The sequence below is a fragment of the Massilia solisilvae genome (assembly GCF_024753215.1).
Lineage (GTDB): Bacteria > Pseudomonadota > Gammaproteobacteria > Burkholderiales > Burkholderiaceae_D > Telluria > Telluria solisilvae.
Genome location: NZ_JANUGV010000001.1, coordinates 1703969 through 1761639 on the forward strand (window position 1 = coordinate 1703969; position 57671 = coordinate 1761639).

The window sequence follows — 57671 nt, forward strand, 5'->3', positions numbered from 1 at the left end:
GACTGGATGGTGACCTCGTCGATCGGCCTGGACATCGTCAAGTACCTGCACGAGCAGGGCAAGAAGATCCTGTGGGCGCCTGACCGCCACCTGGGTGCTTACATCCAGAAGCAGACCGGCGCCGACATGCTGCTGTGGCAGGGCTCATGCCTGGTGCACGACGAATTCAAGGGCATCGAGCTCGACCTGCTGCGTGCCGAGCACCCGGACGCGAAGGTGCTGGTGCACCCCGAGTCGCCGGCTTCTGTCGTGGCGCAGGCGGACGTGGTGGGCTCGACCACCCAGCTGATCAACGCCGCGCAAACCATGGATGCGACCACGTTCATCGTGGCCACCGACAACGGCATCCTGCACAAGATGCGCATGGCCGCGCCGGGCAAGCACTTCATCGAAGCGCCGACCGCGGGCAACAGCGCCACTTGCAAGAGCTGCGCGCACTGCCCGTGGATGGCCATGAACGGCCTGCAGAACCTGGTCGAGGTGCTCGAAAGCGGCAAGAACGAAATCCACGTCGATCCTGAAATCGGCCGCCAGGCCAAGCGCGCGATCGACCGCATGCTCGATTTCGCGGCGGCCAAGAAAGCCAAGGCGCTGCCGACCGGCGCGCTGGAACAGGAATGCAAACTTTTTTCGGGGATCGGTCCGGCATGAGCAACCTGAAGAATCCGCATGACCAGTTCAGCGACAAGCTGCAGTCGGCGTTCGAGCAGAACATCCTGGCCGCGCTGCTGGAAGACGTGGGCACGGGCGATGTCACCGGCCGGCTGGTGCCGGGCGACACGCGCGTGCAGGCGCGCGTGATCGTGCGCGAGCAGGCCGTGCTTTGCGGCGCCCCGTGGTTCGAAGGGCTGATGCTCGCGGTCGACCAGGACATCGAGATCGACTGGAAGTATGCCGAGGGCGACCTGATGGCGGCCGACAGCGTGGTGTGCACGATCGAGGGTTCGCCGCGTTCGCTGCTGACTGCGGAGCGTGGCGCGCTTAATTTCATGCAGTTGCTGTCGGGCGTGGCCAGCGCCACGCGCCGGTACGTCGATGCGATCGCCGGCACCAAGGCAAAGATCCTCGACACGCGCAAGACGCTGCCGGGACTGCGCCAGGCGCAGAAGTATGCGGTGCGCGTGGGCGGCGGCGAGAACCAGCGCATGGCGCTGTACGACGGCATCCTGATCAAGGAAAACCACATCGCCGCGGCGGGCGGCATCACGAATGCGCTGCTGGCGGCGGCCGCACTCAACGCGGGCGTGCCGGTGCAGATCGAGGTCGAGAGCCTGGATGAGCTGCGCGAGGCGCTGGCGGCGGGCGCAAGCTCGGTTTTGCTGGATAACTTCGACCTGGCGATGATGCGCGAGGCGGTTGCAGTCAACGCCGGCAGGGCGCTGCTGGAAGCATCCGGCGGCATCAACATGGACACGGTGCGGGCGATTGCCGAGACGGGCGTGGACCGCATTTCGATCGGCAGCCTGACCAAGGATGTGCGCGCGACGGATTACTCGTTGCGCGTGATTGGCTGAGTCGTTACGATCCACTGTAGCACGTCATCCCGGCGGCGCCGGGATGCATGCATCGTTAGCTGCTTCGGATAGTCAGCATGGGTCCCGGCGTTCGCCGGGACGACGACCGGCGGCGGTGGCTCAGACCCCGCTCTCGCTGGCACGCGCCAGCGCTTCAGCGCGCGGGTTGCGGATCTGGACCGGTTCTCCCACCTTGGCGGCCATGGCGTCGATTGCCTCCAGCACCTTTTCCGGATGGGCGTAGTGCGTCATGTGGCCCACGCCCGGCTCCAGCGTCAGTTCGCCTTCCGGCACCCGTTCGCTCAGACGCTCGGAGTTGTGGCTGAAATCGGCCATCTTGTCGCGCGTGCCGGCGATGAGCGCGACCGGCACTTTCAGCTCCGGATACCGCCTGGCCAGCGCCATGGCGGCCGGCACCATGAGCGCGCTGTCGGCGGCAACCGCGCGCAACTGCTTTGGACGCACCATCATCCACGCGGGCATGTCCCAAAAGCGCTGCGGCACCGGCTGCGGCGAGAACATGAACTTGGCCATCAGCGGCCAGCGCAGGCGCCAGAGCAAGGGCGACACCGTGTAGCGCAGCAGGTCGCCCAGGATCGGGATCGCGGGCGTGGACAACATCGGCACGTCCAGCCGCAGGCTCGGATAGTAGTAGCCCGACAGCAGGACCAGCCCACGCACGAAATCGGGCACGTCCAGCGCCATCGACAGCGCCACCAGCGTGCCCCAGGAGTGGCCGACGACCAGCGCCGAGTCCACGCCCATTTCCTGCAGCGCGTGGTGGATCAGGCGCGCTTGCGCCTGCGGGGTCCAGACCGTCGAGCGTGGCCGCTCGCTGTAGCCGTAGCCGGGCCGGTCGAACGCAATGACCCGGTAGCGTTCGGCCGCGCGGCCCACGAGGCCGCTGTGGTCGTAATCGTCCGAGCTCACCATGTTGCCGTGCAGGAGAACCAGCACCGGCCCCTGGCCGCGTTCGGTGTAGTGCAGGCGCACGCCATCGACCTCGATGAACTTGCCCTGTGGTGGGTGCTCGCGCTCGACCTGGCGGGTCTTGGCGCGCACATACAGGAACGAGGCCGCCAGGCCCACGCCGGCCAGCAGGGCGGCGTTGCGCCAGCCGTTTGCGCGGGCGGCGCGCGGCAACATGCTGCTCATGGATTCGCTCACAGTACTCCTCCTGGTGTGTGGTCGGGTGTGGTGACGCCTGCAGGTTTCCTGAGTTGTAACAGCTGGGGTACGAGCGGCAGGATGCGCTCGGCCGATTCCTCGATCTTGAGGCCGATCAGGTGGTCGGCGCGCGTGCGGCCGAGGTTGAGGGCGGCAATCGGCTTGCCTTGCTCGGCGGCCAGGCGGCAGAAGCGGTAGCCGGAATACACCATCAACGACGAGCCGACCACCAGCAGCGCGTCGGCCGCCTCCATCTGCGCGAGGGCACAGGCGGTGCGCGCGGTCGGGATGCCATCGCCGAAGAACACCACGTCAGGCTGCAGCGTGCCGCCGCAGTGCACGCAGGCGGGCAGGCGGAAGTGCTCTAGCGCCTCGGGTTCAAGGTCGGCGTCGCCATCGGGCAGCGGCGTAGCCAGCGCGGCGGCCACTTCGGGATTAGCTTCCAGCAGCTGGGCCTGGACGAAGGCGCGCGGGAAGCGGGCCTGGCAGGACAGGCAGAGCACGTGGTGGATGTTGCCGTGCAGTTCAAGCACGGCGTGGCTGCCGGCCTGCTGGTGCAGGCCGTCCACGTTTTGCGTCAACAGCGCGCCAATGCGCCCGTTTGCCTCGAGCATGGCAAGCGCGCGGTGGCCGGTATTGGGCTGCGCCCTGGCCAGCGTGGGCCAGCCGACCATGCTGCGCGCCCAGTAGCGGCGCTGCACCGCGGGCGAGCGCCGAAATTCCGGTCCCTGGATCGGCTGCCTGCCGCGGCGGTTGCCGTCGCGGTCGCGGTAATCGGGAATGCCGGACGCGGTCGATAGCCCGGCCCCGGTCAGCACCAGCGCGTTGGCATGCCTTGCGAGGAAATCCGCCAGCGCGCCCGCGTGGTCGTGAACGGTGAAACCTTCGGCCATCGTGTTACTCCTCTCATCTGATGGGATCGTAACATCGTTGCCCGAGCGACCAGAACACCTTTCCTGTCGATATGAAACAGCGCTCAGCGCTGGCGCGAGGACCAGGCGATGCCGCCGACGATCAGCAGGAACGCGAGCGCGTGGTAAAGATGCGGCGGCTCGCCCAGCAGGGCCGAGCTGAAGAGCGCGGTGAACAGCGGCGTGAGGTTGATGAAGAAGGCGCCGATGTTGGGGCCGGCGCGCATCACGCCCGCGCCCCAGCAGCGCATGGCCACGATGGCCGGCCCGATGGCGACGTAGGCCAGCGCCGCGATGACCGGCCAGCTCCACGCGATGTGAATGCCGGAAAGCGCCCATTCGGCGCCGGTGGCCGCGGCCGACCACAGCACGCCATAGCCGACCTGCACCAGCAGGAACGCGGCCCAGTCCGCGCGCAGCGCCGGTGCGTCGGCTTTTTGCAGCAGCATCCAGCTGTAGAACGACCAGGCGATGGTCGCGAGGATGGTGTACAGGTCACCCACTACCAGCCGCAGCGCCGCCAGCTGCTGCCAGTCGCCGCGCGAGAGCACCACCAGCACGCCGGCGATCGACAGGATCGCGCCGGCCACCTGGCGCGGGCGCACCGGTACCTTGAAGAAGTAGCGGCCCACCAGCATCATCCACACGGGCATGCCGGATGCGACCAGGGTCACGTTGATCGGCGTGGAGGTGTGCAGGGCCAGGTACAGCAGCGAGTTGTAGGTGCCAACGCCCAGCAGGCCGAGCAAGCTGTAGCGGCGCCAGTTGGCCAGCACCCCGCTGCCTTGCGCGAACGCCGCGCGGCCCAGCGGCAGCAGCACCACCATCGCGATGGCCCAGCGCAGCAGGTTCAGCGTCATCGGCGGCACCGCGTCGCGCACCAGGCGGCCGACCACGGCGTTGCCGGCCCAGAGGATCGGCGACACGGTGAGCAGCGCGATGGTCGACAGGGACAGGTTACGGTTCATTCTTGTGAAATGAGACGAACAAGGAACGCCTTGTGGGCAACCCGGCATTGTGAGCGATGGGCGGGCGCGCCGTCCATGATCTGGTTCAGGTTGGCGTGGGCCCGTCCTCCGCGCCGCAGGCGATCATCCTCGGCATCTCCCGGCTCTGGCCGGGAGTCCGATCCCGGCAGCGCCGGGAACAATGTGCGTTAGCGTCGCGGTGGCGTGAGCACCGAGGGCAGCGCCTTGGGCAGGGTGTCCGGATAGTCGCGCGAGTAGTGCAGGCCGCGGCTCTCCTTGCGCGACAGCGCCGAATTGACGATCAGCTCGGCCACGGCAACCAGGTTGCGCAGCTCGAGCAGGTCGGGCGTGATGCGGAAGTTGCGGTAGTACTCGTCGATCTCGCCGCGCAGCAGCGAGATGCGGTGCTGTGCGCGCTCCAGGCGCTTGGTGGTGCGCACGATCCCCACATAGTTCCACATGAAGCGGCGCAGCTCGTCCCAGTTGTGGGCGATGACCACTTCCTCATCGGCGTTGGTGACGCGGCTCTCGTCCCATGCCGGCAGGGCCGGTGCTTCCCTGGACGGCATGGCAGCGATCTGCTGGGCGCAGGCACGGCCGACCACCAGGCATTCGAGCAGCGAATTGCTGGCCAGGCGGTTGGCGCCGTGCAGGCCGGTGCAGGCGGTCTCGCCCACCGCGTACAGGCCCGGGATGTCGGTGCGCCCGGCCAGGTCCGTGACCACGCCGCCGCAGGTGAAGTGCACCGCCGGCACCACCGGAATCGGCTGCCTGGTGATGTCGATGCCCAGCTCGAGGCAGCGCGCGTAGATGGTCGGGAAGTGCTCCTGGATGAAATCGGCGCTCTGGTGGCTGATGTCCAGGTGGACGTAGTCCAGGCCGCGCTTTTTCATTTCGAAGTCGATCGCGCGCGCCACCACGTCGCGCGGGGCCAGCTCGCCACGCTCGTCGTGCGCGGGCATGAAGCGGGTGCCAGCGGCGGCGCCGGCTTCGGGCGGCAACTTGAGCAGGCCGCCTTCGCCACGCACCGCCTCGCTGATCAGGAACGACTTGGCGTAGGGGTGGTACAGGCAGGTCGGGTGGAACTGGATGAATTCCATGTTGGCCACGCGGCAGCCGGCGCGCCAGGCCATCGCGATGCCGTCGCCGGTGGCGGTGTCGGGGTTGGTGGTGTACAGGTACACCTTGCCGGCGCCGCCGGTGGCCAGCACGGTGTGCTCGGCCTCGAAGGTCATCACCTTGCCGCTTTTTTCGTCCTGTACGTACAGGCCGTGGCAGCGCGGCTGGCCCACCAGGTGTGGCGCGCCGCCTTGGACGCCCTTGCCGGTCAGCTTGTCGGAGGTGATCACGTCGATCGCGCAGTGGTGCTCGAACAGCGAGATGTTCGGGTGCGCGCGCACCTTCTGCTCGAGCGTCACCTGCACCGCGTGGCCGGTGGCGTCGGCAGCGTGGATGATGCGTCGCTGGCTGTGGCCGCCCTCGCGGGTCAGGTGGAAGCCCAGCTCGGCGGTCTCGTCACGGGTGAAGGGCACGCCTTGCGCGATCAGCCATTCGATCGCGGCGCGGCCGTGCTCGACGATGTAGCGGGTGGCCGCCTCGTCGCACAAGCCGGCGCCGGCCACCAGCGTGTCGGCGATATGCTGGTCGTGGCTGTCGCCGGAATCGAGCACCGCGGCGATGCCGCCTTGCGCCCAGTTGCTGGCGCCGTCAAGCAGCGCTTTTTTGGAGATGACCGCGACCTTGCGCGTCTCGGCCAGGTGCAGAGCCACCGACAGGCCGGCCAGGCCGCTGCCGACGATGGCGACGTCGAATTTCATGTTAGTACGCAGTTTTGGACAGAAGCATCACTATAGACGATTTGGCGCACGCTCGCCCAGTCACCATCGGCAGGAAAAGTTGCTAACAGTCAATATTGCGGTCAAGGAGTTGCGCCATCATCCCCCTGCAGGCTGCGGGCACCGCCCCGGCCGGCAGCGGGAGGAGGCAGGGATGGCAAAGCGGAAACTGCTGGTGGTGGAGGGCGATGCGGAGCTGCGACGCGCGTTGCGGCTGCACTTCGAGCACCTCGAGGTGGTGGTGGCCGACTCGCGCGAGACCGCGCTGGCGCAGGTGCGCCGGCACGAGCCGCCCGCGGTGCTGCTCGACCTGTGCCTGCCGCCCGAGCCGGAGGTTACGGTCGAGGGCCTGGCCGCGCTGCGCCAGATTCTGTCCGAGGCGCCGGACACCAAGGTGGTGGTGCTGGCCCCGGGCAGGGATCATGCCAGTGCGCTGGAAGCGATCGGCAGCGGCGCCTACGACGTGCACCACAAGCCGTGCGACCTGGCGTTGCTGTCGCTGGTGGTCGAGCGTGCCGCCGTGCTGTACGCATTGCAGCAGGAGCACCGCCGCACGCAGCAGCTGGCGCCGGATTCGCCGCTGGCGGGCATCGTATCGCGCGACGCGGCCATGCTCAAGCTGTGCCGCGACGTGGAGCGCGTGGCGCCGACCGCCGCCACCGTCATGCTGCTGGGCGAATCGGGCAGCGGTAAGGAGCTGGTGGCGCGCGCGCTGCACCGCATGAGCGGGCGGGCTGACGCGCGCTTCGTGGCCATTAACTGTGCCGCGATTCCCGGTGACCTGCTCGAGAGCGAGCTGTTCGGGCATGAAAAGGGCGCCTTCACCGGCGCGGGCCAGCAGACCCTGGGCAAGATCGAGATGGCCAGCGGCGGTACCTTTTTCCTGGACGAGGTGGGCGACATGGCGCTTGCGCTGCAGGCCAAGCTGCTGCGCTTCGTGCAGGAGCGCGTGATCGAACGGGTGGGCGGGCGCGCCGAGATCGCGGTGGACGTGCGCATCGTGTGCGCCACGCACCAGGACCTGAAGGCGCTGGTGGCGCGCGGGGCATTTCGCGAGGACCTGTACTACCGGCTATCGGAGATCGTGCTGGCGATTCCGGCCCTGCGCGAGCGCGTCGGCGACTGCGCGCTGCTGGCGCACCACTTTCGCAACCTGTGGAGCGCGCGTACCGGACGCGTGCCGATGCGGTTCACCGACGAGGCGGTGGCGGCGATCGAGGCTTATCGTTGGCCGGGCAATGTGCGCGAGCTGGAAAACTGCATCAAGCGGGCCGTGATCATGGCGGACGGACCGTTGATCGGCGCCAGCGACCTCGGCTTGCCGCTGCCCGGGCAGCCCGGACCGGACGTCAATCTGCGCCGGGCGCGCGCTGCGGCCGAGTACCAGGCAATGGTGTGCGCGCTGGCACGGGCGGACGGCAACATCGCGCGCGCCGCAGAGCTGATGGGGGTGTCACGCCCGACCGTGTACGACCTGATGCATTACCACGGGATACGCGGGTGAACGCGCTACCAGGACATGATCCAGTTGGCGCTGGCTTCGGCCACCTCGTCGCGCCAGGCGCTGCTGGTGAAGGCGTGGTCGGCCTGTGCCACCTCGACGCAGCGAAAACGCGCATGGTGCCGGGCGAGCACGCGCGCAAAGTGGCGGGCTGCCAGGTCTTCGCCGCCCAGCACCAGCAGCAGGCGGCCCGGAAAGCCGTGCAGGCTGTCGGCGATGCGACGCGGCAGCGCCGTGCGGTGCGAACCGCCGCCCATCTGGCGCCACTGCTCGCGCAGGGTGCCGGCGCGTTCGGCCAGCCCAAGTTCGCCGCGCGCCACTTTCTTCCAGAACGCCACCTCGCCCAGGCGCGCCAGATAGTGGTGGCGCAGCGGCTCGGCCGGATCGACGGGGCGGCCCGGCAACGGGTTGAGCAGCACCAGGGCGCACACCCGCTCGTCCAGCGGCGCGTACAGGGCCGCGGCAAGTGCGGCGTCGCCCAGGCCGAGGATGACAGTTTCTTTCATTTCGGGCACCTGGGCGGAAAATTCTTTCATGGCTGCCCGGATATCGTCTTCGATTGCGTCGAACGCGCGCGGCGCGCCCTCGCTGTCGCCCATGCCGCGGCGGTCGAAGCGCATCATCGGCAGGCCGCGCTGGGCCAGCACGCGCGACAGCAGCGTGAACTGGCGGTGACTGCCGATACGGTATTGCTCGCTGTCCGCCAACATGAGCACGCCGCGCAGCAGCGGCCGCTCGGGCACATCGACCACCCCGATCAGGCTGCTGCCGTTGCAGTTGAAACGCAGCGCGCGCTGGTCGATTTTCATGGCAGGCTCCCGAACACCTCGCTGGTGGCGTCCAGCAAGGCGGGACATTCGATCACATCGTCATTCCAGGCGTGGGGGCCGGCCACGGGATGGAACTGGACCCGCACGCCGTCGCGTGCCCAGCGCGCGGCCAGGCGGGCCACGTTGGCTTCGACCCGGGCGGGCGCCGGCTCGGGATTGGCGAACCAGTGGACGGTGCAGGGCGGCAGGCGCAGATTGGCGGCGTCGCAGCTGTCGATGGCCTTGACCAGCGGAATTGCCACCTCGTAGCCGCCCACCTCGATGTGACCGTGCACGGCGAGCTGGGCGCGCAGGGCGGCGGTGCTGCGCGCGGTGCCGGGCGCCTTGCCCTGCAGCTGTGCGGCCAGGCGCAGGCGCAGGAACTGGTTGATGCAGGTGCGCCCGTTGGTGAACGGCTGCCACAGGATGATGCCGGCCGGGCGCAGCCGGGCCGCGCAGTCGAGCGCCAGCAAGCCGCCGAGGCGCACGCCCCACAGGTGCAGCGGCCCGCCGCCGGTGCGGTCGAGCAGCCAGCCGGCGGCAATGGCCAGGTCGGTCTTCCACAGCTCCCAGCGGCCGGAATGGAAGTCGCCGCAGCTGTCGCCGCAGCCAAACAGGTCAAACTGCAGCACGGCGTAGCCCATGGCGGCGAACGCCCGCGACTGCAGCGCGGCCATGCGGCGCGATTTGTTCATTTCTTCTGCAAACGCATGCACGTGCAAGATCGCCCCGCGCGGCTCCACGCGCGGATTGGGCGCATGGTACACGCTGAACCGCGTGCCAGGCTCGGCATCGAAGAAGAAGGGCTCCACGCGCGGCGTGGACAGCAGCGGGGCATTCATGGTGCAAGTGTCTCCTGCACGGGCTCGGGCGGGCCGCCGCGGGCCCCGGCGCGCGGCGCGGGGCGAGGGAAGTGCACTGGTTGTCGGAGCCGGTTGGTCATCTTAACGCTCGTGCTTTCATGTTAATTAGACACCCCCGATGAGCCCGGGTCTTGATGGGCCGCAAGCGTGCTCCCCGCGCCATTCTTGAGAAGACGCAATGAGCCGTTCGCGCTTTTTGCGAATGATGAATCTTTACTTGCAGCATCTTGGGAGGGACGATGGCCCTGCTCGTCCAGGAACTGATCTACGAAGCCGCCAGCCGCGACGCGAATGCGCCGGCGCTGCGCTATGCCGGCGCGCGCATCGGCTACGGCGCGCTGGCGATGATGGTCGAAGCGGCGGGCGGTGGCCTGCGCGCGCTCGGCGTGCGCGCCCATGACCGGGTGGCGCTGTGGCTGCCCAAGCGCGAGGAGGCGGTGGTCGCCCTGTTTGGCGCCAGTGCCGCGGGCGGCGCGTTCGTCGTGCCCGATCCGGCGCTGGCCGCGCCGCAGGCGGCGGCGCTGCTGCGCGATTGTGGCGCGCGGGTGCTGGTGACGACCAGCGAGCGGCTGGCCACGCTGGGTTCCGAGCTGGCGCGCTGCCCCGATCTGGCGGCGGCAGTGGTTTGCGGCGCGCCCGGGCCGGTGCCGCCCGGGATCGAAGTCGTGCACTGGGACGAGCTGCTGCGTGCCGGCTCCGGCCGCGCTGCACCGGGCGGGGTGGACGACGACATGGCGGCGCTGTTGTACCTGCAGCACGGGGCAAGGCCATCGGCCATCATCCTCACGCATCGCAACGTGGTGGCGGCGGCGCGCACGCTGCAGCGCGCGCTGCGCATTGGCGCGGACGACCGCCTGTTGGCCGCGCTGCCGCTGAGTGTGGACGCCGGGCTGCACCAGCTGACCACCGCCTTCGCGGCCGGCGCCAGCGCGGTGCTGCTCAATCCGATGCTGGCGCGCGACGTGGTGCGCGCGGTCGAGGACGAAAGCGTGACGGCCCTGGCTGCGTTGCCGCCGCTGTGGACCGAGCTGGCCGAACTGGCATGGCCGGCTGGCGGCGGTTCGCTACGCGTGGCGGTCAATGCCGGCGGCTCGCTGCCTGCGGCGAGCGTGGCCGCGCTGCGCCGCAAACTGCCGCGCGCGCGCATCGTGCTGCTGCATGGCCAGCCGGAGGCATTCCGCGCCACCTGCCTGGCGCAGGAAGAGTTCGAGCGCCACGGCGATTCGATCGGCCGCCCGCTGCCGCAGGCCGGCGTGCTGGTGCTGCGGGCGGACGGCAGTCCTTGCGCGGCCGGCGAGCCGGGCGAGCTGGTGCAGCGCGGCCCGCTGGTGGCGCGCGGCTACTGGAACGACAGCGCGCGCACGCGCGACTGCTTCCGCACACTGCCGGCGCGTCCTGGTGCGAGCGTACGCGAGACGGCCTTGTGGACCGGCGAAACGGTGAGCGCCGATGCGCATGGCTACCTGTACCTGGCGCGCGCCGGCGAAGAGATCATTCGCACCGGCGGGCGCCGCGTGCGCGCGGCGCAGGTGGAGGAAGCGCTGTACGCAACCGGACTCGTGGAGGAAGCGGCGGCGGTCGGCATTGCGCACCCCGCGCGCGGCCAGGTGATCGCGGTGATGGCGCGTGCGAGCACCGGGCTGGCGATCGACTCGCGCCACCTGTTCGAGGCCTGCCGCGCGCGGCTCCCCGGGCACATGCTGCCGGCGATGCTGGACCTGCGGCGCTCGCCGCTGCCGCGCGACGCCGGCGGACGGATCGACCGGGCCAGCGTGGCGGCCGCGCTGGCGCCGCTGTTTGCCGAGGTGGCGCCATGAGCGGCCTGTGCGGCTGGTTCTCGCGCGAGCCGGCGGCGCTGCCGATCGCGCAGATGGCGGCGCCGCTGTGTCGGTTCGACCAGGCGCCGCTGCGCACGGCGGCCCACGGCATGGGCGCGGTGGCGCTGGCCGGCGGCCTGGATTGCGCCAGCCTGTACCACGAGGACGGCCTGCTGATCGCGCACTGGGGCGAACGGGTGGACGCGCTGGCCCGCCTGTGGCGCGCGCACGGCGTGAAGGCGTGCGCGGCGCTGTCCGGCCAGTTTGCGTTCGCGCTGATCGACGAACGGCGCGGCGAAGCGCTGCTGGCGGTGGACCGCGCGGCCTCGCGCCCGCTGTACTACCAGCTGGTCGGGCACACGCTGGTGTTCGCCAGCTCGACGGACGCGATGGTGCTGCATCCCGGCGCCGGCCGCGAGGTCGACCCGCAGGCGCTGTACAACTACCTGTATTTTCATGCAGTGCCGGGCTCGATCTACAAGGGCCAGCGGCGGCTGGCGCCGGGCGAGTACGTGCACCTGCGCGCCGGCCGCCTCGAGCGCACGCGCTACTGGCGGCTGCGCTTTCACGAGCGCCAGCCGGCCACCAACTCGCCGGTGCTGGCCAGCGAGCTGCTGGACACGATACGCGGCGCCGTCGAGTGCTGCGTGGGACAGCAGCGCACCGGCGTGATGCTGGGCGGCGGCCCGGCCAGCACGGCGCTGGGCGCGCTGCTGGCCAATGCCAGCGGCCAGCGTGTGCCGACCTTCGCGGTGGGCATCGGTCCGGCCGGGCGCGCCGCATTCGAGCATGCGCGCCAGGCGGCGCGGGCGCTGGGGTTCGACCACCACGAACGCGTGATCGGCACCAGCGAGGTGGCCGACGCGATCGCCCAGCTTGGGGCGGCGTTCGACCTGCCGTGCGGCGACCCCGCGGCGCTGGCTGCCTTCTACTGCGCACTGCTGGCGCGCGAGAGCGGAACCCAGCGCCTGCTGACCGGGCAGGGCGCCGCGGAACTGTTCGGGCGCCGCGCCTACTATGCGCGCCAGTTGCGGCTGGCGCGATACGAGCGCCTGCCGTCCGGGCTGCGCCAGCTGCTGATCGAGCCGCTGCTGTTCCGCCTGGCGCGGCGCGTGCGGCGCGGCCCGCTGGCCATGGCGCGCGAACATATTCGCCAGTCGATGATGCCGCTGCCGGCGCGCCTGCAGCGTGCCAACCTGTTGCACGGCTACGGCCCGGGGGAAGTGTTCGAGCCCGGCTTCCTGGAGCTGGTCGACCCGACCGCGCCAGCGGCGACGGTGGAACAAAGCTGGTGGCTGGCGCAGGGGCGCCACCCGCTGAACCGGATGATCGCGCTCGACCTGCAGTACCGGTTGGGCGAGCGCGGACTGCCGTCGGTATCGCGCGCCTGCGATATGGCCGGCGTGGCGGTGCAGTTCCCGTACCTGAACGACGCCCTGGTCGCGTTCGCGGCGCGGCTGGACCCGGCCGCGAAGGAGACTGGCGCATCGGCGCATGGCCTGTTCTGCCAGGCGCTGCAGGCTACGCTGCCACGCCGCAGCCTGCACGTGCGCGGTTACGGGCTGGCGCCGCCGGTCGGGCAGTGGCTGCTGTCGGACCCGCGTCTGAGAGCGATCGCGTTCGACAGCCTGTCGGCTCTGCGCGAGCGCCATATCGTGCGCGCCTGCTTCATCGACCAATTGTTGTCCCAACGGCTGGCGCAAGATCCGCCGCGTCACGGGCGCATGGTGTGGATGCTGATGATGCTGGAGCAGTGGTTCGCGCAGCGGCGCGCGCTGGCCTCAACAACGCCGGCGCCCGCGCACGCGCCCGCCACCGCACGGACCTAGGCGAGCCATGCGCGTTGCGCTGCTGCCCGATCCCGTGCTGTTCCAGCGTCCTGACGGCCTGCGCACGCAGGTGCGCGAGACGCTGGAGGCGCTCGCGCGCCGGCAGGTTGAGGCGGTGCTGGTGGCAGGCGGCATGCCGCGCGGCGGGTTCGAGCTGCTGCATGTGTTTGGCGCGGCGCGCGGCAACGCAGCGCTGGTCGAGCAGGCCGCGGCAAGCATGCCGGTCGTGCTCACACCCCGCGTGTCACCCGCGTGGACCAGCGCAAATGGCACCCGGGCGCGGGTGGCGGACCGTGTGCTGGGCAACCGCACGTCATGGGACTTCGATACCGGCTACGCCCAGATCCGGCGCGCGCTGCGCTGCGCCACGCACGTGGTGGCCCAGGGTGAAGCCGAGCGCACATCCATCTGCCGGGCATTCCTGATCGACGCGCAGCGCGTGTCGGTGGTTCCGAACGGCGTCGCTCAGCGCTTCTTCGTGGCAGGTGGTGCGCTATTTCGCGAGCGCCTGCGCATCGCCGGCCAGTTCGCGCTCATGGTCGGCCAGGTCTCGCCGTGGCATGGCCAGCTCGAGGTGGCGCGCGCACTGGCCAGGCTGGCCGTGCCCCTGGTGGTGATCGGCGAGGCGCACGGGCGCGACGCGCTCTACCTGCAGGCGCTGCGCGCCGTGCGCACCGTGACGTGCATCGACGCCGTGGCGCACGACTCGCCGCTGCTGGCCAGCGCTTACGCCGCCGCGTCGGCGCTGGTGCTGCCGCCACATGGCGCGGGACTTCCGATGGCGGCGCTGGAAGCGCTGGCGGCCGGGACGCCCGTCGTGACGGCAGGCTCGCCGGGACACTGGTCGGAGACGGCAGGCGTGCGCAAGACAAGCGGCGAGGGTGCCGAGGCCCTGGCGATCGCGGTCTCGGCGCTGCTGCACGAGCCCTTGGCGCCGGAGGCGGTACGGGCCGGCGTGCGTGTCTTCAGCTGGGATGCGGCGGCGGCACGGCTCGCCGCCTTGTACGCGGAGCTGCTCGCGGCGCGGCGCTGAGGGCGCTCAAGCCCGCTGCGGCGCCGCGCTGGCCTGGCGTGCGAGCGCGTCGTACACGGCCAGGTAGCTGCGCGCCATCGCCGGCAGGCTGTGGTGTGCGATCACCTGGCTGCGTGCGCGGGCGCCGTGGCGCGCGCCCATCTCGGGGATGCGGCAGTAGTCGGCGATGGCGGCGGCCATCAGGTCGGGCGACGTCGGCGGCACCAGGATGCCGGTGAAGCCGGGGTGCACGAGCTCGTTGCTGGCGCCGACCGTGGTGGCGACCACCGGCAGGCCAGTCGCCATCGCCTCCAGCAGCGCGTTCGAACCGCCCTCGGCAACCGATGGCAGCACGAACAAATCCATGGCGCGCAGCAGCTGCGCGATATCGGCCCGGTCGCCGGGCAGCCAGGCCTTGTGGCCGGCGCCGGCGCGGTTGAGCATGGCCTGGCACTCGGCGCGGCACGGTCCGTCGCCGATGATCATCAAGCGCAGGCGCTGGTGCGCCGGGTGCGGCGAAGCGATCAAACGCAGGAAGGCTTCCACCAGCGTGGCATGATTCATGGCCTCGTCCATGTGGCCCACGCTCCCGATCACGTAAGCGCTGTCATGCATGAACCCGGCTGGCCCGACCGCGGCCGGCGGGCCAAGGCGCGGGTGGAACTGCACGCTATCGACGCCGTTGGAAATGTGGGAGACGCGCGCCGGCTCGGCGCCAACCTGGTCCACCAGCCAGCGCTGCAGGTCCGAGCTGACCGCAATGAAGTGGCCGATCAGGGGCCGCAGCAGGCGCCGCAGCAGGCGATGGCCGGGTGTGGCGCCGTCATCCCGCTCGCGGCCGTGCTCGGCGTGCACGCGCAACTTTACCCCGGCCAGCGCGGCCACCAGCTGGCCTTTCAGGCCGCTCAGGTTGCGGGTGTGGACCAGGTCCGGCTGCAGGGCGCGCAGGGTGCGGAACATGCGCAGGTAGTGGCCGAAGTCGGCGCCGTCGCGCTTGTGCAGGTTGATGATCGCAACACCGCGCTCGCGAATGTCGGCCTGGTAGCTGGCGCTCTCGCTCAGGCACACGATTGCATGGCGGTAGCGCTCGGGAGGCATGTGCGCGATCAGGTTCACCAGGCCAGTGCCGGCGCCGCCGGCGTCGAGCTGGCTGACCAGGTGCACGACCAGCGGCGGCGCATCGGCGTGCTGGCTCATGGTTGCGCGGCGGCCGCGACGAAGGTGGCTGGTGAGGGAAGGGCGCTGTGCATGGCGGACGGCCTCCTGTCGTTGCGCGTGGGTCGCTCGGCGATTGGAGCAACGATTATATGGCCACCTGAACACGCGTATCGGCCGCACGGCAGCGCCGTTGACACCCGTCAAGAGCGGCAGCGCAAGCGTCGCGCGCGCACCGTATGCTTGCGGCAAATTTCCGTCGAGCTTGATGCATATCCATACGGCAAACGAAGGGGCATTCCGCACGGAACCCATGCATTGCCGCGCTTGTCTGAGACCCCATTACGCCACCAACGGAGGAAGAGAAAATGCGGGTTGAGGAGCAGCCAATCGTTTCGTTCCAGGTGCCGGCCAGTGCTGCCGGCGCCAGCCAGCTGGAGTGTCGTCAGGACGCGCGCACGGCAGGCATGCAGCAAGTGAATGTGCACATCGACGCATCGGCCGATGGGCTGGCGGCCGCCGGCAGCCTGCTGCGCCGGATGTACGCCTGGCGCGGCTACGCGCTGGCGGACGGGATGGGGCACGCCAACCGGATCACGCTGGTGGCCGAGACCGGCGGGCTGGCGATCGGAACGATGAGCCTGTGGTTCGACCGGCAGGGCGCGCTGCCGGCTGACGCAGAGTTCGGCGACCGCCTCGACCTGCTGCGCGCCCAGGGGCGGCGGTTGTGCGAGCCGTCGCGGCTGGCGATCGACAAGGGCATGTCCAAGCGCGTGTTCGCGGCGCTGATCCACGTTTCCTATATTTACGCACACCATATCCAGGGCTTTTCCGACTACGTCATCGAGGTCAACCCGCGTCACGTGACGTTCTACAAGCGCATGCTCGGCTTTGCCGACTTCGGCGGCGAGCGCGCGTGTGCCCGCGTGGGCGCGCCAGCCGTGCTGCTGCGGCTGCCGCTGGAGCAAATGGGGGCGCAGATTCGCCAGTGGGGCGGGCTGATGGAGCAGCATGGCGGCGAGCGCTCGTTCTATCCGTACTTCTTTGCCCTGCGCGAGGAGGCCGGGATCACCGCGCGCCTGGTGGCCAGTTGCGTGCAGCGGAGCGCGGCATGAACGCGGTCACGGAGCCGCGCGCGATCGGCATTCCGGCGCAGGGCGTGCTGGAGGCGATGTCGCAGGTGGTGGGCGCGTCCAACCTTGTCGTCGAACAGGCGGCGCTGGCCGGTTACGCCGCCAGCACCGCGGCGCGCCCGGTGTGGCCGCTGGCGGTGGCGCGCCCGGGCTCGACGCAGGAGGTGGCGGCACTGGCGCGGCTGGCCACCGTGTACGGGGTGGCGCTGTACCCGGTCAGCACCGGCAGGAACTGGGGTTACGGCGACGCCTGCCCGGTGAGCGGCGGTCAGGTGCTGCTGGACCTGTCGCGCATGAACCGCATCGTCAAGGTGGATACGGAACTGGCGTATGCGGTGATCGAGCCCGGCGTGACCCAGCAGCAGCTGTCGGACTACCTGCGCGAGCAGCAGAGCGGGTTGTGGTGCGATTGCACGGGCGCCGGGCCGGACACCAGCTTCGTCGGCAATATCCTCGAACGGGGCTTCGGCCATTCGCCGTATGGCAACCGGCTGCAGCACGTGGCCGGCATGCGTGTGGTGCTGGCGGGCGGCGAAATCCTCGACACCGGTTTCGGGCACTACCCGCAGGCGCGCACCGCGCACCTGTTCCCGTATGGCGTCGGCCCATTTCTCGACGGGCTGTTCACGCAGTCGAACTTCGGCATCGTCACCCGGCTTGGGATATGGCTGATGCCGCAGGCGCGCTGCATCAACCACTTCCTGTGTTCGGTGCCGCGCCATGCGGACGTGGCGTTGCTGGTCGATGCGCTGCGCCCGTTGCGGCTGGACGGAACGCTGCGCAGCATCGTCCACATCGGGAACGACCTGCGGGTGATCTCCGGCGGGCGTGCCTTCCCGCGTGCGCTGGCGGGCGAGGCGTCGTGCTTGCCGGACGAGGTGCGGGCGACGTTGCGCGGCGAGGCTGGCGTGGGGGCCTGGACTGCGTCCGGCGCGCTGTATGGCAGCCCGGAGCAGGTGGCGGCGGCGCGCAAGGCCCTGCGGCGGGCGCTGGCGCCGCTCGGGGCCAAGCCGGTTTTCATCACCCCGCGCGCGCTGAACACGGCACGGCGGCTATCGCGCTTGCTGGGCTTCACGCGCGCCGGTCAGGTGTTGCGGGCCAAGGTGGCGTTGGGCGAATCGCTGCTGGCGATGAACCGGGGCGAGCCGAACGGACGCTTTCTTGCGGGCGCGTACTGGCGGCGGCGCGGCGGGGTGCCGCAGGATTTTCCGCACGGGGCCAACCCAGCCCGCGACAACTGCGGCATGCTGTGGGTGTCGCCGGTGCTGCCGATGCGCGGGGCCGACATGCTGGCGGTGCACGCTCTGGCCGAGCCGGTGTTTCGCCAGTACGGCTTCGACCTGTTTGCAACCTTCAGCATGATCAACGAGCGCGCGCTGGGCGGGGTGCTGACCGTCGCCTACGACAAGGAGGATCCGGAAGAGGTGGAGCGGGCGCATGCCTGCTACCACGAGGTGTTCGCGCGCTGCATGAATGCGGGTTACATCCCTTACCGGGTGGGCAATCATTCGATGGGGGAGCTGGATCCGGAAGGGGACGTTTACTGGAAGACGGTGGCGCGTATCAAGGCGGCACTGGACCCGTTGGGAACGATTGCACCAGGACGGTATGAGCCGACGCCGGTGTGCAGGTGATGCGGTCGGCAATGTCGGGCCGGGCGCGCGGCCCATCCCGCTAGAAGCCGACCTTGCGCGCCGGCAGTACGCGTACCACGCCGCGGAAGTCCACGGTATGCAAGGAGACAGGACGCCGCCAGATGCGCGTGACGTACTCCATCACCCGTTCGGCCTGCTGCAGGTCGAGCCCGCGGCCGTCGTGCAGGTAGTCATGGCGCAGGTCGAGGCTGCCGTCGGCGCCCACTTGCTGCACCATCACGGTCGGCGCGCCGTAGTTGTATTTCGGCGCCAGGATCGCCTCGCGAATCGCGTGGATGTCGCGGCTGGCGATCTTGGTCTCGCCATCCTTGCGCGTCTCGTACACGAACAGGTCGAGCTTGTCGGCCAGCTCCTGGTCCAGGTAGTTGCGAATGAAGCCGAAGTCGTCTTCGTCGCGCACGATCTCGCGCGCCTTGGCCAGCCCATGCTGGTCGATGATGTGCTCCCACATCGAAAAGCCGAGGTGGTAGGGGTTGAGCGAGAGCGCCAGCTGCTGGCCGCTCGCATACGGGCGCACCACGTCCGAATGCGACTTGATCGCGGCCAGGTACAGCTCGTGCGGCAGGAAATTGGCCTCGCGCAGCAGCCGCGCGTGCCAGTACGAGGCCCAGCCCTCGTTCATGATCTGGCAGGCGAAGATGGGGTGGAAGTAGTAGGCCTCCTCGCGCACCGCCAGGAAGATGTCGCGCTCCCATTCTTCCAGCTCGGGCGCGTAGTGCGCGATGAACCACAGCAGGTCGCGTTCCGGCTGCGGCGGCAGCGGACTGCGCTGCACCGGTCCGGCCGTGGGCGGGGGCGCGGCCTCGCCCGGCAGGCGCGCAAAGCGGTCGCGAAAGACGTCCGGGGGCGGCTCGGTGGGCGGCGCCATGAAGGCGGGATACAGCGGCCGATGCAGCGGCTGGTCCACGTCGATGTGCGGCTCGAGCGCCAGCGCCGCGTCCAGCACCGCCTCGACCGCTTCCTGGCCGTGCGCCGTCAGCGCCCGCTCCAGCCGGTGCGCGCGTCCGGCGCTTTGTTCGAGAATGTGTCCGCCTGCCATGTCCATGAAGCGCGCGAACAGCTGGTTGTTCTTGGCAAAATCGGCGTGGCCGAGCACGTGGGCCGTGACCAGCGTGTTTTCGGCCAGCGAGTTCTGTTCCAGCATGAAGGCATTGCACGGATCGCCCGGGAACATGACCTCGAAGATGCGCGAGTGGCCCATGTGCTGGCGCACCAGCTGGTGGATGTAACGCACCCCGAAGGACCAGTGGCGCATGCGCACCGGCAGTCCGTACACCGCGATTTCGACCATGAAGTTATTCGGCACCAGGTCGAAGTTCACCGGGTGGTAATCCAGGCCCAGCTCGGCGGCGAGCGCCTCGAGCCGCCCGGTGTACTCGGCCAGGCGCGCGTGCAGCTCGCTCATGGCAGCACCTCGGCCGGCTCGTCCTCGCTCTGGTCGCTGAAGAAGCGCCGCAGCGCGCGCCAGACATCGTCGGAGTGGGCCAGCACGCTCGATCCGACCGGCAAACCGCGCCGTTCCAGCTCGTTGCACATGCGCCGCATCTCCGTTTCCAGCGCGCGCGGCACGCCGGGCAGGGTTTCGATGTAGCCGATGTAGTTGAGCATGCCGGCCAGTTCGGTCAGTGTTTGCGTCGCCGAGGCGCGGTCTTCGGTGAAGTTTTCGCCGTCCGAGGCGTAGAACATGTAGATGTTGTTCTGCGCCGCGTTCATCTCGGCGTGGACAGTGTCGAGCACCAGGCGGAAGGCGCTGGAGGCGATGGTGCCGCCGATGCCGGACACCTGGAAGAAATCGGCCTCGCCGAATTCCCACGCGTGGGTGGTGTGGGCAATGAAACGGGTTTCCACCTTGCGGTACTTGCGCCGCACACCCTGCAGGGCAAAGAAGAAGAAGGACTTGGCCAGCTTGCGTTCCAGCTGGGTCATGCTGGCCGACACGTCGATCACGAAGAAGATGACCGCGCTGGTGCTCGGGCGCGAGCGCGTGACCAGTTGCCGGAACCGCAGGTCCTCGTTGGTGAACGGCACCGGGTCTTGCTGCACCGCGCGCCGCTTGATCGCTTCCTTCACCGTACGCCGCCGGTCCAGCCGCGAGCGCGCGCCGCGTTTGTCCCAGCCCTCGCGCACCAGCTCCAGTTCGTCGATGCGTGCGCTGGACTTGGGCTTGAGGTCGGGCAGCTTGAGTTCCTCCCACACCCAGTCCATCACGTCGTCGATGGAAAATTCGAGCAGCAGCTTGACCTCGCCGTCCTCGTTACCGCCTTCGCCCGGCTCCATACCGGCTTCCTCCTCGGGCTGGGCGGGCGCCAGCACGTCTCCCGGCTTGCCCTTGCCCTGGCCGGCGCCGGTTTCGGAACGTCCCTCGGCCAGCCGGAAGCGTGCGTGTTCCAGCAGGCGCACCGGCACTTGCACGCTGCGGTCCTGCGGGCCGGTGATCAGGTCGGGGCCGGCGATCAGCTCCGGCAGGTGCTTTTGCACCGCTTCCCGCACTTTGTCGTTGTGGCGCAACCAGTCGCGCGCGCCGCGCGAAAACAGGTCGTACCAAGCCGTGTTCATCGTAGTCACGCCGCACCTCCAGACAGGTTCCGGCTGTTGTTCGGCTATTCTTGCGCCAGCAGTGTCGTCACATAGTTCAGGGCCTCGCGCGCGCTGTGCGCGTCGTAGCCGTATTCGTCCACCAGCCGCTTTTCGACGGCCGAGATCTTGGTCCGGATTTCCTCGTCCGGCCGTTTGGCCGAGCTCACCAGCCGCAGCACGTCGCGCCGCTGCTCGAACAGGTACTGCTGCACGGCGTCGTTGAGCTGGATATGGCTCTCCAGCCCGAACCTGACGCCGCGCTTGTAGGCCCCCATCGCCTTGCGCACCACCTCCTGCCGGAACGACTGCTTGCCGGACTCGGAAATGTGGATCTTTTCCTCCACCGCCCGCAGGAAGCGCTCGTCCGGGCGCCGCTCCTCGTTGGTGATCGGGTCTTTGATGGTGCGGTTGTCGAGCATGGCCTCCACTTCGTCCAGGTACTTGTTGAGCAGGTCCTGCGCCTCCTGCTCGAACGACACGAACAGCGCCTTGTGCACGTCCTGCTTGACCCAGCGGTTATAGAAGTCCTTGCGGGTGAGCACCAGGTAGTCGACCCACTTGCGCTTTTTCTTGGGGTCGATGCGGGCGTCGTTTTCGATCCCGTCTTTCAAGGCAAGCAGCACGTCCATCGTTGACAGGCTCTTCTGGTTTGACTGGATGATGGCATTGGACAGCGCGTTGATCACAAAGCGCGGCGACACCCCCGACAATCCCTCGTCGGGCGCCTTTTCCTTCTCTTTGACCCGGCGCACGTCGGCACGGTTCACCCCCTCGACCTCTTCGTCGGCGTGGATGCGCACCTTCTTGACCAGCTCGACCTCCTTCTCGTCGCTGTCCTGGATGCGCGACAGGATCGCGAACACGGCGGCCGCGTGCAGTACGTGCGGGTCCAGATGGACGTCGCGAAAGGCCGGCGCCGCCGAGGAGATGAGCTTTTTGTAGATGCGCGCCTCTTCCTTGTAGTTCAGCGTGTAGGGCACCTGGATGATGACCATGCGGTCGAGCAGGGCCTCGTTCTCGCTCTCCTGGAGAAATTTGCGAAATTCCGCCAGGTTGGTGTGCGCAAGAATGGTCTCGTCCAGGTAGATGAGCGGAAAGCGCGACACCTTGACGTTCTTTTCCTGGGTGAGCGTGAGCAGCAGGTAGAGGAACTCGCGCTTGACCTTGAGGATCTCGATCATCTCCAGCACCCCGCGGCTGGCCGCGTACACCGCGCCGGACCACGACCAGGCGCGCGGGTCGCCCTCGTCGCCGTACTGGGCCACCTTGGACAGGTCCACCGAGCCGACCAGGTCGGCCAGGTCGGCCGTGGTGGGGTCGTGCGGGGCGTAGGTGCCGATCCCGCTGCGGCCGGATTCGGAAATGAAGAAGCGCTCGACCGGCATCTGCATGAAATCGCCGTCGAACTGGTCCTCCAGCCGGGCGCGGCAGTGAGGACAGACCTCGCCGGTAATGTCGATGCCGTAGGTGTTGCGGCAGGAAGCGCGCATGGTGTGCGGGATCAGGTGCAGCGGCGACTCGTGCACCGGGCAGCCGGCGATGGCGTACAGCGCGCCTTCCTCGGTGTAGCTGTATTCCTCCAGCCCGCGCTTGAGCAGGATGACGAGCGTGGACTTGCCGCCCGACGGCGGGCCGAGCAGCAACAGCAGCCGGCGGCCGACCTCGGACCCGCTGGCCGCCGCCTTGAAGTAGTCGACGACGCGGTCGATCGCCTCGTCGATGCCGAACAGGTCGTCCTCGAACAGCCTGCAGCGGAAATGGCCTTCGCCATCGTCGATGCAGGTGGCGCGGATCATGTCCCAGATGTACTGGTGCGAGCTGCGTGCCACTTGCTGCGGCGCCAGTGGCAGGACCTTCTCCATGAACTCGGAGAACGGCCCCGACCAGTGCCCGGCCCGGTGCTGCCGGGTGAACAGGCTCAGGCTCTTCAGGAAATTGTCCTGCTCGTCCCAGGAACGGGCAGGGAATTCTTCGCCAGGTAGCGTCACGTTGCCTCCGTATTCCAGACAGGCGCGCGCGAACGAATCGCACGCCGCGCGAAGCCACAGTATCGGCGCGCGCTACGGGCAGCAAATGAGCCGCGTCAATGTGAGAGACCGAACCTTGCCGCTGCGGCGACAAGAGGCGCGGCAGCAGCGCTCAGAAGCTGGCGTTGACGGTCAGGCGCAGCGCGCGCGGCGAGCCCGGCGTGATGTTGCTGTCGCTGTTGGCCGACGCGTAGTAGCGCTGGTCAAGCAGGTTCTCCACGTTCAGCTGGGCCTGGTAGTGCTTGTCGATCCGGTAGTACAACGCCGCGTCCAGCCGGGCAAAGCCGGGCAGGGCGACCGCGTTGGAGGTGGAGGCAAACACCCGGTCACGGGCCACGACGCCCACACCGGCGCCGAGCGCATTGCTGAAGTCGTAGCGGTTCCACAGCGACAGCGTGTGGCGCGGTACCTGCGCCACCGTGCGGCCGGCCGGCACGTTGCCGGACGCGGCGGTCAGCTTGGCGTCCTGCCACGCATAGCCACCCATCACGCTCCATGCCTTGGTGATCTTGCCCTGCAGCCCCAGCTCGACGCCCTTGCTGCGCTGGCCGTCGACCAGATAGGTGCGTGCGGGATCGAGCGGGTCGGTGGCCAGCACATTGCTGCGATCGAGCCGGTACACGGCCGCCGTAGCCGACAGGTTCGGCAGCACATCCCACTTCGCGCCCAGCTCCACGTTGCGGAATTTTTCCGGATCGAAGGCGGCGTTGGACGGCGTGAGCGAGGCGAGCTGGTCGCCCGCACGCGGCGCGTAGGCCAGGCTGTAGCTGGCATACAGCGACATCGCGCGCACCGGTTTGTACACCAGGCCGACCCGCGGCGACACCGGGCTATCGGTGATGTCGAAGCGCCTGCCGCTGCGGTGGTCGGTGAAATCGACCTTGAAGCGGTCGTAGCGCAGCCCGACGATCGCCAGCCACTGCGGCGAGAATTCCAGCTGGTCCTGCAGGTAGGCGGACGCCGCGGTGGCCACCCCGTGGTTGTCGGCGTCGGTTGCCGACTGGCGGAAGCTGACGCTGCCCACCAGCCACGGCGCGGCAGCCGGAACGGTCGCGGAGGCGCCGCTGAAGTAGCCGGTGTTGCGGAAGTTGTCCGTCACCTGGCGGCCATACTCGATGCCGGTCGCAAATTTGTGGCGCAGGCCGAGGGCATCGACGGTAAAGTTGAGGTCGGTCTGGTTGAACAGGTTGGTGCGTTGGGTGGCGTTGTTGTAGGCGCCGAGCGTCAGGGTCGGCACGCCGTTCTTGAGTGTCACGACGCTGCCGGCGTAGATGTTCTGGTAGAACTTGTCGTAGTCGGCGTAGCGGGTACGGTTGCGCAGCATCACGCCGTTGCCGAAATCATGCTCAAGCAGCGCGGAAAATGCGTTCACGCGCGACCACGTCGGGCTGTGCGCGGCGTCGCCAAAGAAGGTGGCAGGGTCGGTCTCGTAGGGGCGGCCATTAAAGCCCGGCACGCCGCGGTCGGCCACGCGCTCGTCCTGGAAGTGTTCGTAGCCGAGCACGATGCGGGTGTTGTCGCCCGGCGCCAGCAGCAGTGTGGGGTTGATGCCCTTGCGCTTGTTCGACACGCCGGCGCGGTAGCTGCCGGAGTCGTCCAGCAGCGCGTTGAGGCGCAGCGCCGCGCCGTCGCCGAGCGCCTGGCCCAGGTCGACGCTGGCCCGGCGGTTGCGCCACGAGCCCACGGTCAGCGATGCGTCGCGCACCGGCGTCCACGCCGGCTCCTTGCTGACCCGGTTGATGACGCCGCCGGCGCCGCCGCGACCGAAGATCATGGCGTTCGGGCCCTTGAGTGCTTCGACCCGCTCAATGTTGTACAGGTCGCGGTAGTACTGCACGTCATCGCGCACGCCATCGACAAAGAAGTCGCCGGTGGTGCTGTTGCCGCGCATGACGGCGGTGTCGCGGTTGCCTTCGCCCTGGGCGGTGACCACGCCGGGCACGTAACGGATCACGTCGGCCATGCCTTGCATTGCCTGATCGCGCATCAGTTCGCTGGTGACGACCGTGACCGCCTGGGGCGTGTCGCGCAACAGGGTGTCGGATTTGGTTGCGGTGCTGCTCGATTTGGCGTCGTAGCCGCGCTCCGCGGTGCCGACGATGGTCACCTGCGGCAGTGGCGCGTCGTCGTCCGCCAGGGCGGCGCCGGCGTACCCGGCAAAGATGGCGGCAATGGCCAGGCGAAGGGGAGTATTGGTCTTGTTCCTGGACATCGCAGCTTTCCTTAAACGCAAATGAGAATGATTCGCATTATGTATCAAGAACTGTTCAGTTGCAAGTGCAGAATCGCGCGCAAGGTTGGACTGCGCACCGTGGCGGCGGCGCGCCGGCGCTAACATGCACGCTTCCATGAACCGAGGAGGAATCACGCCATGACCACCCCGACCGACTCCGGCCACGTGGCGGCGCTGGCCGACAAGCTCGGCCCCGTGCGCTTTGCCATGTTCACCACGGCCGACCAACACGGGCACCTGATCAGCCACCCGATGACGCTGCAGCTCACCGACGATGGCGGCGGCCTGTGGTTCTACACCGCGACCACGGCGCCGCTGTGGGAAAACATCGCCCACAACCCGGAAGTGAACCTCAGTTTCGCCCGGCCCGACGACATGCTGTTCGTGTCGGTGAGCGGCCGGGCCGAGCGGGTGGTGGACCGCGAGCGCATCCGCGACCTGTGGAACGTGGGCGTGCAGGCCTGGTTCCCGGCCGGGCCGGAGGACGAGCATGTGGTGCTGGTCCGTGTGGACCCGCATGCGGCCGCGTATTGGGATTCGAAGGAAAGCAAGATGGTGCGGCTGTTCGAGTACGCCAGGGCGGCGTTCACCGGCAACCGCCCGGACGTGGAGCCGGGCGAGCACGGCACAATACCGCTCGATTGAGCCTGCGGCGATAGCTGGGGGCGGCCGCATTGTTGCTTGCAGAAAATTGCCCCTATAGTTAGAGTACCTGCTTCTTCAACGAGGAGCAGGCAGATGATGCTGGCCAGTCAAGGCAGGGCGCGATGACGCCGCTGGAAGTGGCGGCGAACGCGTTCACGGCGCTCGCGATCGTGCTCGCCGGGCGCAACAACGTGCACACCTGGTGGACCGGCATCGTCGGCTGCACGCTGTTCGGCGTGCTGTTCGCGCAGAACCGTCTTTACGCGGACGTGGTGCTGCAGGCGTTTTTCGTTGGCACCAGCATCTTCGGCTGGTGGAAATGGGTCCGCGGCGGCGACGCCGGCAGCGCGCTGCCGGTCACGCATGCAAGCCTGGCCAGCATTTTGTGGACCGTTCCTGCCGGCGTGCTGGCCACCGCCGCCTATGGCGCGCTGCTTCATTACTACACCAACGCCTATTCGCCGTTCTTCGACTCGGCCGTGCTCGTGTTCAGCGTGATCGGGCAGATCATGATGATGCAGCGCCGGGTCGAGAACTGGGCGTTCTGGGTGCTCGTCAATACGATCGCGGCGCCGCTCTACCTGAGCCGCGGCCTGGCCCTGACGGCGACCCTGTATGCCGGCTTCTGGGTCAACGCGCTCGTGTCCTGGCACACCTGGCGCAAGCTCGCCGCGCGCAAGCTTCAAGAACAGGTTTCCGTCACCACAGCTGTTTCCATCGAAAGCACGCACACATGAAATTGATCCGCCTGTTTGCCGGCCTGGCTGCCGCCGGCGTCCTTGCTTCGTCCGCTCTCGCCGCCGACCAGCTGGTCGCTATCCGCGCCGGCAAACTTGTCGATGTGGTCAAGGGCGAAGTGCTGCGCGACCAGACCATCGTCGTGAGCGGCGAGCGCATCGCGGCTGTCGGCCCGTCCGGGTCGGTGCAGGTGCCGGCCGGCGCCAGGACCATCGACTTGTCCGGCGCGACGGTCTTGCCCGGCCTGATCGACATGCATACCCACCTGACCGGCGACCCCAACCTGCACGGCTACAAGTCGCTGGGCGTGTCCGATATCCGCTCGGCGCTGTACGGCGCGCGCTCGGCCAAGGTGACGCTGGAGGCGGGCTTTACCAGCGTGCGCAACGTGGGCGCGAGCGGCTTTGGCGACGTGGCGCTGCGCGATGCGATCGACGACGGTGAACTGCCGGGGCCGCGCATGCGGGTGTCGGGCTACGCAATCGGCATCATGGGCGGGCACTGCGACAACAACCTGCTGCCGAATGACTTCCACTACGTCGAGCGCGGCGTGGCCGACGGCCCGTGGGAAGCGCGCACCAAGGTGCGCGAGATGGCCAAGTACGGCGCCGACGTGATCAAGATCTGCGCCTCCGGCGGCGTGCTGTCCAAGGGCGACGAGCCGGGCGCGCAGCAGTACACGCTGGAAGAGATGAAGGCGATCGTGGACGAGGCCCACAAGCTGGGCCGCCGGGTGGCCGCGCATGCGCACGGCGCATCGAGCATTCGCGACGCGATCCTGGCCGGCGTCGACTCGGTCGAGCATGCGAGCCTGATCGACGACGAGGGCATCCGCCTTGCACGCGAGAAGGGGACCTGGCTGGTCATGGATATTTACAACGACGACTTCATCCTGCAGGAAGGCGCCAAGGCGGGCATGCTGCCCGAGTCGCTGGCCAAGGAGAAGGCGCTCGGCCAGCTCCAGCGCGACAACTTCCGCAAGGCGTTCAGGGGCGGGGCAAAAATGGCGTTCGGCACCGACGCCGGCGTGTACCCGCACGGCGACAACGCGCGCCAGTTCTTCTACATGGTCAAGTACGGCATGACGCCGATGCAGGCGATCCAGGCCGCGACCATCAACGCTGCCGACCTGTTGGGCTGGAAGGACCGTGTCGGGTCGATCAGCGCCGGCAAGTACGCCGACATCATCGCGGTGAGCGGCGACCCGACCGCGGACCCGGCCGAGCTGACGCGCGTGCGCTTCGTGATGAAGGGCGGGGCGGTGTACAAGGCCGATCCGGTATCTGCGCCGCGTTGAATTGGCAGGGTGGGCAGGTCTCCTGCCCACGCGTCCAGGCGACGTCAGAACTGGTTGAACGCGTGGGCAGAAATCTGCCCACCCTACGGGATCAGCGGGGCGGTTTGCCTTGCCGCTCCAGGTCGACCGGTTCCTGGTTGGCCCCGGTTTCTGGCGTGCCCAGCCCGGTCTCCTTGGGGCCGGCCTGCTCGCTGCGCGTGTCCTGGAACCCGCGCCGGCCGGTATCCAGAGACTCACTATCCGCCGGCTGGCGCGGCTGCCCCTCTTGCTGCGCTGCCTGGCAGGCATCGTTACGGGTTAAGCCCGCGCCGCCGCTGCCGCCGGTCTCGGCCATGGTCTCGTGGGTCGGGGTGGACCCGGCTTCGCCGCTGGTCGGCCCGCCCACGCCGAGCGTGGTCGATGGGTCCGGCTGGCCGCTGTTTCCTGATCGGTTGCCGCTCATGTCATTCTCCTGCAAGTTGCCGATGCCCCGATTATGCGCCGCGTGCGCGCCGGCGGCGGTCAGCGCACGTAGCGCAGCGGCGTAGGAGGGGACCGGGACTATCATTTTGCGTTGCAGCATGTTAGAGTTGGTTACATGATGTGTTCGGTCCGCAAATTCGTCGCGCTGCTCATGCTGGTCGTGGTCACGACCAACGTGTTCGTCTGGGATTCCAGCAGCACGCGCATGGCGCACCAGATCAGCCACATCAGCCAGCTCGACCTTGGCGCCGGCAACCACAGCCACCCGTGCCTGGACGCCGCCCATTCGCTGGGCAAATGCAGCGTGTTGCACCAGGTGCTGCACGCGGTGGATCATCTCCAGTACTTCGCCGACCTGGCATCGCACGCGGCGATCCAGCTGCAGCGCGCCGGCCTTGGCCGGATTGCCTTCCCCGAGCGGGCGTATGCGCTTGCCACGCTCGAACCTCCCTACCGCCCTCCAAGCGAGCAGCCCGCCCCGGCCTGATCGCCAGCTTCGATCGTTTTTTCCTGCGGGTGCTCAGGCCGTGTAGCGGCATGGCTCGGATAATCGTCCGAACCACCGCTTCCGTTGCCGTTCGCAATCGCGTGCAGCCAGCCGGCTGGGCGCGTGAGGCGCCGGCCCGTGCACTGTCGTATTGGAAGAAAACATGAAGAATCCGGTATCCCTTTTCCTCGCCACCACGCTGGCCTGGTGTCCCGTTGCGTTTGCCGCCCAGCCAGGCGCGGCGATCCCCGTCTCCGCCCAACAAATGCAGGCGCTTGGCATCACGGTACAGCCGCTCAAGCGCGGCGCCACGTCGGGCGAGGCCACCGTGCCCGCCCGGGTGGTGCTGCCGCCCGGCGGTGAACTGGTGGCCAGCGCTCCCGTCTCCGGCCTTGCCGTGCAGGTGTATGTCCAGCCCAACCAGGCGGTGGCCAAGGGCGCGGCGCTGGTGCGCGTTGCCAGCCCCGAGCTCGGTTCGCTGCAGCTGAACCTGATGCAGGCCGCCAGCCGCGCGGCCCTGGCCCAGCGCACGGTCGAGCGCGAACGCGCCCTGTTCGGCGAAGGCATCGTGGCCCAGCGCCGCTTGCAGGAAGCCGAGGCGGCCCAGGCCGAGGCGCGCGCGGCGCTGTCGCAGGCACGTTCGGCCTTGCGTCTTGCCGGCATGGCGCCGGGCGCGATCGAGCGCGTTGCCGCCGGCGGCAAGCCGGACGATTCGATCACCGTCGCTGCCGCCGCTTCCGGTGTCGTGACCAAGGTCGAGGTGCGCCCCGGCCAGCGGGTCGACGCGTCGACCGCACTGGTCGGGCTGGCGCGGCTGGACCGCCTGGTGCTCGAAATCGAGGTGCCGGCCGCCGACGCGGCGCACTGGCCGGCTGGCGCACAGGTCGGCATCCAGGGCCGCAAGGCCAGGGCGGTGGTGAAGGGTACGAGCCCGCTGGTATCGGCCCAGACCCAGACCACCACGGTGCGCGCCGAGGTCGCGGGCGGCGCCGATGTGCGCCCGGGCGAACTGGTTGCGGTGCAGGTGCCGCAAGGCGCGGCCGGCAACGGATGGGACGTGCCGCTGGCCGCCGTGGCCCACGTGGGCAAGCAGGGGTACGTGTTCGTGCGCACCAGCAGCGGCTTCGAGGCACGCCCGGTGAGCGAGCTTGGCAGGGCGGGCCAGCAGGTGCGCGTGGCCGGCGCGCTCAAGGAAGGCGATGCGCTGGCGGTGTCCGGCGTGGTGGCGCTGAAGGGCGAGTGGCAGCGCGCTAATGGGGGGCAGTAACATGCTGTCTCGTCTTATCCAGGCCTGCCTTGCGCAGCGCCTGTTCGTGCTGCTGGCCGCGCTGATGCTGGCCGCATTCGGCTGGCACTCGTTCAGCCAGCTTCCGATCGACGCCTTCCCGGACGTGTCCAGCACGCAGGTGAAGGTGATCATGAAAGCGGCGGGCATGACGCCCGAGGAAGTCGAGACCCGGATCGCGGTGCCGATCGAGGTCGAAATGCTCGGTATCCCGCGCACCAAGCTGCTGCGTTCGGTGACCAAGTATGGCCTGGCCGACGTGACCATCGACTTCGAGGACGGCACCGACATCTACTGGGCGCGCCAGCAGGTCAGCGAACGCCTGTCCGGCATCGCCGACGTGCTGCCGCCATCGGCGACCGGGGGCATGGCGCCGATCACGACCCCGCTGGGCGAGATGTTCATGTTCACGGTGGACAGCAAGGACATGACGCTGGCCGAGCGCCGCACGCTGCTTGACCGGGTGATCCGCCCGGCGCTGCGTACGGTGCCGGGTGTGGCGGACGTGAACGCGCTTGGCGGCGCCGTGCGCGCGTTCGAGGTGGTGCCGGATGCGCCGGCGATGTCCGCGGCCGGCGTGAGCCTGGCGCAGATGGCCGACGCCATCCGCGCCAACAACCGCAATGACGGCGCCGGCCGGCTGGGCGAGGGCGGCGAGGTGCTGCTGGTACGCAGCGAAGGCAGCATCGCCACCGTCGAGGACCTGGCCGCCGTGGTGGTGACAGTCAAGAACGGTGTGCCGGTGCGCCTCGGTTCGCTGGCCACGGTACGGGTCGGGAACATCACCCGCAATGGTGCGGTGACGCGCAGCGGCGCGGGCGAAGCGGTCGAGGGCCTGGTGCTCGGCCTGGCAGGCGCCAACGCCCAGCGGGTGGTGGATGGCGTGCGCGCCAAGATCGCCGAGCTGCAGCCGACCCTGCCAAAAGGCGTCACGCTCAACGTGTTCTACGACCGCGCCTCGCTGGTCGAGCGCGCGGTGCACACGGTGTCCTCGGCGCTGCTGGAAGCGACCGTGCTGGTGATCGTGCTGCTCGGCCTGTTCCTGGGTAATTTGCGCGCGGCGGTGACGGTGGCGCTGGTGCTGCCGCTGGCGGCGCTGGTCACGTTCATTTTGATGGGCATGTTCGGCATGTCCGCCAACCTCATGAGCCTTGGCGGCCTGGCCATTGCGATCGGCATGCTGGTGGACGCGGCGGTGGTGGTGGTCGAGAACATCGTCCAGCACCTCGGCCACGATTCCGCGCAGGGCCGCCTGCCGCGGCTGCACGTGATCTACCGCGCGGTGCGCGAGGTGGCGGTGCCGGTCACGGCCGGCATCCTGATCATCGTGACGGTGTTCCTGCCGCTGCTGACGCTGCAAGGGCTGGAAGGGAAGTTCTTCGCCCCGGTGGCGCTGGCGATCGTGTTCGCGCTGGCCGGCTCGCTGGTGCTGTCGCTGACGGTGATCCCGGTGCTTGCGTCGTGGCTGGTCAAGGCCGGCGCGCACGCCGAACCCTGGCTGCCGCGCAAGCTGCTCTCGCTCTACCAGCCGGTGCTGGATTTTGCGATGCGGCGCCAGCGCGTGGTCGCGGTCGTGGCGGCAGTGCTGTTGGTGCTGGCGGGCGTGCTCTACACCCGCGTGGGCAAGACCTTCATGCCGACCATGGACGAGGGCGACCTGATCGTGGGTATCGAGAAGATCCCGTCGATCGGGCTGGAGCAAAGCGTGGCGCTGGACCTGAAGATCCAGCAGGCGATCATGAAGCAGGTGCCGGAGGTGACCGGGATCGTCGCGCGCGTCGGCTCCGACGAAATCGGCCTGGACCCGATGGGCCTGAACCAGACCGACACCTATCTGCTGCTCAAGCCGCGCGGGCAGTGGCGCATGAAGTCGAAGGATGAACTGATCGACGCCGTGCGCAAGGTGCTCGACCAGCTCCCCGGCATCAACTACAGCTTCACCCAGCCGATCGAGATGCGCGTGTCCGAGATGATCGTCGGCGTGCGCGGCGACATCGCGGTGAAGGTGTTCGGCCCCGAACTGGACAAGCTGAACGAATACGCCAAGGGCATCGAGGCGGTGCTCAAGACGATTCCCGGCAACCAGGACGTGTACACGGTGCAGAACGGCGGCGTGCAGTACCTGCGCGTGGTGGTCGACCGGCTTGCGGCCGGACGGCTTGGCCTGTCGGTGGACGAGATCCAGGACGCGCTGCGCGCCCAGGTCGAAGGCCAGCAGGCGGGCAATGCGATCGAGGCCGGCCGCCGCACCCCGATCGTGGTGCGCGCGGGCGAATCGGTACGGCTGTCGCCGGCCGGGTTCGAGCAGGTGCGCATCACCACGCGCGACGGCGCCAGCGTGCCGCTGGCGAGCGTGGCACGGCTGGAGCGTGCCGAAGGTCCGGTCAAGATCGACCGCGAGATGGGCAGCCGCTACAGCGTGGTGGTGGCCAACGTGACCGGGCGCGACCTGGTCGGCTTTGTCGAGGAAGCCAAGGCGGCGGTGGCGCGCAAGCTGCCGCTGGCCTCCGGCTACCGGATGACCTGGGGCGGCCAGTTCGAGAACCAGCAGCGGGCCGCGGCCCGGCTGTCGGTCGTGGTGCCGGCGGCGCTGGTGCTGATCTTCATCCTGCTGTTCACGACCTTCCGCTCGGTGCGGCAGGCGCTGCTGGTGCTGTCGATCATTCCGTTCGCGCTGGTCGGCGGCATCGTGGCGCTGTGGGTCACGGGGGAGTACCTGTCCGTGCCGGCTTCGGTCGGGTTCATCGCGCTGTTGGGCATCACGGTGCTGAACGGGGTGGTGCTGGTCAGCTACTTCAACCAGCTGCGCGAAGCCGGCATGCCTTTGGTGGAGGTGGTGGTGCATGGAGCGCGGCGGCGCCTGCGGCCGATCATGATGACCGCGTCGATCACCGCGTTCGGCCTGATCCCGCTGCTGCTGTCGAGCGGCCCGGGGTCGGAGATCCAGCGGCCGCTCGCGATCGTCGTGATCGGTGGCCTGGTGTCGGCCACCGCGCTGACCTTGCTGCTGCTGCCCATACTGTATTTGCGCTTCGCGTTTGCGAAACGGGAGGACCAACATGCCTGATATTTGCCTGACTTTGCTCTGCCATGCGGAGCTGGAAGAGCGCGTGCTCGATGCGCTGCTGCTCACCCCGCAACTGACCATCTTCACCAGCACCCCGATTTTCGTGCACGGGCTGGCGCACTCGGGCCTGGAAGAATCCGAGCAGGTGCTTGGCCGCGCCGACTGCGTGCAGGTGCAGGCGCTGATGCCGGAGGACGCGGGGCGCGAAGTTGTCGAGCGTATCAAGATCGAGTTCGCCGGTGCGCGGATGCGCTACTGGCTCACGCCGGTGATCGCCTCGGGAGCATGCGCATGAAACGACTGATATTGATCGCGGCCCTGGCCGCCGCCGGCGCACATGCCGAAACCCTGCCCACGATGCCTGGCCTGCTGCCGGAACCCGTGGCGCATCCCTTGCTGGTGAACGACGCGATGGTGGCGTCGGCGCGTGCCGACGCCGAAGCGGCGCGCCAGGATGCGCGGCTGGCGGAGAGCTCGCCCTACGAGTTCACGGCCCGCCTGAACGCGCAAAAGCGGCGGCTGGACGTTGGCCCGCAATACAAGGAATGGAACGTCGGGATCGAACGTACGCTGCGCTTGCCCGGCAAGGCGCAGGCCGACCGCCGCATCGGGCAGGCCTTCATGGCCGAGAGCGACGCCGTGTACGGCGAAGCGCTGCACGAGGCAGCGCGCGTGCTGCTGACCCTGTGGCTGGACTGGGCACAGGCCGAACGTGCAGTCGAACTGGCGGCGCGCAACCTGGTGGCCGCGCAGGAGAACGCCGACGCAGTCGACAAGCGCGTGAAGGCGGGCGACGCGGCGCGGCTGGACGCCAGCATTGCCCGTGCCGACCTGGCCGAGCAGGAACGCGCCGCCGTGGAAGCCAGGACGGCCGCCGCGGTGGCATGGGCCCAGCTGAACGCCCGCTTTCCAGGCCTGAAGCGCGAGCACGCCATGCTGCCCGAGCCGCAACCGCTGGCGCGGCCGCTGCAATTCTGGCGCGAACGCATTTTGGCCGAAAGCGACGAGCTGAAACTGGCCGCCGCAGCGCGCGACAAGGCGGCAGGTCATGCCGCGCGGGCGCGCGCCGAGCGCGTGCCGGACCCGACGGTAGGGGTGTACACGGCATCGGAGTTCGCTGGGCAGGAACGCTTCACGGGCGTGATGGTCAGCGTGCCGATCCCCGGCGCGCGGCGCAGCAGGCTGGCCGACAGGGCAGTGAGCGCTGCCGAGTCGGCGCGGCAGCTGCACCAGGCCAAGCTGGTTCAGCTGGAGGCGCATATCGCGTCCGAAGTGGCAACCGCCGAAGGCGCGTACGAGGCGTGGCGCGCCGCCCGCACCAACGCTGCCTCGATGGGCGAGAACGCGCGCCTGGCGACCCGCGCCTATGCGCTGGGCGAGGCGGACCTGCAGTCCTTGCTGGCGGCAAGGCGGCAGGCCAATAGCGCGGCCCTGAGCGCGCTCTCGGCCCAGGTCACGGCGGTGCATGCGCAGGCGGCGTTGATGGTCGATGCGCACTTGGTGTGGGGGCTGGGCGAGGAGTAGGCGAAGTTGCCGGGTGCGCGTCCTGTACGGGTTCCCGGACTGTCGCTGCTCGAGACGAGGCGGTTGGGCCAGGGCGGGCGGTCGGCTGAGCACCCGCCCTGTCTCACTTGCGGACGGTCTAACGGTCCGTGGGTGGCCCGAGCGCATTGGCGGTCGTTCGGCTGTCAATTGGCGAGCCAGCGTTCGAGCTACTCCCATGCTGGCTGGACGCGTGGGCAGGGGAACCTGCCCACCCTACGCGGTAGCGGTGCGGTGCGCACGTTCGGCCAAGCCATGAGTTGCCAGCGAATTGCGCCGACGGGCCCGCAGTGATACATGCTTGCCGCCACCATATCGTGCGGCCTCGGTCGCTTTCCCTGTGATAGGGTCGGGGGCATGAGGTTATCTGTTGGTGCATTCCTGCTGTGCCTGGCGTTAGCCGGTGCGGGGCCCGCCACCGCCGTTGTGCCTGCCGCTTCAAAGCCTGCGTGCCCGGGGCATGACCAGCGCGCGAGCGCAAGCCCAAACGCAAAGGGACGGACGAGCGGTGGTCACCGTGTCATCGTCCGCGGTAAGAACCAAGGGTGCCCGCCGGCGCGGCAGACACCAGCAGCCCGTTCCCCGGCGTGTTCCCCTTGCTGCCCCGGCACTTCCGCTCCGCCAACGCGCGGCGCGGAGCCGTCCTATGGCGACGTGCCCCCGGCGGCAATAATGCCACCCGCGGAGTCGTTCGGCGGCAGCATTCCGCCCGGGGACCATTCCTCTCGGTCGCCGGCCGACCCTTGCGCCGCACCGCGCCGGTCCCGCTAAGTCCACCAGGACTGTGCGCTGCAGACAGCCATCATCCACCCGTCACACACGAGGAGAAAGACAATGGATCGTCAGCAATTCCAATCCTGTATCGAAGCCTGCAACGACTGCGCCGATGCCTGCGATTTTTGCGCTGCGTCGTGCCTGCAGGAGCAGGATGTCAAGGCAATGGCGCGTTGCATTGCGCTTGACATCGACTGCGCGCAGATGTGCCGCCTTGCCGCCGGCGCGATGGCGCGCGGCAGCGAGGTGGCCGATGCGATCTGCAATACCTGCGCGCACCTTTGCGAGCTGTGTGCAGACGAGTGCGCCAAGCACCCGATGCAGCACTGCCGCGATTGCGCGGACGCCTGCCGTCGCTGCGCAGCCGAGTGCCGCCGGATGAGCGGCGCGCAGGCCAGCGGCACGGGCGCCGGCGCCGGCTCGCACGCCCACTAAGCGCTGACCTGGATTTTTCGCCCACGAATCGCGGGCCTAGCGGGCTGACGCCCCGCCCGCGCTCGACAGCGCCTGCTTCAATGTGTCGCTGTGCGGGCTGCTCACCTTGCCGCTCACCACATCCTGCACCGTGAGCGCCTTGCCATAGTAGGCCTGGGTCGCCTTCTGGTTGTAGCGGATGTCGTTGATCGCCAGTGTGGCCACATTGCCGAACAGGCCTTTGGAGCCGGTCCAGACCACGACATCGCCAGCGCCAGCCTGGCCCTGGGCCTGCGCGCGCCAGTTCACGACGGTAAGGCCCGCGTCCGCGCTCAGGTTGAAGTTGTTCTTTTGCCGGAAGCTGTTCAGGGCCTTGTCGTTCATGAGCAGCAGCGCCACGGGCCCGCCTTCGACGCCGGCCTGCAGCCCCACGCTGATGCCGCCGGTGTTGAAGAAGGCCGGATCACTCCATGTGCCATCGGTGCGCTTTTCGGAGAACACGCCGGCGCCGCCGGCTGCGCCCAGGCCAAGCGCCGCGCGGCCATAACGCGGCATGATGTAGATGCCGCGCGCCTGGGAGAGCAGCCGACTGATGTTGGTATCGGACGCCAGCGTGCGGACCACGGCCGCCGCGTCATCCACGTGCTTGATGGCAGTGGAAGCGGCGCTGCTGGTGCCGCCGGTGCTGCCGCTGCTCTGCTGGCTGGCAGAGCTGCCTTGCGCCAACGCCGGCTCGCCCAAGCCGGCAAGCATGATGAGGCCGACGGCGGACAAGACGGCCCGTCTGGTGGGTAGGTGCAATTTCATGCCGATCCTCCTTTCTTCGAATGGCTACGCCTCGATCGGGGGTGTCAGCCTTCGAGGATAAGGGGAGGGGACCGCAGGCGTTTGATCCGGCGCAGGCGTGCCGGCCCGGCCGGGATCGGCGTGGTGGCGAAGCCACCGCCCATGCGCGAGACGTCTTTACAGCGCACGCTCGCGGGCATAGGCTCGTTGCACGATGACATACCGTGTCGCCGCAGCTGCCGTGCTGTTCCTTCACCTTGCGTTCATCCTGTTCGTGATGGGGGGCGCCTTGCTTGCCGTGCGGCGCCGGTGGGTGCTGGCCGTGCATTTGCCGGCCGCGCTGTGGGGCGTGTGGGCGGAGCTGGGCGACGCACCTTGTCCATTGACCGGCATCGAGAACTACCTGCGCATGCGTGGTGGCCTGGCCGGCTATCGCGAAGGCTTCATCGAGCACTACCTGCTTGCAGCGATCTACCCGAGCGGGCTGGGCCGCGAGCTGCAACTTCTACTGGCAGCAGTCGTCCTGGCAACGAATGTTGTGCTGTACACGCTGGTGTTGCGCCGTCGCGGGCGTGGTCAGACGGGAAGTTCGGAGGTTCCGCCGGCCGAGGAGCCGTAGTTTTGCAGGTCGCTGAACTCCAGCCGCCGCTCCTGGAGCGCGGCGAGTATTCGCGCCAGTTGCTCTTCGTTGGGCACGATGTACACCATGGCCTGGTCGATCTCGTTCTCCCAGCGGTGCCCATACGGCACCGCGTCCTCTCGCATGACCTTCGCGACAAAGCGGCCGTCGCGCAGTTCGCCGAACAGCGTCACCATCGGGGTGTCGGGCGTGGTGTTCTTTACTGTGATGCTCATTCAACTCCTCCTCGGAAAGATGAAGCGGTTCAGTCCTCGGCACCGGTCTCGTCCGGCTGATCGGGTTCGCCCGCTGGTGAAATGTCGGGCGCGCGGGCCAGCGGCGTGAGCGCGGGGCCCTCCAGCACCTGGCCATCCGGCCCGAACCTGCTGCCGTGACAATGGCAATCCCAGCTCGTCTCGGCGTCGTTCCACTGCAGGTCGCATCCCATGTGCGTGCATTTGGCGCCCACGATGAGCACGCGGCCATCCTCGCAGCGGAAGGCGGCTAGCTTCTGGCCGCCGTGCTCGAGTTGCCGGCTTTCGCACAGCGGCAAATCGGCGAAGAGGGCGCGCGCGGCCTGATCCAGCGGCAGCACAGCGGACGGCGCGGCTTCGGTGCGCTCACGCTCGAAGCCATCGGGCCGCTTGCCGTTTGCCAGCCGCGACGGGCTATACAGGTCGTCCCACGGCGTAGGCCGGCCGCGCATCTGCTCCGCCACCATCATTCCGGCGAGCGTGCCGTAGGTCAGGCCGTCACCGGAAAAACCGGTCGCGATCCAGGTGCGCGCGCTGTCCACGTTCCTGCCTATGCAGGGCAGCAAGTCCTCGGACCGGTAGCGCTGCGCGGACCAGCGGTAGTCGACCGGGCCAAGCTTGAAATGCGTACGGGCGTAACACTCCAGCGCGTCGAACGGATGGGCCGTTGCCTGCGCATGACCGGTGGGATGGGGCGCGCCGACGGCGACCAGCCAGGCAATCCCGCCTTCCGTGAAAAGGCGCAGCGAGTAGTTGTCCTGGCCAAGCACCCAGTAGATGCCCGGCTCTGGTAGTGCGTCCTCGAGCCGCAGGGCGACCGCGTATTCGCGCACCACGTCCAGCTTCGATTGCACGAGGTGCACGCCGACCGGCGTGTGGGTGGCCAGCAAAATCCGCTCGCAGCGCACCGATCCGTTCGGGGTTCGGATCTCGCCGTTGGCATCGTCCACCGCCAGCGCCGGGGTATTTTCAAACACCAGGCAGCGATCGCCCACGATGTGCTGCGCCAGCTGGCGTACGTAATCGAGCGGCTGGAACTGCGCCTGGTTCTCCACGCGCAACGTGCGCCGTGCGGGCAGGGGCAGGGGAGACGCGTCCACCAGCCGCGCCTGCAGGCCTGCGGCCTGTGCGGCCTTGTGTTCCTCTTCAACCGCCCCTGTGGTCTCGGGTGTGCTGGCGATCAGGTGCCAGGCGGTGCGAGTGAACGCGCACTTGAGCGACAGTGCCTGGATCGTCTGCGCGAGCGCATCGACGGCCGAAGCACGCGATTCGGCCACGGCGCGCATGGTCGCCTCGCCGCGCCGCCGTGCGATCTCTCGCAGGCCCATATCGGTCAGCGCATACAGATTGCCGGTGGAGTGGCCGGTGCTCGAACCGCCGATGCGGTGCGCCTCCAGCACCGCGACGGTCTTTCCGCCAGCCGCCAGCAGCATTGCGGCGGTCAGGCCGGTGATGCCGGCGCCGACCACCGCCACGTCCACCGCGATGTCAGTCTGCAGCGTGGGCAGACACGCCATTTTCACGGCAGTTCCTTGCCACAGTGATGCGGTATCCATGTTCGCTCCCGGCGCCTTGTCGCACCAATCATCATTCCAGCAAACGCGATGTCGTGGCGCTGCATTGCCTGTCACCACTTACCGAGGCGTATTGACGTGCGTGTAAGGACTGTACTAACGAGCAACTCTTGTTTATCGTCTCGAATTTGGTGCCTGCCGGCCGAGTGCCCCCTGCCACACAATCGATCGATGTCTTGATGCTCAAATCCACGAACACCAGCGCGCTGTGCGCTGCCTCCCGCAAACTGCTGCTTGGCGCCCTGGTCGGCGACGTGCTGTGCAGCGGATGGGCCCTGGCGCAGCAGGCGCCTGTCGCCAAACCCGTCGTACAGCAGCCTGTGCAGGCGGACACCGCCAACGCCAACAACGGCGAGGTGCCTGCGGTGACGGTATCGGCGCAGCGGCCCGCCAGCCGCATCGACCGGCAAGTCTACGACGTCAAATCCGATGCCAGCAGCACCAACGGCACGGCGGCGGACGCGCTCAACAACGTGCCCTCGGTGTCGCTTGACCCGGACGGCACGCTCACCCTGCGCGGCAGCAGCAACGTGCAGATCTACATCGACGGCAAGCCCTCGGCCATGTTTCAGGGTGAGAACCGGGCGGCTGCGCTGCAGGCACTGCCATCGGAAGACATCGAATCGATTGAGGTCATCAACAACCCCGGCGCGCAGTTCGGCAACGAGACGGGCGGGGGACCGATCCTGAACATTGTGATGAAACGGACGCGCAAGCCCGGCGGATTCGGGGTTGTCAATGCGAATGGCGGAACGGCAGGGCGCTACAACTCGGCGGTATCGGGCACTTACAACAGTGGCCGCATCGGCCTGCAGGGCGGGATCAACGTGCGCCATGACGGGCGCAACTTGGTCGGCCAGGTCGAGCGCGAGCGGGTCAATGTTGCCACCGGCGAAGTGACGCGCAGCGCGCAGGCATCCAGTTCCGCCGGGCTGAACGAGTCCGCGGGGCTGAACGGCAGCATCAAATACAACCTGGGCGACACGGACACGCTCAGTGCCGCGGTCTCGTGGCTCGGGCGCACCAACGACGCCAACGCGGTGGACCGCTATCTTGGCTTTGGTCTTGATGGCGTCACCGTCAGCGACTACCAGCGCACCACCGCGCGCGGCGGCGACAGCAGCAACTACACGGTCAGCACGCATTGGGATCGCAAGGGCGAACTGCCGGGCGAAATCTTCAAGCTGGACCTGCGCGTTTCGTCGGCGCGCAACGCCAGCGACAGCGATTACGCGAACGCCTACAGCGTGCGCCCGCCAGGTACGCGCGACAGCCGCAGCCAGCAGGTCAACGACAACACGACCCGGATCACGGACTTCAGTGGCGACTACGAGCGGCCCGGCGACAAGGGCGTCCTCAAGCTCGGTTTCAAGGCGATCGCACAGAAGAGCGGCGTGGACGCGCTGTATGAGGACATCGATGTGGTCACCGGGGCCGGCGTGGTCAACCCGCGCCGAACCAACAGCTTCGAGCTGAACCAGCACAATCTGGCTGCGTACGCCTCGTACCAGCTGCGGCTGACCGACCGGCTTGGCGTGCTGGGCGGCCTGCGCGCCGAATACACGCATGTGGACATCGACCAGATCACGTCGAACATCAACGCGACCAACCATTACGTGAACGCCATTCCGAGCGCGTTTGCGACCTACAAGCTGACGGACGATACCAACCTGCGGCTGGCGTACGCGCGGCGCTTGCGGCGCGCCAGCGCAGCCGAGCTCAATCCGTTCGTGGTTTATCGGGACGAGCTGAACGAATCCGCCGGCAATCCAAGCCTGCATCCGGCGCTGACCGATTCGTTGGAACTGGGGCTGGAGTCGCGCCTGATGGGGTTGGAAGCGAACCTGCGCGGCTACTACCGCAGGGACAAGGACGCGATCCTGTACCGCCGCAGCTTCGTTGGCGATGCAGTGGTGCTGACGCGGCCGGAGAACGGTCCCGGATCCCGGACGGGCGGCCTTGAGTTCACGCTTGGCGGCAAGGTCACGCCACGATTTTCAATCAACACGAGCGGCAACCTGGCGCATATCGAGCAGCCGCAACTGGACGCAACCGGTGCCGACGTGCGCCGCAGCGCGACCTCATTGAGCATGCGCGGGCGCTTCAACGTCGAGTTGACCGACGTGGACCACCTGCAGGTGGCGCTGAACGGACAAGGCAAGGCGCTGACCGGCCAGGGCTACCGCCAGCCGACGTCGTTCACCAACGTCAGCCTGCGCCACAACATCACGCCGGCGCTGTCAGTGGTGATGAACGTGACCGACATCTTCAACACGCAAAAGATCGAGACCGTGACCGATACCGAAACGCTCAGGGAGACGAACCTCAGGCGGTTTGACGGACGGATTGTCTATCTTGGACTGTCGTGGCGGCTTGGCGGGCCGGCGGCTGTCGGGCGGGGTGCAGTGCGCAATTGAGACGGCGGGCGATCAGCCGGGAACGGTCGCCGTGTTGGACATCTCAGTTGACTTACGCCCTGATCTTTCGCTTCAGGAAGTCTTCCGTTCCGCCGTGCAAGGACGCAGTCCCGATACTCACATGGGACGAGCTCCCGCAGGCCATGCATTTGACGCCCGCCAGTAGCGGCCTTCAGCCATCGACCTAAGCTGGAGTTGGCGCGTCCGTTGGCATCGCTCCGGGCGCAAAAACTGACAGGAGGAAAGAATGGAAACCCAGGCCCGACTACCCGGCGCGCACGCCCCTTGGGGCCGCTCCTCGCTATTATGGCACCTCATCGCGTTGGCCGCCTGCGGCGCGCTGTGGGAAGGCCGGGCGTTCGCTACGGGACAGGCCGAGGAGGCGCCCGTCGCGGCCGCGGCATCGGGCACAAGGTACAACGTTGTCCCGCTTTCGGACGATCCCGAGGTGGCAGCCGCATACATCAACAACAAGGGGCAGGTGGCATTTACCGAGAACCCTTTCAATCCCAACGAGTTTACGCGGGCCCGCTTTTTCGACGGGAAAACGGTGCGGTCGATCATCCCGTTCCGCGCGCGCCAGTCCGCCGCGTCCGCCCTGAACGAGGTCGGGCAAGTCACCGGGTTCGTCGACAGCCGCAGGTTCTCCGGCGCCTACCGATGGAGCAAGGAGAAGGGTTTCGAGCGCCTTCTGCCCGCAGGCGGACAAGGCTTCGACATCAACAACAAGGGTGAGGTGGCGGGTTTTACTTTTTTTGATCCCACCCACCCCACGCAGGCCAACGCCGCTTTGTGGAACGCCGCCAACGTCGCGACGAGTGTCGGTCCGCTCAACACCGGCTCCTTTGCGCTTGCCCTCAACGATGCGGAAACGGTCGTGGGCGTGTTCCCGTTGGTGGTGGCGGGCCAATTCCTCCAACTGCCGTTCAGGTGGACCCAGTCCGCGGGGCTCCACACGCCTTCGACGATTCCCAGCGACAGGTCGGCAGCGAACGACATCAACACCGCCGGGTACGTCGTCGGCGGCGCGGTCTTCCAGGAGGGCCAGCGCGAACATGCATTCTTGTGGACACCACAGGAGCAGTTAATCGATATTGGAGGCAACGGGTTCTCGATCGCGACCAAAATCAACGACAAGGGGATGGTGATCGGGCTGAAAGAGCCGTTTGCTTTTGCCTGGACGCGCGCGAGCGGGTTGGTCCAGATTGGCGCCGGCATTCCCAATGTCACCCAGTCGCTGGCGGACGACCTGAATAACCGCGGCCAGGTCGTAGGAACCGCCAACCTGGCCGGATCGCGCGCCTATATCTGGTCCCTGGCCGGCGGAATCGTGGACCTGAACACGCGCGTGCGCAACTTGCCGCACGGGCTGTTCCTGCGGCGAGCCCTGGCGATATCGGACTACGGCTCGATCGTTGCAACCACCGACACGGGGCTGGTCCTGCTGACCACCCAGCCCGTCTCCGGCCTGCGTCCGCTGGTCGGCCCGATCACCGTCACCGGCAAGCAGCAACCCGGCCATCTGCTGTCCTTCTCCGCCAACTTCACCGATTCCGACCCGCACGATACCCACAAGGCTACCTGGGACTGGGGCGACGGACACAAGGACACGGGAACGGTCAATGAGCGCAACGGCAGCGGCAACGTCAGTGGCCAGCACACCTACAAAGCCCAGGGCGATTACACCGTCAAGCTCACCGTGACCGACTCCAGCGGCAAGAGCACGGTCGTCCGGCTCAACGTCACCGTGGTCAAGACTTGCCCCTGCGTGGCGGGCGAGGGCCGGTTCGTGTCGCCGGCCAACGCCTTCCGGGAGCCTACGAGCCGACCCGGTGTTGCGACGTTCGCCTTTGCCTCCGATGCCGGCAGCATGGCGGTGGTCCGGTTCAACTCGGCGGGTTTGCGCTTTCAGAGCGATCAAGTCGATTCGAAGGCGCTGCGGGGGACGGAATTGCAGTTCGGCGGCAGCGGCACCCTCAACGGCGCGGGCGGCTACAAGTTCACCCTGGCCGCCACGACGAATGAAGCAGGCAAGCTGAACGGCGTTCGCGTCCGGATCTGGCATGCAGATCCGCGTTCCGGCGCCGAGGTTGTCGACTACGACAACATGCGGGCCAGCGCCGCTGGCGCCATCGCGACCGTGGACGAGGGAACGATCTCGGCCGACACCGAGTGAAGCGGGCACGCGGGCGGCCGGGCTGCCCGCGTACAAACCGCAAGTGCAGTTGGCGGACCCTGTTGCGTCATTGCACGGTGACGAGGGAGCCGTGTCATGGGAGGGAACGGTTGCTACGGCCCGGTCAGCATCTGAAATTGTCGCTGTGGGTGTGATCGCGATGCGTAGGGGACCGGGTGCGCAGCTACGATTTGACATAATATAAATTATGCGAACAGAAGGCCGGGCAGCGGCGAGATCTCAAACGCTGCCGCCGAGTCAGCAAAGTCCTTTCTGGGCAACAGGATCGCCGCTCAGGAGCACCGGCTGATCTCACAGATCTCCTTCCTGCCAATATGCCGATCGGCGAGCGAAGATCGGGCTGGGCCAGCACCGTTTCGGCCCTGCGGACCGTCAGCACGTGCTCGGGCAGCCGGCGCTCCAGCCGTGCCAGGTGCAGCTCGCTGGCGCCACCAGCCTGGCCTTAACCTCAAGGTCTCCAACACGCCCAACCTATCGCTTATGCTAAATTTGCTGCTTGGGTGAAGTAATAATGGCCACCATGGAGGATCACCAATACATTGCCGTGATTCGCGTTGTTGGCCACGGCGCCTTGTGCGTTGTAATTGCCCTGCGTTGTTACAACGGTAACGGTTCCGTTGAGATTATGGCCGGCAAGCCTCAGTCGGTTTGCTATTTCTTGAATGAGTCCCGGCAACATTGGAAGCTGACCATGTGCGCTGAAATGGGCATTGTGCGCACTGTGATTATTCAACCAGTTTCGAATCTCTGCTGCCTCGTGATCCGTAAGATGAACGCCAAAAGCACCAGCTATGGCATAGATTAGACAGTTATTGCCGTCTGACCCGCCATAATATGCTTGAACGCCATTTTGTTCAGCCAAATGTTGGACTTCTTGCGGAATATGTGGCTGATACGCACTGACATCGGCACTCTCGGCTGTCACATCGCTTGAACCAGTGTACAGTTTGCTTTGCAGCTCCGCCAGCCTTGAGAGTTGAACCGTCAGATTATTCATAATTTGTTTAATCGCTTGTCCGGTACCCTGCTCAATTGCATACTCCTTGTGGCTATGGATCAGGATAACCATATTTGCGATTGCTCGCTTGACCAACTTGATGTAAAACAGATACGCGATTTTTTGTACGTTGGCGGCCATTGGCGTGGTGGGAAATTTGACATCCGCGCCTGACAGGAACGCAGCTACGTTGGCATGCGCTTGTTCTATATTCGAATTTTCCTTCGAGCCCAGGAATTTTCGTCTCTTTGTCGAGCTTCCTTCCTTCTTTGCTGCTTTAGATTTCTGCTTGTTCGCGGAGCCTAGATACGCTTCTTTATGTGCTTCGATCGCAACCGATGCCAGCTCTTTATCCAGAAATAGTTGGGTGTCCTCAGCGGTTTTCAATATGAAATCAGGATTCGCTGACAGCATATTGAGGAATTTTTTGAAAACGGTATGCACCGCTTTGTAATCCGTTCCAACGCTTTCGTCTGATATTGTCGGTGGAAAGTTTACGTCAAGTGTTGGGCCAAGCGTGTTTAGCCAGTGCTCTGATTGCTGGGTTTGGGTAAATGGGGCGTAGAGCGCAGAATCGGGGACGATATCGTTAAACTTCGATAAGTATTGTGCCTCGTAGAGATCCTGAGCGGTCAGGTTTTTCTCCAGTTTGTCCTTTCTCTGGTACGAGCTTTTGATGAGATCGTCGGCTTGATGAAAAGGGAGCCCGCCGCTCGCGTCCACTGAAAATTCGTAATTTTTACCTGATTCGTAGGGCCGCTTGTTGAAACCATTCTTCCGAGGTGCTGGCTGCGCTAGCTTGCCATAGGCGCGTATTCTTTCGTCAATCACCTTACGGTAGCCTTCCGATGGTTTTGCTTCTTTTGGTAACGATGGGATGTCGGAGAAAAAATCTCTGAACTCTTGATCTCTGATCTTTCCGTGTGCTGAGTACGGTAAATCAGCTTTCTCGAGATCGCCCTTCTCTTTAAGTGCATCAGCTGCCTTGAAGCCTTTGAATTCAGAGTCTACGCGATATCCCGAGCCTCGCTGCGGGGTCAGCGTGACCTGAGCTGGTTGGCTGACTCGGTTCCATGTGCCGTCCATGCCCTGCTCAATGACAAAGCTCTCGCCGTCTTCTGACGTAAGGGTAACCCTCCCTCCCGAGATTGTGCTGGTTTGTTGGTAGACCTTGTTTGTGTCTGTATCTCTCCACGAAAATGTCTGGTTATCCTGGATGAAGACACCTTGGACAACCTGAGACGTATCGGCCGTATGAGGTGCGGTTGCCGCATGCTCCATTTGCCGGCCCGCCTGCCGATTGTCAACAAGCTGGACGAAGCTCTTTTTTATGCTGTTGCCCGCCATCTCTTGCGCCTTCCGGGTCTGTATGCTGGAAGGCCGGTTGTCCAGGTGCTGAAATCCGGGCGAATCCCGCGTTTTCTCATTCCTGGCCTTGGCAGTGGCCGACGTAGCTTGACTATCCCGGTTTTTATCCGCATACGATTGCATGGCTAACCCTTTTTTGAGTTGCACCCTTGATTGAAAAAGATGGGGATGAGCTTTGCTCGCGCCGCGACCAGTTTGACGCTGGGTGAGAAAGCTTCAGAATGAGAAGTGCCGAGACCCGAACCTCCGGCATGTCTCGCATGCCCATCCGTGATCGTTGCAATAATGAAATTGTACGCTCTCTGGCGCACAAGTGGATATCAGGGCTTAGTCGGAAGCCAACATTTGAAGAGCGGCTCAATGACACAGGCTCGGCACGCGGATGGCAGCCGCGTGTCGCCTGTGTTCCTTTATGTAGCCGGAGCCGTAGTGCCTGCGTGTGTTCAGGCTGCTTCGATTCGCAGCGGCAGCTCGACGAAGCCGCTCGCCGGATACACGGCGTTCACCGGTGCCGCATCTGGAGCCGGCGCGATTTTTTTTACGCGCGCCAAAAGTTCCTCGACAATGATGCGCAACTCAAGGCGCGCCAGCGGTGCTCCCGGACAAACGTGAATGCCTGCTCCATACAACAGGTTCTTCGATGGATCCCGGTCCAGGCGGAACGAGTCTGGTTCATCGAACACCGCTTCATCGCGATTTGCCGATGCCCACATCAAGGTGATGCGTTCGCCGGCGGCGAGGTATTGGCCGCCGATTTCCACAGGTCTCGTCAGCACGCGCCGGTTCGAGATCAATGGCGCATGCAGGCGCAGGATTTCATCGACGGCCGCCGGGACCAGCGTGACGTTTTCCCGCAAACGCTGCTGTAGTGCCGGCCACGCAGCCAGATAGTGCGCGACAATGCCGACGCTGGCGGCAATCGTGCTCAGCTCGCCGACAGTCCAGTTGCGCAGGATGCTGATGATCTCTTCCTCATTCAGCGGGCGCCCGCCCACGCGCTCGCGCAACAGACTGGTCGTCAGGTCGGCGGGCGCGCTTGCACCCGCGCTGCGGCGTACCGCCAGCAGTTCGCGAATATAGCCATCGAACTCGAAGGCAACCGCCTCCATCGCCGCACGGTCACGCGCCAGGGTCGCTGCATGGTTCTTGCGCGTCCACCTCCGCAGCGGATCACGCAGTTCGCTTGGCCAGCCAAGAAAGGCGGATTGCACCCGCAGTGCATAGTCCTCGGCAATTGCACTCATGAACTCGACCACGCCCGCCGCCGGCAAGCTGTCCATCAATTCAATGGCGATGGCGCGGCACGCCGGTTCGAACGCCTGCATGCGCTCCACGCTGAAATACGGCTCGATGATGCGACGGTACTCGGTGTGCTGCGGCGGATCCATGCCACTCGGAACGGCAAGGTGGCTGGAGACGGCACTGCTGAATGTGAGGGGGGCGTGCAGCGCGCGCGTAACGTCGTCATGCCGAAACAGCGACCAGTTCAGGTAGTCGCTATGGGCCACCGGGCACCGGCGCCGCATCTCGTCATAGGCCGCGATCTGATCCTGAAGCACCGCTTCGGACCGTGGGTCCCATTCGGGGCTTGATTTACTGTCCATGATTCCAGTACAACATGCCGCGCACCGCGGCCGCGTACATGTTCCCTTGAGGATGTTAGTGACCTGAAGATTGTATCGGATGGAAATGCGATCGCAGGCGCTGATTGCGAAATGCTTGATCTGGTGAATGGAAACGACGTGGAGTGGGCAGATCAGTCCGGGTTTCCAAGGATGAGTGCCATGGGTACACTAGTGTCTCTTGCGCAACCTACGGACAAAGTCGTGAACCCAGCTCCAGCGGCCGGCCAGTTGGCCGACCTGATCAACGCATACAAGCAGGACCAGGAATCGGTGTACAACACCTGGTTTGTCGGCAGTGACGAACGGATGAAGGCCTTCCGCTCGATCAGTACATTCCCTTCGACCTGCTCGACAAACATTGCGAAGCGCTGTGCATGTTCGGGCAAGACCTGAACGCTTTGCGCAAGATCGCACGCGGCTGTCACTGCGCCTGAGCGGCCGCGCTCACGCCGTCACCGGCGCAACCGGCATTCCGCGCGCCGCCCCGAGCAGTCGGACCAGCCGTCTTGCAAGCTGCGACAAGGCCCACGCGTAAGCGTAAATCAACGCGACCACCAGACCGAACAGGGCAAACAGCAGCGGCTGCGGCTGGCCTGCTATCGGCACGCCAAAAGCCCTGCTCGCAGCGGCAACGGCAAACATCATCAGCGGGAAATGGCAGGCGAAAATGACCGAATTTGCGGCCGGAAATCCCCGAGCGAGCCGCCACAGCAAGACCGACCGGCGATCCCGGTAAATCCTGCTACTGCCCAAGGCGAGCAGCAGGCAGGTCAGCCCGATGCCGAACTGCAGATCGAGCAAGCTGCGAACCACCAGCACATACTGCTCCGGCACCTCGGACAGGTGCGATCCGACCACACGCGAAGTCAGCAGGCTCGCCACGAAGAGCACGAACGCCCTGCCCCGCCCTAGCCGTTCCTGCAGCCGCAAACGGTAGTGATAGACCCCGGCACCCATCATCCACAACAGCAGGTAGCCCACGAACTCCGGGGCCAGGACGGAGCCGACGATGGCGACGAAGGCCCCGAGCACCGCGCCCGTGCGGCGACGCGTGGGCAGGACAAACGCGGCAAAGGCCAGGTAGGCCCAGCATTCGTACGCCAGCAGGTAGAGCATCGAGTTGCTGCCAAGGCCGGGAACGATGAAGCGCTGGACCGGCAGCAGGTTTTCGGCAACCGCGCGCAGCGAAAAATCGGGCGTGAACTGATCGAAATAGGCGTAGGTGCCAGTGGAGCGCAGCTCGCAATGACCGGTCAGGTCCAGCAAGCCGCCAAGCAGCAGGCCGGGAACCAGAAATGCGTAGAACCACAAGGCCTTGTGGGCGATATCGCGCCACGCGCCGGCACCCTGCAATTTCCATCGGCGCAGGGATAACCCGCCCAGCAACATGCCGCTGACCAGCATGTACAGCACAAAGCCTTCGTGCCCCAGGCTGGTGCCAAAATAGAACAGGTTCAGCAGCACGCCCTTCTCTGCCACGTCGTCGTACGGAGCTAGCAATAGAAAGCGCACGTGATAGAGCACCACCGCGAAGGCGGCCAGCCAGCGCCACCAGCCCAGCATGGTTACAAAATGCTTGTTCACGCAAAAACCTCCTGGCCAGTAGACACCGCTGCCGCAACCTCACCCCAAACTAGCACCAGACCGGGCCGCTGCCTTGATCCACGCTGACGAATTGTTGGGAACCGCGCCGGACCCAACGGATCCAGCGCCACTCCATGCCTGCTCGGCAAAAGCATGAATCAGGCAAGGCGCCGGAAAGACACAATATTTGAAGACAGAAATTCCTGGCATTAACATTCATTTACAGCAGAATCGGCCATAATGAACGGCGGCCTGAAGTGGTCGACCGTGTTTCCAACTGACGGCATCCAATATGCATCGACTATATCGTGCGGGCCGCATGCGCCTGTACGGAACCTGCCTCCTCACAATAATGGGCGCGGGTTGCGCAACGCACCGGCCGATGGCCGGCCCCGGGTACCAGGCGCCACAACAGCAGGCGCCCGCGACATGGCACGGCGCAACCGATTCGGCCGGCCTCACGCCCGCCAGCCCGGCCGCACTGGCGCGCTGGTGGCGGGTGCTGGGCGACTCCCAGCTCGACACGCTGGTGGAACAGGCACTGGCGGCCAATGGCGACGTGCGGCTGGCAGCAGCGCGCGTACGTCAGGCCCGCGCCGTGCGTGTGCAGGCGCGCGCCGGCCTGTTTCCGACCCTGACAGCCAACCTGTCGCCAACCACGCGCAGCGCGTCCACGAGCGGCGTGCGCGCCACCTCCACCCTGTACGAAGCAGGCTTTGACGCTGGCTGGGAAGTCGACCTGTTCGGCAAGAACGGCCGCACGCTGGAGGCGGCCGGCGCCGACCTGGAGGCCAGCGAGGCGTCGCTGGCCAACGTGAAGGTGTCGCTCGTGGCCGAAGTGGTGCAGAGTTATGTCGACCTGCGCAGCTACCAGCAGCGCCTGGCCATCGCCCGCGAAAACCTGGCCAGCCAGACCGAGACCGTGCAGCTGGCGCAGTGGCGCAACCAGGCCGGCCTTGTGAGCACCAGCGACGTTGACCAGGCCGTGGCCAGCCGCGAGCAGACCCGCGCCTCGATCTCCGACCTGGAAATGGCGATCGCCAATGCCCAGAACCGGCTGGCCGTGCTGTTGGCGCAGCAGCCGGGCGCCTTGCGATCGGCGCTGCAGGAGCCGCGTCCCTTGCCCCGGGTTCCCGCCCGCGTTGCGGTTGGCATTCCCGCCGACGCGCTGCGGGCGCGTCCGGACCTTGCCGCCGCCGAGCGCAGCCTGGCTGCGGAAACCGCACGGGTCGGCGCGCAAATGGCGCAGCGCTACCCGAGCCTGAACCTGTCGGGCTCGATCTTCTGGCAGGCCGCTTCGCTCGGCGCGCTCGGCACGGCCGACACGCTGGTGCGCAGCGCCGCCGGCTCGCTGGCGGCCACGCTGTTCGACGCCGGACGGCTGCGCAGCGCGGTCGAGGTGCGCAGCGCCGTGCAGGAGCAGGCGCTCATCGCCTATCAGAACGCGGTGCTGTCGGCGCTGGAAGAAGTCGAGGACGCGCTGGTGGCCTACGGCGCCGCGCGCGACCGCCTCGAGGCCCGCACCAGTGCGGCCGATGCGGCTGCCCGCGCCGCCACCACGTCGCGCCAGATGTACCAATCGGGTCTGTCCGATTTCCAGCGCCTGCTCGACGCCGAGCGCACCCGTCTTTCCGCGCAGGACGCGCTGGCCAGCGCGCAAGCGGCCCAGTTGTCCGCGCTCGTGGCCCTTTACAAGGCACTCGGCGGCGGATGGCAGCAGGCCTGACGTCTCCCCTCTTCCGGAACCGCAAGCATGACAACCAAAGTTAGCGACGACACCAAGGACAAACTGCAGCGCCTGCTCGACGACGCTGCCGCCGGCACTTCCGGGCATGCCCGGCGCCGCTGGCCCATGATCGCCGGCGCGCTCGTGGTGGCGGCATTCGTGGTGGCATACCTCGCCACGCGCAGCGCCGGCCCGACGGTCAAGTACGTCACCGAGCAGGCCGCAATCGGCGATCTCGTCGTCACCGCATCGGCCAGCGGCACGCTGGCACCGACCAAGTCGGTGGACGTGGGCAGCGAGCTGTCCGGCACCCTGGCGTCCGTGCTGGTGGACGAGAACGACACCGTCAAAAAGGGCCAGTTGATGGCGCAACTGGACAAGTCGCGCCTGAACGACACCGTGTTCAAGTCACGCGCCGCAGTGCAGGCGGCCGAAGGCCAGGTCGCGCAGGCGCAAGCCACGGTGGCCGAGGCGCGCGCGTCGCTCACGCGCATGCGCCAGGTGTCCGAGCTCTCGGGTGGCAAGGTGCCGGCACGCACGGAACTGGAGGCAGCCGAAGCGGCCCTGCAGCGCGCCATCGCCAACGAGTCGACCGCGCGCGGCCAGGCCGCACAGGCGCGCGCCACCCTCAAGACCGACGAGACCAACCTGACCAAGGCCGACATCCGCTCGCCGGTGGACGGCGTGGTACTGACGCGCAAGGTCGAGCCGGGCAACACGGTGGTGGCCGCCATGACCACGCCCGTGCTGTTCGTCGTGGCGGAGGACCTCACCCGCATGCAGCTGCAGGTCAAGGTGGACGAGGCCGACGTCGCTACCGTGCGGCCCGGCCAGCCGGCCAGCTTCACCGTGTCCGCATGGCCGGGGCGCCGCTTTCCGGCCGCGATCCAGCGTGTCGGTCTGGGCGCGACCACGACCGATAACGTGGTCACCTACAAGACCATCCTGGATGTGGTGAACAAGGACCTTGCACTGCGCCCGGGCATGACGGCCACCGCGTCGATCGTCACCGCGCGGCGCGACAAGACGCTGCTGGTGCCCAATGCCGCCCTGCGCTTCGTGCCGCCGCAGCAGTCGGGCCAGGCAGCGCAAGGCGGCTTCGTGAGCCAGCTCATGCCGCGCTTTCCTGCAGCGCCGCGGCGCGCCGCCAAGCCGGTCAACGGCCAGGCGCAGGTCTGGGTGCTGGGCGCAAACGGCCCGCAGCCGGTCGGTGTGCACACGGGCGTGAGCGACGGCCGCCATACCGAAGTGACGGGCGGCGAGCTCAAAGCCGGCATGGCGGTGATCACCGACTACGAAGAGGCGGCCAAGTGAGCGAGCAAGAGGCGCCGCTGATCGAGCTGCGCGCCATCACCAAGACCTTCGGCGAAGGCGCCGTGGCCTTCCAGGCACTGCGCGGCATCGACCTGTCGATCGCCGCCGGCGATTTCGTGGCCGTGATGGGGCCCAGCGGTTCGGGCAAATCGACGGCGATGAACATTCTCGGCTGCCTGGATTCGCCCACCTCCGGCGAATATCTGTTCCAGGGCATCCACGTCGAACGGCTCGACCGCAACCAGCGCGCCCTGCTGCGCCGCGGCTACCTCGGGTTCGTGTTCCAAGGTTTTAACCTGCTGGCCCGCACCTCGGCGCAGGAGAACGTCGAGCTGCCCCTGCTCTACCGGGGCGAACCGCCCGAGCAGCGGCGCGCCGCGGCGCGCGCCGCGCTTGCCATGGTGGGCCTGGACGGCTGGGAGGACCACACGCCGGCCGAACTGTCCGGCGGCCAGCAGCAGCGCGTGGCGATCGCGCGCGCCATCGTCACCAGGCCGCTGGTCCTGCTGGCCGATGAACCGACCGGCAACCTGGACTCCAAGCGCAGCCACGAGATCATGCAGCTGATCGCCGACCTGAACCGCGAACAAGGCATTACCGTCGTCATGGTCACCCACGAGCCGGACATGGCCCGCTACGCGCACCGCATCATTCATTTCATCGACGGGGCGATCGACAGCGAGACCGTCAACGAGGAGGCCGCCGATGCTCGGTAACGCCTTGCTGGTGGCGCTGCGCGAAATCCGCCGCAACCTGTTGCGCTCGTTCCTGACCGTGCTGGGCATCGTGATCGGTGTGGCGGCCGTGATCACCATGGTCACGCTGGGCAACGGCGCGACCCAGATGGTATCCGACCAGATCTCCAGCCTGGGCAGCAACCTGTTGATGGTGCGCCCTGGCCAGCGCATGGGCCCGCGCGACGGCGCCCGTCCGCCCAACTTCAAGCTGGCCGACATCGAGGCACTGCGTTTGCAGCTGAGCGGGGTCAAGGCGGTGGCGCCGGCGGTGAGCCGCACCTCGACACTGGTCGCCGGCAACAACAACTGGTCTTCCGTGGTCAACGGCACCACCAACGACTACTTCATTGCCGGGAATTGGAAGCTGGCCGCGGGCCGCGAGTTCAACGAGGACGAGGAAAAGGCCGGCAAGGCGGTGTGCGTCATCGGCAACACGGTGCGCAAGCAACTGTTCGGCAGCCAGAACCCGGTCGGCGCCCAACTGCGCGTGAAAAACTTCTCGTGCGAGATCGTCGGTCTGCTGGCTTCCAAGGGCCAGGGCGCGATGGGGATGGACCAGGACGACGTGGTGGTGATGCCGATCGCCACCGTCCAGCGCCGCATCACGGGCGACACCGACGTGAGCACGATCCTGGTTTCGCTGCGCGACTCGGCACGCACGGCGCAAGTGATGAAGCAGATTAACGCCCTGCTGCGCGAACGGCGCCGGCTGGCGGAGAACGAGGACGACAATTTCAACGTCATGGACACCAAGCAGATCGCCGACACCCTGTCGGGTACGATCCGCACCATGACCGGGCTTTTGGGCGCGGTGGCGGCGGTCAGCCTGCTGGTGGGCGGCATCGGCATCATGAACATCATGCTGGTGTCGGTGCGCGAGCGCACCCGCGAGATCGGCATTCGCCTGGCCATCGGGGCGCTGGAGCGCGAGGTGCTGCTGCAGTTCCTGATCGAGGCGGTGGTGCTGTCCGGTTTCGGTGGCCTGATTGGCATTGCGATCGCGCTTGCGGCCTGCGTTGGCCTGGCGGCGCTGATGCACATGCCGTTCCTGTTCAGTCCCTCGATCAACCTGACCGCGTTCGTGTTCTCGGCCGCGATCGGGATCATCTTCGGCTATTTTCCGGCCCGGCGGGCGGCGCACCTGGACCCGATCGAAGCGCTGCGGCACGAGTAAGGCGCGCCGGGGCAGTCCGGCGCCTGCGCGCTATTTGGCCTTGCGCGACGACCAGTGCACATGGGTGATCAGCCAGCCGTCGCCGTCGCGCTCCAGCAGCACCGTTTCGGTGCCGAACAGATGCACCGGCTTGCCCTGGTGGCTGCCCGTGGTCTCGGTCTCGCGGCGCACGATGGCCAGGTCCCCCGACGCCTGTTCATGCTGTTGCAGGATGCGCATCGTGGTGGTCTTTGCGAACGCCATGTCTGCGGGCAGGTGATGCGCTGCATATTCGGCGCGCGAACGCTCGACGTAGCCGGACTCGTAGATGTCCACTGCCGGCGCGAGCAGCGCACTGGCCTGCGCCATGTCACCGCGCTTGAGCGCCTCGTGGAAGCTGGCGACGGTTTCGGCCGGTGTGGCGGCCAACGCCGGCACGGACAATACGGCAAGGGCGGCGAACAGCAGGTGGCGCATGTGGACTCCTTCAGCGGGATGTTGAAGTGGACGATCATACCGCAGGTGGGCTGCTTGCTGCCCACGCGTTCAGCCCCCGCATGCTGCGCTTGAACGCGTGGGCGGGAGACCCGCCCACCCTACGAAATCAAGCGCCGACCTGGCGCCTCCTGAGCAGCAGATACGCGGCCGGTACCACGAACATCGACAGCAGCGGCGCCGTGATCATGCCGCCCACCATGGGTGCGGCAATGCGCTGCATGACCTCCGAGCCCGTACCCGAACCGATCATGATCGGCACCAGGCCCGCCACGATCACCGCGACGGTCATCGCCTTCGGCCGCACCCGCAGCACTGCGCCCTCGGTCACCGCATCCAGCAAGTCCTGCTCGCTGGTCTTCCCAAGCGCGACGCGGCCTTCCCATGCGTGCTTCAGGTACAGCAGCATGATCACGCCAAATTCGGCCGAGACGCCGGCCAGCGCGATGAAGCCAACGCCGCTGGCCACCGACAGGTTGTGCCCGAGGAGCCATAGCAGCCAGGCCCCGCCGGCCAGCGCGAACGGTAGCGTGGCCATGATCAGCAGCGCCTCGTCCAGCCGGCGAAACGTGGCGTAGAGCAGCAGGAAGATGATCGCAAGCGTCACCGGGACCACGACACGCAGCTTGGCCGATGCGCGCTCCATATACTCGAACTGCCCCGACCACGCGATCGAATAGCCGGGTGAGATCTTCACCTCGCGTGCCACCGCCTGCTGCATCTCGCGCACCGCCGAGCCCAGGTCGCGGCCCCGGATGTCGACATACACCCAGCCGGACAGCCTGGCGTTTTCGCTCTTGAGCATGGGCGGCCCGTCGGCCACGCGGATGTCGGCCACGTCGCCCAGCGCGATCTGCGCCCCGCGCCCGGTCAGCACCGGCAGCCGGCGCAGCTTGTCGACCGAGTCGCGCACCTCGCGCGGGTAGCGCACGTTGATCGGGAAGCGCTGCAGCCCTTCGACGGTCTCGCCCACATTGTCGCCGCCAACGGCCGCCGATACGATGCCTTGCACGTCCGCGATGTTCATGCCGTAGCGGGAGGCGCGGTCGCGGTCGATGCCGATATCGACATAGCGCCCGCCGTTCAGGCGCTCGGCCAACGCGGACGAGACCCCGGGCACCTTCTTGACGACGGCCTCGATCGCGCTGCTCAGGCGGTCGATCTCGGGCAGGCTGGCGCCGGAGACCTTGATCCCGACCGGGCTCTTGATGCCGGTGGCGAGCATGTCGATGCGGTTGCGGATCGGCGGCACCCACACGTTGGACAGTCCCGGCACCTTCACCACGCGGTCCAGTTCTTCGGTGAGTCTTGCCATCGTCATGCCCGGCCGCCACTGTCCGCGCGGCTTGAACTGGATGGTGGTCTCGAACATCTCGAGCGGCGCGGGATCGGTGGCCGACTCGGCGCGGCCGGCCTTGCCGAACACGGTGGCGACCTCCGGCACGGTCTTGATCAGGCGGTTGGTCTGCTGCAGCAGCTCGGCCGCCTTGCCCGCCGAAAGGCCGGGCAGCGCCGACGGCATGTACAGCAAATCGCCCTCATCCAGCATCGGCAGGAATTCGCCGCCCAACCGGCTGACCGGCCACACGGTGGCGGCGGCCACGAACGCGGCCGCCACCAGCGTCGACCTCGGATGGCGCAGCACGGCGGCGATCAGCGGCCGATAGCCGGCAATCAGGGCGCGACTTACCGGGTTGCGCCGCTCATCCGGAATGCGTCCCCGGATCAGGTAGCCCATCAGCACCGGCACCAGCGAAATCGAAAGCCCGGCCGCGGCGGCCATCGAATAGGTCTTGGTGAACGCGAGCGGCGCGAACAGCCGCCCTTCCTGCGCCTGCAGGGCAAACACGGGCACGAACGAGAGCACGATGATCAGCAGCGAGAAGAACAGCGCCGGGCCCACTTCCGCCGCGGCGTCGCCGATCACGCGCCAGCGCTCTTCCCCGTTCAGTTGCGCGTCCGGGTGCGCGTGGTTCCATGCTTCGATATGCTTGTGCGCGTTCTCGATCATGACCACCGCGCCATCGACCATGGCACCGATCGCGATCGCAATGCCGCCCAGGGACATGATGTTGGCGTTCACGCCCTGGTAGTACATGACGATGTAAGCGGCCAGGACACCCAGCGGCAGCGATACGATGGCCACCAGCGCCGAACGCAGGTGGCACAGGAACAGCGCGCACACCAGGGCGACGACGATGAATTCCTCCACCAGCTTGTGTTCCAGGTTGTCGACCGCGCGGTCGATGAGGCCGGAGCGGTCATAGGTGGTCACCACCTCGACGCCCGGCGGCAGGCTGGCCTTCAGGCTGGCGAGCCTTTCCTTGACGGCGGCGATGGTCGCGCGCGCGTTCTTCCCGGAGCGCAGGACCACCACGCCGCCCGCCACCTCGCCTTCACCGTTCAGCTCCGCGATCCCGCGCCGCATCTCGGGGCCGACCTGGATGCGGGCGACGTCGCCCAGGCGCACCGGCACGCCGGCCGCGTTGGTCGACAGTGGCACCGCGCGGAAGTCGTCCAGCGAGTGCAGGTAGCCGGTGGTGCGGACCATGTATTCGGCTTCGCCCATTTCCAGTACCGAACCGCCGCTTTCCTGGTTGGCCCTGGCCAGCGCATCGAGCACCATCGCGTGGGTGACGTTGTAGGCCCTCATCTTGTCCGGATCGAGCACCACCTGGTACTGGCGTACCATGCCGCCGATGCTGGCCACTTCCGAGACATTGGGAACCGTCTTGAGCTCGTACTTGAGGAACCAGTCCTGCAGCGCGCGCAGTTGCGACAGGTCGTGGCGCCCACTGTGGTCCACCAGCGCGTACTCGAACACCCAGCCGACGCCGGTAGCGTCCGGGCCCAGCGCGGGTCGCGCCTGTTGCGGCAGGCGCGACTGCACCTGGTTCAGGTACTCCAGCACCCGCGAGCGCGCCCAGTACGGATCGGTACCATCCTCAAACAGCACATACACGAACGAGTCGCCAAAGAACGAGTAGCCGCGTACGGTCTTCGCGCCCGGGACCGAGAGCATGGTGGTGGTGAGCGGATACGTCACCTGGTTTTCGACGATCTGCGGCGCCTGGCCGGGCCAGGTCGTGCGGATGATGACCTGCACGT

Annotated in this window: 45 protein-coding genes (2 of these 45 running past the window's edge); 25 read left to right on the forward strand and 20 right to left on the reverse strand. The window is 67.1% G+C overall.

Annotated elements, in window-relative coordinates:
• Both nadA and nadC read left to right on the forward strand, forming a co-directional pair.
• Positions 1-651, forward strand: partial view of a quinolinate synthase NadA gene (gene nadA / locus NX773_RS07695; protein ID WP_258855717.1) — the 3' portion only. The gene continues 483 nt to the left of window position 1, outside the view; the window shows 651 of its 1134 coding nt (coding positions 484-1134); its start codon lies off the left edge, out of view; it ends in the stop codon at positions 649-651.
• Positions 648-1514, forward strand: a complete 867-nt coding sequence (nadC, locus tag NX773_RS07700) for a carboxylating nicotinate-nucleotide diphosphorylase (protein ID WP_258855718.1) — start codon at positions 648-650, stop codon at positions 1512-1514. Before nadA ends, nadC begins: the two co-directional genes overlap by 4 nt.
• 120 nt (positions 1515-1634) lie before the next feature.
• Here nadC and NX773_RS07705 read toward each other — a convergent pair whose 3' ends face one another.
• The 4 genes from NX773_RS07705 to nadB all read right to left on the reverse strand — a co-directional run bounded on the left by NX773_RS07705 (position 1635) and on the right by nadB (position 6377).
• The gene (locus tag NX773_RS07705) at positions 1635-2669 is read right to left on the reverse strand and encodes an alpha/beta fold hydrolase (RefSeq protein ID WP_258855719.1); all 1035 of its coding nucleotides are present in this window, start codon (positions 2667-2669) and stop codon (positions 1635-1637) included.
• 8 nt (positions 2670-2677) lie between these two features.
• A complete protein-coding gene (locus NX773_RS07710) occupies positions 2678-3574 on the reverse strand; it encodes an NAD-dependent protein deacetylase (RefSeq protein WP_258855720.1) in 897 nt (298 codons plus the stop codon).
• 83 nt (positions 3575-3657) lie between these two features.
• Positions 3658-4560, reverse strand: a complete 903-nt coding sequence (locus NX773_RS07715; RefSeq protein WP_258855721.1) for a DMT family transporter — start codon at positions 4558-4560, stop codon at positions 3658-3660.
• A gap of 188 nt (positions 4561-4748) precedes the next feature.
• A complete protein-coding gene (gene nadB / locus NX773_RS07720) occupies positions 4749-6377 on the reverse strand; it encodes an L-aspartate oxidase (protein WP_258855722.1) in 1629 nt (542 codons plus the stop codon).
• A 172-nt stretch (positions 6378-6549) separates the two neighbouring features.
• Between nadB and prsR the strand changes: the two genes are divergently transcribed.
• The gene (gene prsR / locus NX773_RS07725; protein ID WP_258855723.1) at positions 6550-7899 is read left to right on the forward strand and encodes a PEP-CTERM-box response regulator transcription factor; all 1350 of its coding nucleotides are present in this window, start codon (positions 6550-6552) and stop codon (positions 7897-7899) included.
• Positions 7900-7904: 5 nt separating this feature from the next.
• Here prsR and NX773_RS07730 read toward each other — a convergent pair whose 3' ends face one another.
• Both NX773_RS07730 and NX773_RS07735 read right to left on the reverse strand, forming a co-directional pair.
• Positions 7905-8705 carry a hydrolase 1, exosortase A system-associated gene (locus NX773_RS07730; protein WP_258855724.1) on the reverse strand — a complete coding sequence of 267 codons (801 nt, stop codon included), beginning with the start codon at positions 8703-8705 and terminating at the stop codon, positions 7905-7907.
• Positions 8702-9547, reverse strand: coding sequence for a hydrolase 2, exosortase A system-associated (locus NX773_RS07735; protein ID WP_258855725.1), 846 nt, complete (start codon positions 9545-9547; stop codon positions 8702-8704). The genes NX773_RS07730 and NX773_RS07735 overlap by 4 nt, the downstream gene beginning before the upstream one ends.
• A gap of 260 nt (positions 9548-9807) precedes the next feature.
• Between NX773_RS07735 and NX773_RS07740 the strand changes: the two genes are divergently transcribed.
• The 3 genes from NX773_RS07740 to NX773_RS07750 are packed head-to-tail and all read left to right on the forward strand — an operon-like array spanning position 9808 to position 14247.
• Entirely contained in the window at positions 9808-11385 is a 1578-nt protein-coding gene (locus NX773_RS07740) for a class I adenylate-forming enzyme family protein (protein ID WP_258855726.1), read from the forward strand.
• The gene (locus NX773_RS07745; protein WP_258855727.1) at positions 11382-13214 is read left to right on the forward strand and encodes an asparagine synthetase B family protein; all 1833 of its coding nucleotides are present in this window, start codon (positions 11382-11384) and stop codon (positions 13212-13214) included. The genes NX773_RS07740 and NX773_RS07745 overlap by 4 nt, the downstream gene beginning before the upstream one ends.
• A 7-nt stretch (positions 13215-13221) precedes the next feature.
• Positions 13222-14247 (forward strand): glycosyltransferase, encoded by a 1026-nt coding sequence (locus NX773_RS07750; protein WP_258855728.1) that lies wholly within the window; start codon positions 13222-13224, stop codon positions 14245-14247.
• Between the two features lie 6 nt (positions 14248-14253).
• Here the strand turns inward: NX773_RS07750 and NX773_RS07755 are convergent, their stop codons facing one another.
• Positions 14254-15423, reverse strand: coding sequence for a TIGR03088 family PEP-CTERM/XrtA system glycosyltransferase (locus tag NX773_RS07755; protein ID WP_258855729.1), 1170 nt, complete (start codon positions 15421-15423; stop codon positions 14254-14256).
• Positions 15424-15749: 326 nt separating this feature from the next.
• On the opposite strand from NX773_RS07755, the gene NX773_RS07760 reads away from it, so the two are divergent.
• On the forward strand, positions 15750-16496 hold the full coding sequence (locus NX773_RS07760; RefSeq protein ID WP_258855730.1) for an N-acyl amino acid synthase FeeM domain-containing protein: 747 nt from the start codon (positions 15750-15752) through the stop codon (positions 16494-16496).
• A complete protein-coding gene (locus NX773_RS07765) occupies positions 16493-18148 on the forward strand; it encodes an FAD-binding oxidoreductase (protein WP_258855731.1) in 1656 nt (551 codons plus the stop codon). Before NX773_RS07760 ends, NX773_RS07765 begins: the two co-directional genes overlap by 4 nt.
• A gap of 40 nt (positions 18149-18188) precedes the next feature.
• On the opposite strand, the gene NX773_RS07770 is transcribed toward NX773_RS07765, so the two are convergent.
• The 4 genes from NX773_RS07770 to NX773_RS07785 form a co-directional block, all read right to left on the reverse strand.
• Positions 18189-19574, reverse strand: coding sequence for a SpoVR family protein (locus NX773_RS07770; RefSeq protein WP_258855732.1), 1386 nt, complete (start codon positions 19572-19574; stop codon positions 18189-18191).
• Complete coding sequence (locus NX773_RS07775) at positions 19571-20725, reverse strand: DUF444 family protein (protein ID WP_258855866.1); 1155 nt, start codon at positions 20723-20725, stop codon at positions 19571-19573. Before NX773_RS07775 ends, NX773_RS07770 begins: the two co-directional genes overlap by 4 nt.
• 44 nt (positions 20726-20769) lie before the next feature.
• Complete coding sequence (locus NX773_RS07780) at positions 20770-22734, reverse strand: serine protein kinase (protein ID WP_258855733.1); 1965 nt, start codon at positions 22732-22734, stop codon at positions 20770-20772.
• 151 nt (positions 22735-22885) lie between these two features.
• Positions 22886-24985: a TonB-dependent receptor gene (locus NX773_RS07785; protein WP_258855734.1), complete on the reverse strand. Its 2100-nt coding sequence runs from the start codon at positions 24983-24985 to the stop codon at positions 22886-22888.
• A gap of 159 nt (positions 24986-25144) precedes the next feature.
• On the opposite strand from NX773_RS07785, the gene NX773_RS07790 reads away from it, so the two are divergent.
• The 3 genes from NX773_RS07790 (at position 25145) to NX773_RS07800 (ending at position 27686) form a co-directional block, all read left to right on the forward strand.
• Entirely contained in the window at positions 25145-25651 is a 507-nt protein-coding gene (locus NX773_RS07790; protein ID WP_258855735.1) for a pyridoxamine 5'-phosphate oxidase family protein, read from the forward strand.
• Between the two features lie 122 nt (positions 25652-25773).
• The gene (gene pnuC, locus NX773_RS07795; RefSeq protein WP_258855736.1) at positions 25774-26388 is read left to right on the forward strand and encodes a nicotinamide riboside transporter PnuC; all 615 of its coding nucleotides are present in this window, start codon (positions 25774-25776) and stop codon (positions 26386-26388) included.
• Positions 26385-27686, forward strand: coding sequence for a Xaa-Pro dipeptidase (locus NX773_RS07800; protein ID WP_258855737.1), 1302 nt, complete (start codon positions 26385-26387; stop codon positions 27684-27686). Before pnuC ends, NX773_RS07800 begins: the two co-directional genes overlap by 4 nt.
• Positions 27687-27777: 91 nt before the next feature.
• On the opposite strand, the gene NX773_RS07805 is transcribed toward NX773_RS07800, so the two are convergent.
• On the reverse strand, positions 27778-28233 hold the full coding sequence (locus NX773_RS07805; protein WP_258855738.1) for a hypothetical protein: 456 nt from the start codon (positions 28231-28233) through the stop codon (positions 27778-27780).
• 30 nt (positions 28234-28263) lie between these two features.
• Here NX773_RS07805 and NX773_RS07810 point away from each other — a divergent pair, with 30 nt between their 5' ends.
• The 6 genes from NX773_RS07810 to NX773_RS07835 all read left to right on the forward strand — a co-directional run bounded on the left by NX773_RS07810 (position 28264) and on the right by NX773_RS07835 (position 35738).
• Positions 28264-28635, forward strand: a complete 372-nt coding sequence (locus NX773_RS07810; protein ID WP_258855739.1) for a hypothetical protein — start codon at positions 28264-28266, stop codon at positions 28633-28635.
• A 163-nt stretch (positions 28636-28798) separates the two neighbouring features.
• Entirely contained in the window at positions 28799-29902 is a 1104-nt protein-coding gene (locus NX773_RS07815; protein WP_258855740.1) for an efflux RND transporter periplasmic adaptor subunit, read from the forward strand.
• Position 29903: 1 nt separating this feature from the next.
• On the forward strand, positions 29904-32987 hold the full coding sequence (locus NX773_RS07820) for an efflux RND transporter permease subunit (RefSeq protein WP_258855741.1): 3084 nt from the start codon (positions 29904-29906) through the stop codon (positions 32985-32987).
• Positions 32980-33282 (forward strand): DUF3240 family protein, encoded by a 303-nt coding sequence (locus NX773_RS07825; protein ID WP_258820118.1) that lies wholly within the window; start codon positions 32980-32982, stop codon positions 33280-33282. The genes NX773_RS07820 and NX773_RS07825 overlap by 8 nt, the downstream gene beginning before the upstream one ends.
• Positions 33279-34511 (forward strand): TolC family protein, encoded by a 1233-nt coding sequence (locus NX773_RS07830; protein ID WP_258855742.1) that lies wholly within the window; start codon positions 33279-33281, stop codon positions 34509-34511. The genes NX773_RS07825 and NX773_RS07830 overlap by 4 nt, the downstream gene beginning before the upstream one ends.
• 852 nt (positions 34512-35363) lie before the next feature.
• Positions 35364-35738, forward strand: a complete 375-nt coding sequence (locus tag NX773_RS07835; RefSeq protein ID WP_258855743.1) for a four-helix bundle copper-binding protein — start codon at positions 35364-35366, stop codon at positions 35736-35738.
• Positions 35739-35774: 36 nt separating this feature from the next.
• On the opposite strand, the gene NX773_RS07840 is transcribed toward NX773_RS07835, so the two are convergent.
• Positions 35775-36524, reverse strand: a complete 750-nt coding sequence (locus tag NX773_RS07840) for a lipid-binding SYLF domain-containing protein (RefSeq protein ID WP_258855744.1) — start codon at positions 36522-36524, stop codon at positions 35775-35777.
• 193 nt (positions 36525-36717) lie between these two features.
• On the opposite strand from NX773_RS07840, the gene NX773_RS07845 reads away from it, so the two are divergent.
• Positions 36718-37122 (forward strand): DUF2784 domain-containing protein, encoded by a 405-nt coding sequence (locus NX773_RS07845; RefSeq protein ID WP_258855745.1) that lies wholly within the window; start codon positions 36718-36720, stop codon positions 37120-37122.
• On the opposite strand, the gene NX773_RS07850 is transcribed toward NX773_RS07845, so the two are convergent.
• Together NX773_RS07850 and NX773_RS07855 are read right to left on the reverse strand one after the other, a co-directional pair.
• Positions 37080-37358, reverse strand: coding sequence for a hypothetical protein (locus tag NX773_RS07850; RefSeq protein WP_258855746.1), 279 nt, complete (start codon positions 37356-37358; stop codon positions 37080-37082). The two genes, NX773_RS07845 and NX773_RS07850, sit on opposite strands and share 43 nt — an antisense overlap.
• A gap of 29 nt (positions 37359-37387) precedes the next feature.
• Positions 37388-38932, reverse strand: a complete 1545-nt coding sequence (locus NX773_RS07855; protein ID WP_258855747.1) for an FAD-dependent oxidoreductase — start codon at positions 38930-38932, stop codon at positions 37388-37390.
• A gap of 197 nt (positions 38933-39129) precedes the next feature.
• On the opposite strand from NX773_RS07855, the gene NX773_RS07860 reads away from it, so the two are divergent.
• Both NX773_RS07860 and NX773_RS07865 read left to right on the forward strand, forming a co-directional pair.
• On the forward strand, positions 39130-41367 hold the full coding sequence (locus NX773_RS07860; RefSeq protein WP_258855748.1) for a TonB-dependent receptor domain-containing protein: 2238 nt from the start codon (positions 39130-39132) through the stop codon (positions 41365-41367).
• Between the two features lie 247 nt (positions 41368-41614).
• Positions 41615-43543, forward strand: coding sequence for a PKD domain-containing protein (locus NX773_RS07865; protein ID WP_258855749.1), 1929 nt, complete (start codon positions 41615-41617; stop codon positions 43541-43543).
• A gap of 499 nt (positions 43544-44042) precedes the next feature.
• On the opposite strand, the gene NX773_RS07870 is transcribed toward NX773_RS07865, so the two are convergent.
• Both NX773_RS07870 and NX773_RS07875 read right to left on the reverse strand, forming a co-directional pair.
• Positions 44043-46076: a hypothetical protein gene (locus NX773_RS07870; protein WP_258855750.1), complete on the reverse strand. Its 2034-nt coding sequence runs from the start codon at positions 46074-46076 to the stop codon at positions 44043-44045.
• A 296-nt stretch (positions 46077-46372) separates the two neighbouring features.
• Complete coding sequence (locus tag NX773_RS07875; protein WP_258855751.1) at positions 46373-47533, reverse strand: cytochrome P450; 1161 nt, start codon at positions 47531-47533, stop codon at positions 46373-46375.
• Between the two features lie 222 nt (positions 47534-47755).
• Between NX773_RS07875 and NX773_RS07880 the strand changes: the two genes are divergently transcribed.
• A complete protein-coding gene (locus tag NX773_RS07880) occupies positions 47756-47947 on the forward strand; it encodes a hypothetical protein (RefSeq protein ID WP_258855752.1) in 192 nt (63 codons plus the stop codon).
• Positions 47948-47998: 51 nt separating this feature from the next.
• On the opposite strand, the gene NX773_RS07885 is transcribed toward NX773_RS07880, so the two are convergent.
• Entirely contained in the window at positions 47999-49138 is a 1140-nt protein-coding gene (locus NX773_RS07885) for a hypothetical protein (protein ID WP_258855753.1), read from the reverse strand.
• Positions 49139-49490: 352 nt separating this feature from the next.
• On the opposite strand from NX773_RS07885, the gene NX773_RS07890 reads away from it, so the two are divergent.
• From NX773_RS07890 to NX773_RS07905, 4 genes are read left to right on the forward strand one after another with little or no spacing between them, the layout of a single operon-like run.
• Positions 49491-50864, forward strand: coding sequence for an efflux transporter outer membrane subunit (locus NX773_RS07890; RefSeq protein ID WP_258855867.1), 1374 nt, complete (start codon positions 49491-49493; stop codon positions 50862-50864).
• A 27-nt stretch (positions 50865-50891) separates the two neighbouring features.
• Positions 50892-52178 (forward strand): efflux RND transporter periplasmic adaptor subunit, encoded by a 1287-nt coding sequence (locus NX773_RS07895; RefSeq protein ID WP_258855754.1) that lies wholly within the window; start codon positions 50892-50894, stop codon positions 52176-52178.
• A complete protein-coding gene (locus NX773_RS07900) occupies positions 52175-52894 on the forward strand; it encodes an ABC transporter ATP-binding protein (protein ID WP_258855755.1) in 720 nt (239 codons plus the stop codon). Before NX773_RS07895 ends, NX773_RS07900 begins: the two co-directional genes overlap by 4 nt.
• Entirely contained in the window at positions 52884-54089 is a 1206-nt protein-coding gene (locus NX773_RS07905; RefSeq protein WP_258855756.1) for an ABC transporter permease, read from the forward strand. The genes NX773_RS07900 and NX773_RS07905 overlap by 11 nt, the downstream gene beginning before the upstream one ends.
• A 30-nt stretch (positions 54090-54119) precedes the next feature.
• Here NX773_RS07905 and NX773_RS07910 read toward each other — a convergent pair whose 3' ends face one another.
• Together NX773_RS07910 and NX773_RS07915 are read right to left on the reverse strand one after the other, a co-directional pair.
• A complete protein-coding gene (locus NX773_RS07910) occupies positions 54120-54545 on the reverse strand; it encodes a YybH family protein (RefSeq protein ID WP_258855757.1) in 426 nt (141 codons plus the stop codon).
• Positions 54546-54672: 127 nt separating this feature from the next.
• Positions 54673-57671, reverse strand: partial view of an efflux RND transporter permease subunit gene (locus tag NX773_RS07915; protein WP_258855758.1) — the 3' portion only. It continues 130 nt past the right edge of the window; the window shows 2999 of its 3129 coding nt (coding positions 131-3129); the start codon falls outside the window, past its right edge; the stop codon is at positions 54673-54675.

What these genes read in the sequence shown, in the direction of transcription:
- NX773_RS07775 (WP_258855866.1), bottom strand. Translation starts at nt 20,725, where the DNA reads ATGAACACGGCTTGGTACGACCTGTTTTCGCGCGGCGCGCGCGACTGG.
- NX773_RS07735 (WP_258855725.1), bottom strand. Translation starts at nt 9,547, where the DNA reads ATGAATGCCCCGCTGCTGTCCACGCCGCGCGTGGAGCCCTTCTTCTTC.
- NX773_RS07730 (WP_258855724.1), bottom strand. Translation starts at nt 8,705, where the DNA reads ATGAAAATCGACCAGCGCGCGCTGCGTTTCAACTGCAACGGCAGCAGC.
- NX773_RS07895 (WP_258855754.1), top strand. Translation starts at nt 50,892, where the DNA reads ATGACAACCAAAGTTAGCGACGACACCAAGGACAAACTGCAGCGCCTG.
- pnuC (WP_258855736.1), top strand. Translation starts at nt 25,774, where the DNA reads ATGACGCCGCTGGAAGTGGCGGCGAACGCGTTCACGGCGCTCGCGATC.
- NX773_RS07710 (WP_258855720.1), bottom strand. Translation starts at nt 3,574, where the DNA reads ATGGCCGAAGGTTTCACCGTTCACGACCACGCGGGCGCGCTGGCGGAT.
- NX773_RS07785 (WP_258855734.1), bottom strand. Translation starts at nt 24,985, where the DNA reads ATGTCCAGGAACAAGACCAATACTCCCCTTCGCCTGGCCATTGCCGCC.
- NX773_RS07760 (WP_258855730.1), top strand. Translation starts at nt 15,750, where the DNA reads ATGCGGGTTGAGGAGCAGCCAATCGTTTCGTTCCAGGTGCCGGCCAGT.
- NX773_RS07790 (WP_258855735.1), top strand. Translation starts at nt 25,145, where the DNA reads ATGACCACCCCGACCGACTCCGGCCACGTGGCGGCGCTGGCCGACAAG.
- NX773_RS07840 (WP_258855744.1), bottom strand. Translation starts at nt 36,524, where the DNA reads ATGAAATTGCACCTACCCACCAGACGGGCCGTCTTGTCCGCCGTCGGC.
- NX773_RS07845 (WP_258855745.1), top strand. Translation starts at nt 36,718, where the DNA reads ATGACATACCGTGTCGCCGCAGCTGCCGTGCTGTTCCTTCACCTTGCG.
- NX773_RS07755 (WP_258855729.1), bottom strand. Translation starts at nt 15,423, where the DNA reads ATGAGCCAGCACGCCGATGCGCCGCCGCTGGTCGTGCACCTGGTCAGC.
- NX773_RS07865 (WP_258855749.1), top strand. Translation starts at nt 41,615, where the DNA reads ATGGAAACCCAGGCCCGACTACCCGGCGCGCACGCCCCTTGGGGCCGC.
- NX773_RS07805 (WP_258855738.1), bottom strand. Translation starts at nt 28,233, where the DNA reads ATGATAGTCCCGGTCCCCTCCTACGCCGCTGCGCTACGTGCGCTGACC.
- NX773_RS07825 (WP_258820118.1), top strand. Translation starts at nt 32,980, where the DNA reads ATGCCTGATATTTGCCTGACTTTGCTCTGCCATGCGGAGCTGGAAGAG.
- NX773_RS07830 (WP_258855742.1), top strand. Translation starts at nt 33,279, where the DNA reads ATGAAACGACTGATATTGATCGCGGCCCTGGCCGCCGCCGGCGCACAT.
- nadB (WP_258855722.1), bottom strand. Translation starts at nt 6,377, where the DNA reads ATGAAATTCGACGTCGCCATCGTCGGCAGCGGCCTGGCCGGCCTGTCG.
- NX773_RS07750 (WP_258855728.1), top strand. Translation starts at nt 13,222, where the DNA reads ATGCGCGTTGCGCTGCTGCCCGATCCCGTGCTGTTCCAGCGTCCTGAC.
- NX773_RS07860 (WP_258855748.1), top strand. Translation starts at nt 39,130, where the DNA reads ATGCTCAAATCCACGAACACCAGCGCGCTGTGCGCTGCCTCCCGCAAA.
- NX773_RS07770 (WP_258855732.1), bottom strand. Translation starts at nt 19,574, where the DNA reads ATGAGCGAGCTGCACGCGCGCCTGGCCGAGTACACCGGGCGGCTCGAG.
- NX773_RS07740 (WP_258855726.1), top strand. Translation starts at nt 9,808, where the DNA reads ATGGCCCTGCTCGTCCAGGAACTGATCTACGAAGCCGCCAGCCGCGAC.
- NX773_RS07820 (WP_258855741.1), top strand. Translation starts at nt 29,904, where the DNA reads ATGCTGTCTCGTCTTATCCAGGCCTGCCTTGCGCAGCGCCTGTTCGTG.
- NX773_RS07855 (WP_258855747.1), bottom strand. Translation starts at nt 38,932, where the DNA reads ATGGATACCGCATCACTGTGGCAAGGAACTGCCGTGAAAATGGCGTGT.
- NX773_RS07715 (WP_258855721.1), bottom strand. Translation starts at nt 4,560, where the DNA reads ATGAACCGTAACCTGTCCCTGTCGACCATCGCGCTGCTCACCGTGTCG.
- NX773_RS07810 (WP_258855739.1), top strand. Translation starts at nt 28,264, where the DNA reads ATGATGTGTTCGGTCCGCAAATTCGTCGCGCTGCTCATGCTGGTCGTG.
- NX773_RS07815 (WP_258855740.1), top strand. Translation starts at nt 28,799, where the DNA reads ATGAAGAATCCGGTATCCCTTTTCCTCGCCACCACGCTGGCCTGGTGT.
- NX773_RS07800 (WP_258855737.1), top strand. Translation starts at nt 26,385, where the DNA reads ATGAAATTGATCCGCCTGTTTGCCGGCCTGGCTGCCGCCGGCGTCCTT.
- NX773_RS07705 (WP_258855719.1), bottom strand. Translation starts at nt 2,669, where the DNA reads ATGAGCAGCATGTTGCCGCGCGCCGCCCGCGCAAACGGCTGGCGCAAC.
- nadC (WP_258855718.1), top strand. Translation starts at nt 648, where the DNA reads ATGAGCAACCTGAAGAATCCGCATGACCAGTTCAGCGACAAGCTGCAG.
- prsR (WP_258855723.1), top strand. Translation starts at nt 6,550, where the DNA reads ATGGCAAAGCGGAAACTGCTGGTGGTGGAGGGCGATGCGGAGCTGCGA.
- NX773_RS07850 (WP_258855746.1), bottom strand. Translation starts at nt 37,358, where the DNA reads ATGAGCATCACAGTAAAGAACACCACGCCCGACACCCCGATGGTGACG.
- NX773_RS07765 (WP_258855731.1), top strand. Translation starts at nt 16,493, where the DNA reads ATGAACGCGGTCACGGAGCCGCGCGCGATCGGCATTCCGGCGCAGGGC.
- NX773_RS07905 (WP_258855756.1), top strand. Translation starts at nt 52,884, where the DNA reads ATGCTCGGTAACGCCTTGCTGGTGGCGCTGCGCGAAATCCGCCGCAAC.
- NX773_RS07835 (WP_258855743.1), top strand. Translation starts at nt 35,364, where the DNA reads ATGGATCGTCAGCAATTCCAATCCTGTATCGAAGCCTGCAACGACTGC.
- NX773_RS07875 (WP_258855751.1), bottom strand. Translation starts at nt 47,533, where the DNA reads ATGGACAGTAAATCAAGCCCCGAATGGGACCCACGGTCCGAAGCGGTG.
- NX773_RS07910 (WP_258855757.1), bottom strand. Translation starts at nt 54,545, where the DNA reads ATGCGCCACCTGCTGTTCGCCGCCCTTGCCGTATTGTCCGTGCCGGCG.
- NX773_RS07890 (WP_258855867.1), top strand. Translation starts at nt 49,491, where the DNA reads ATGGGCGCGGGTTGCGCAACGCACCGGCCGATGGCCGGCCCCGGGTAC.
- NX773_RS07745 (WP_258855727.1), top strand. Translation starts at nt 11,382, where the DNA reads ATGAGCGGCCTGTGCGGCTGGTTCTCGCGCGAGCCGGCGGCGCTGCCG.